Raw genomic sequence first — 56,327 nt, forward strand, 5'->3', positions numbered from 1 at the left:
CCGGGCAAGGCCAGGGCCTTGGAAGCATCGATCTTGATAACGCGGCCTTTGGCGATGGTGCTGGAGACGACACTGCCATGCAGCAGGCCATCCTCAGGGAACTCACCGGCATAGCGCGCCTGGCCTGTGACCTTGAGCAGACCGTCGACACGGTCCAGGGGTTTGCCGATGGCACTCATGGCTGTTCTCCTGCGACAGCGGCGTCGCTCAGGGCACGGATGATTGCGCGTCGTGCCAGTTTGATCTTGAAGCCGTTGTGCTCCAGCGGCTCGGCGTCTTGCAATAGGGCATCGGCAGCGTTGCTGAAGGTTTCGCGGCTGACGGTCTGACCGATCAATGCCGCTTCCACTGCGCGGTCGCGCCAGGGTTTGTGCGCCACGCCGCCGAGGGCCAGGCGCGCATCGATGATGGTGTCGCCGTCCAGTTCCAGCGCCGCAGCCACCGACACCAAAGCAAAGGCATAGGACGCGCGGTCGCGGATTTTCAAGTAGTGGCTATGCCGGGCCAGATGGTCGGCAGGCAGTTCGATTGCGGTGATCAGCTCGTCATCGGCCAATTGGTTGTCGCGCTGCGGCGCATCGCCGGGCAGACGGTGGAAGTCGGCGAACTCGATGACGCGTGCACCCCCACGCCCTTCTACATGCACCCGTGCCTGGAGCGCCGCCAGGGCCACGCACATGTCCGAGGGATGCGTGGCCACGCACTGCTCACTGGCGCCAAGGATCGCATGGATGCGATTCAACCCCGTACGCGCCGGGCAGCCGCTACCGGGCTCGCGCTTGTTGCACGGCACCGTAGCGTCATAGAAGTAGTAGCAGCGGGTGCGCTGCAACAGGTTGCCACCGGTACTGGCCATGTTGCGCAATTGCGGCGAGGCCCCCGCCAGGATCGCTTGGGACAACAATGGGTAACGCTGTTCGATCAGCGGGTGCCAGGCCAGGTCGGCATTGCTCACCAGCGCGCCAATTCGCACGCCGCCGTCGGCGGTTTCTTCAACCTCGTGCAAGGGCAAACCGGTGATATCGATCAAGTGTTCCGGGCGGCTGATGTTTTCTTTCATCAAGTCGAGCAGGTTGGTGCCCCCGGCAATGAAGCGCGAGGCCGCGTTGCTTAGGTGCACCGCCTCTTGAACACCGGCAGGCTTGCTGTAGTGGAAGGGGTTCATTGTTCACCTCCCGAGCGGTGGCACGCCGGCAGCGCCTCTTCAATGGCGTCGCGGATATTGCTGTAGGCACCGCAGCGGCACAGGTTGCCGCTCATCAGTTCCTGGATCTGCGCACGGTCGTGGGCGCGACCTTCATTGGCCAGGCCCACGGCGGAACAGATCTGGCCGGGGGTGCAATAGCCGCACTGGAAGGCGTCGTGTTTGATGAAGGCTTGCTGCATGGGGTGCAACTGGTCGCCTTCGGCCAGCCCTTCGATGGTGGTCAACTCGGCGCCGTCGCACATCACGGCCAGGGTCAGGCAGGCATTTACGCGCTTGCCGTCACGCAATACGGTGCAGGCACCGCACTGGCCGTGGTCGCAGCCCTTTTTGCTGCCGACCAGGTCCAGCTGTTCGCGCAGCAGGTCGAGCAAGGTGGTCCAGGGCAGCACATCCAGTTGGCGCGGCTGGCCGTTGAGTGTCATGCGTATCGGGTGGCGGGCAAACGGCTGGGCCGCCGCGCCATTGGGGTTTGCGCTCATAAACACCTCACGGGTTGAAGTACATCCGCGGCGTTCAGGAAAGTCGCCGTCTTAAGGGGTACGACTTCCCGGGATTTTGAGCGTTCAAGATGATTGATCAGCGGATATTGAGCTGGGCTTTCAAGGTGTTTTGCGGGGGGTTGATCGAGGTATTGGTGAATTCGAACCAGCCCTGGGCCTGGACATTCAGATCGAACACATAGATGTAGCCCATCAAGGTGCCCACGCCATTGCACGCCTCACTGATGTTGCCCACCTGGCACACCGCCGTGCGTTGCCCGTTCAACTCTGCGCCATTGAAGCGGCCCATCGGGCTGTTGCCCAGGCCGACTTCCATGACCGACACCTGGGTGGGCCCACGGTGTTCGCACATCTGGGTGGTGTTCACCCGTTCGGGGATGGTTTCGCTGCATTTTGCCGATTCCACCTTGAACACCCGCACCTCGCTCAACGCCGGTGCAGCCGCGCCCCACGCCGGTGCTGCGCCCAGCCACAGGCTGATACTGGCGATCAGAGCTAGACTCCACGCGTTGGCTTTTTTCATGCTGGCAATGACCCGGTATTGAACGTCGGCGCAGTATGCCTCAAGGCCATGCGCCACACAGCCTCGGCTGCTGGTATGATGCGCCGCTTTTTCCGATCCTCTCTGAAACCACAGGCGCTTGGCGCAATTTGTGCTTTGACTTAGAGGTCAACAAATAACGACGCACAATAGCGTCACAGGGAGCCGGCATGCTGGAAAAGCTGTTTCAACTCAAAGCCCACAACACCAATGTGCGCACCGAGATTCTTGCGGGGATCACCACCTTCCTGGCCATGGCCTACATCCTGTTCGTGAACCCGAGCATCCTCGGCGAAACCGGCATGGACAAAGGTGCGGTATTTGTCGCGACCTGCCTGGCGGCGGCCATCGGTTCCACCGTGATGGGCCTGATCGCCAACTACCCGATTGCGCTGGCGCCGGGCATGGGCCTCAACGCGTTCTTCACCTACACCGTGGTCTTGCACATGGGCCACACCTGGCAGGTGGCGCTGGGCGCGGTGTTCATTTCGGCGGTGCTGTTCTTCCTGCTGTCGATCTTCCGCATCCGCGAGTGGATCATCAACGCCATCCCACTGCCTCTGCGCTCGGCAATTGCTGCCGGTATCGGCCTGTTCCTGGCGCTGATTGCCCTGCATAACGCCGGGATCGTGGTCGCCAACCCGGCCACCCTGGTAGGCCTGGGCGACTTGAAACAACCGGCGCCAATCCTGGCGACGCTGGGTTTCGTCCTGATCGTCGCACTCGAAGCCCTGGCCGTACGCGGTGCGGTGCTGATCGGTATCCTGGCGGTGACCATCGCCTCCATCGTATTGGGCTTCACACCCTTCATCGGTGTGACCTCGGTGCCACCTTCGCTGGCTCCGACGTTCCTGCAGCTGGATATCAAGGGCGCGCTGGATATCGGCCTGGTCAGCGTGATATTCGCCTTCCTGTTCGTCGACCTGTTCGATAACTCCGGCACCCTGATCGGCGTCGCCAAGCGTGCCGGCCTGATGGGCAAGGACGGTCATATGCCGAAAATGGGCCGTGCGCTGATCGCCGACAGCACCGCCGCCATGGCCGGCTCGCTGCTGGGTACTTCCACCACCACCAGCTACATCGAATCGGCCGCAGGCGTGAGCGCCGGTGGCCGCACCGGCTTGACCGCCATCGTGGTCGCGATCCTGTTCCTGCTGGCGCTGTTCTTCTCGCCGCTGGCCGCCAGCGTGCCCGCGTATGCCACCGCGCCAGCCCTGCTGTTTGTAGCGGTGCTGATGAGCCAGGGCCTGGCCGAAATCGACTGGGATGACATTACGGTTGCAGCGCCGGTGGTGATCACTGCCCTGGCGATGCCCTTCACTTACTCCATCGCCAACGGCATCGCCTTCGGTTTCATCGCCTGGACCGCCATCAAGCTGCTTTCGGGCCGCTACCGTGAGCTGAACCCGGCACTGGTAATCCTGTCGATTCTGTTTGTGATCAAGCTGGGCTGGTTCAACGCATGACTTTTGACGCCGCAAGCTACACCGCTCAACTGCAAGACAAGGTCACGCGCTTGCGTGACCTGCTGGCACCCTTCGACGCGCCCGAGCCGCAGGTCTTCGATTCGCCCTTGCAGAACTTCCGCCTGCGCGCGGAGTTCCGCCTGTGGCGCGAAGGCGGTGATCGCCATTACGCAATGTTTTCCCAGGACGACAAACGCACGCCGATCCTGATCGAAGCGTTTCCGATTGCCAGCCAGCGCATCAACCAGTTGATGCCGCAACTCAAGGCCGCCTGGCAAGCCAGCGCCGCCCTGAGCCACAAGCTGTTTCAGGTGGAGTTCCTCACCACCCTGGCCGGCGACGCGATGATCACCCTGTGCTATCACCGCCCGCTGGACGAGCATTGGCACACCGCCGCGAACAAGCTGGCGGCTGAGCTGAATGTGAGCATCATCGGCCGCTCCAAGGGCAAGCGCGATGTGATCGGCCAGGACTATGTGGTGGAGAAACTCGAGGTCGGTGGCCGCACCTTCAGCTACCGCCAGCCCGAAGGCGCCTTCACCCAACCCAACGGTACGGTGAACCAGAAGATGCTCAACTGGGCATACGAAGCCTTGGGCGATCGCCCCGACGATTTGCTGGAACTCTACTGCGGCAACGGCAACTTCACCCTGCCGCTGGCCACTCGCGTGCGTAACGTGCTGGCCACCGAGATCAGCAAGACCTCGGTGAACGCGGCCTTGAGCAACCTCGATGAAAACGCGATCGGTAACGTCAAGTTGGTGCGCCTCTCCGCCGAGGAACTCACCGAGGCGCTCAATGAAGTGCGCCCATTCCGCCGCTTGCACGGCATCGACCTGAAAAGCTACGAGTTTGGCAGCGTATTCGTCGACCCGCCCCGCGCCGGCATGGACCCGGACACCTGCGAACTGACCCGGCGTTTCGACAATATCCTGTACATCTCCTGCAACCCGGAGACGTTGGCCGCCAACATCGCGCAACTGCATGACACGCACCGGATTACCCAATGTGCGATGTTCGACCAGTTCCCGTGGACGCACCATATGGAATCGGGTGTGTTGCTGACCCGCCGATAAATCCGCGGCATATACCGACCCACATGTAGGAGCGAGCTTGCTCGCGAATAACGTCATTGATAACGCGGGTTGCCTGGGGAAATGCGTTGCCTGTGAGGTTTTCGCGAGCAAGCTCGCTCCTACAAAAGATGGGTGTTTATGAGCCGAGTTATCACTCATGCCGAGGGCCGGAAATACCCGGCCAACGCCCGCAAGTCCTGCTCGCTCAGCAACCCCGCGTAATACTTCAACTGAATGCGCGCCAGCAGGTACGCGTGGCGGGCATTGGCCAGGTCGCGGCGGGCAGTGAACAGTTGCTGCTCGGCGTCGAGTACATCAAGGTTGACCCGCTCGCCGCCACTGACGCTTTTCTGGGTGGCGGTGACCAGTGCCGTGGCGGAACTCACTGCCATTTCATAGGCCCGCACCTTGGCCGCGCCGCTGGTGTTGAGGTTGAATTGCTTGCGCAACTCCACCAAGGTTGCGGCGGTTTGCGCGTCCAGCTCGTATTGAGCCTGGGACAATTGGTTGGCCGCCTGACGGGTAGAGGCCGAGACCGAGCCACCGGCAAACAGCGGCAGGCTGATCTGGATGCCGACGCTGTTGGTGTCGTACTTCTGGTTGTAACTGCTTTCTGAGTCGGAACTGGTTTTGCGACTGGTCGCGTACAGGCTGACCTTGGGCAAGTGCCCGGCGCGCTTGCGCTCCACTTCATAAGAGGCCACGTCGAGCGCGTGATGCTGGGACTTGAGTTCGGGGTTGTTGGCCATGGCCAGTTCACGCCAGGTTTCGAAACGGTTGGGCTCAAGCGGCGCGATCTCGAATGCGCGGGCCAGGGGTGCCAGTTCTTCGATATGCAGCGGCTGGCCGACAATGGCTTCCAACTCACGTAAAGCGCTGTCCTGGGCATCCACGGCTTCGATCTCTTCGGCCTGGGCCAGGCTCAGGCGCGCCTGGGTTTCAAGCACATCGGTACGGGTACCCTCACCGCCTTTGAGCAGGCGGTCGTTGAGTTGCAGGCGCTCGGCAAACGTACGCTTCTGGGCACGGCTCAACTCGATGCGCTCTTGTGCCAGCAATGCCTGGCTGTAGGCGCCCAGTACCCGCACGGCCAGCTCCTGGCTCTTGCCGCGAAAGCGCTCGTCGGCCATCAACGCCTGGGCGGTGCCTTGGCGAAAACGCGCATAGGCTTCGTAATCGAGCAGCGGTTGCTGCAAGGTCAGGGCCGAGGCGTAGCTGCGGTAATTGCGGTCGCTGGTGACATTACCCACCGCCGTACTCTGGGTGACTTCGGACTCATTGCGCGAGTTGTTGTAGCTCCATGACAGGTTCGGCAACAGTGCGGCCCGACCAATCACGCGGTTTTCTTCACCGGCCTCACGCTCCTGGATCGCCGCCTGAAAGGTCGGGTCGTTGCGTAGCGCCAAATCATACACATCCAACAGACCCAGAGCGTTTGCCGCGGGCGTGCAACTTAAACAGAGGGTAAACAACAACGCCTTCATTCTTCCACCAGGGCCATATGGGTACGGTCCAGCAAGGGTTTGAACAGGTAGTTGAGCATCGAGCGCTCGCCGGTCTTGACGAAGGTTTCCACCGGCATCCCCGGACGGATCTGCACGCCGTCCAGTTGCTGCATACCCGCTGCGCTGACCTGGGCCCGTAGCGTGTAATACGGCTCATCGGTGCGCTCATCGACCTGGCGGTCGGCCGAGACCAACGTGACCTCGCCCGCCACCCGTGGCGTGGTGGATTGGTTGAATGCCGAAAACATCAACTCGACCGGCAAGCCCGGGTGCACCTTGTCGATCATCTGTACCGGCACCCGCGCCTCCACCCACAACGGCTCGTCCTGGGGCACGATGTCCATCAGGGCCTCACCGGGCTTGATCACGCCGCCTTCGGTATACACCTGCAACCCCACCACCACACCGGATGCCGGGGCGCGCACCAGGCTGTTGGCCAGTTCGAACTCGGCGGAGGCCAGGCGATTGCGCAAGTCCTCGCTGCGGGTGCGGGTCTCGGCCAACTGAGTGCGCAGGTCTTTCTGAAAGTCTTCGCCCAACTGGCGGATGCGCAAACGCAACTCCAGCACCTGGCGCTGCAACTGGCCGATACGCCCGAAATCCTCGGCGATGGCGCCGTCGATCTGCGCATACAGCCGCTCGCTGTCGAGCAGGCGATTACGAGGGATGTAGCCGTCGCGTGCCAGTTCGCGCAGGCCCTGAAGCTGTTCACTCAACGCCGCCCGCTGTTGCACTTTGCTCGCCTGGGAGGCCCGCGTGCCTCGCAACTGCGCCTCAAAGCCGGCGATGGTTTCGCGCAGGCCCGCCTGTTCGGTGGCCAGGGCCTGGGCACGGCTCTGGAATAACTGGCGTTGCAGGCTCAGGGTGTTCGCGGCGTCGGGATCGGCCAACAGCTCGGGGCCAAATGCAATGGCCGGCAAGCCTTCACTCTCTGCATTCAAGCGCGCTTCGCTGGCCAGCGACGCCAGGTATTGGCTGCGCAGTGACTGCATCTGCCCGCGCAACGGTGTTTCTTTCAAGCGCAACAACACCTGGCCTGCGCGTACCCGATCACCGTCACGCACGTCGATACGCTCGACGATCCCGCCCGCCGGGTGTTGCACCGTCTTGCGATGCCCCGACACCATGACCTTGCCCGCCACCGCCACGCCCTTGTCCAACGGTGCCAGCGCCGCCCAGCCAAGAAAGCCGGCAAAGCCTCCCAGCACCAGCCACCAACCCAGGCGCGAGTATTTTTTGTCATCCAGCGCCAGCACGTTGTGCGGCGGCTCACTGACCCATGCTGCTTTGCTCTGGCTCATGCGGGTTTTCCTTCACCGAAGCGGTAGCTCATGCTCATGCTCGACACCGGCTTGCTGACCACAGGCTTTTGCCGCGCCTCCAACACCCGCGCCGTCGGGCCGAACGCCTGCATCTGGCCGTCCTTGAGGATCAGCAACTGGTCGGTCAGGCTCAGCACGTTGGGTTTGTGGGTGATCAGAATCAGGGTGCGGCGCTGTTGCTTGAGCTGGGTGATGGCTTGCAGCAGCGCCTGCTCGCCCACTTCGTCGAGGTTGGCATTGGGCTCATCCAGCACAATCAGCGCCGGCAGGCCGTACAGCGCACGCGCCAGGGCCACCCGTTGTTTTTGCCCGCCGGACAAGCCTGCGCCGCCCTCGCCCAGTTGCGTGTCGTAGCCTTGCGGCAGTTGCAGGATCAGCTCGTGCACACCGGCCATTTGCGCCGCAGCGAGGACTTTATCTGCCTCCACCGTTTCAAAACGCGCGATGTTTTGCGCAATGCTGCCCGCGAACAGCTGGATGTCCTGGGGCAAGTAACCGATATGCGGGCCCAGTTGCTGTTTGTCCCACACGGCCAGGTCGGCGCCATCCAGGCGCACCTTGCCGACCAGCGGTGCCCAGGCCCCCACCAGTACCCGCGCCAGGGTGGACTTGCCGCAGCCCGAGGGGCCGATCACACCGAGCACGTCACCCGCCGGCAGGCTGAAGCCCAGGTTGGCCAGCGCGGGCCGACGGCTGCCGGGGGCGCAGGCGCTGATCTGCTCCAGGTTTACCTGGCCCTTGGGCACGGGCAGGCTCATGCGTGCCGGTCGCGCCGGGTTATCCTGCAGCATCAACGACAAACGCTCATAGGCCAGGCGCGCCGAACCCCACTGCTTCCATACGCCGATCAACTGGTCGATGGGGCTGAGCACGCGCCCCATCAGGATCGACCCGGCAATCATCATCCCCGGCGTAATGTCGCCGTTGACCGCCAACCAGGCGCCCAAACCCAGCACCAGCGATTGCAGGGCCAGGCGTACGCCCTTGGACCAGGCTGTGACCACCGCGGTCTTTTCACTGGCCAGGTTCTGCTGCACCAGAAACGCCTGGTGTTGGCTGAACCAGCGCCCGCGCAGTGTGGCGAGCATCCCCATGGCCTCGATGGTGTCGGCATTGCGCAGGTTGGCCGTGGCCTGCTGACTGGCACTGATCGACAGTTGGCTGGCCAGGGCCATCGGCGCCTGGCTGACATGGTGGTTGGCCCACGCCAGCGCGATCAGCAGCAGCGCACCACCCAGCGCCAGCAGGCCCAGCCAGGGGTGGAACAGGAAGATCACCAGCAGGTACACCGGAAACCACGGCGCATCGAAAAAGGCGAACAGCGCCTGGCCGGTGGCGAACTGGCGCAAGGTGGTCAGGTCGTGCAGGGCCTGGCCCGCGGCCTGGCTGCCGCCCTTGAGTTGCGCTTCATAAGCGGCGTCGAATACCCGCTGGTTCAAACGCATGTCCATCTGCGTACCGAGGCGAATCACCACTTGGCTGCGCACCCACTCCAACGCCCCCATCAAGGCGAACAGGCCGAGGATCATCAGCGTCAGCATCAGCAGGGTCATCTGGTTGCCGGAAGCCAATACCCGGTCGTACACCTGCAACATGTACAGCGCCGGGGCCAGCATCAGCAGGTTGATCACCGCCGAGAACAGGCCGATGTTGAAAAAGGCGCTTCTATAGGCCGTGAGTGCAGCCAGCATCTCATTCGCGCGCTTGGCACCGGGCCGAGTCATGGAGGTTGTCCCATTGAAGAGTCAAGCAAGGGCTCGCCCGGTGCGTTGACAGCACCTGCGGCGCACCCACAGAATTTGCCCCCGCCGCCGCCCAGGCCTTCGAAAACTCGGGCGGCGACGGGGTTTCAACCAAGCCGGTGAAGGCGTGAGCTTTCATCGGCTTTTTTGCATCAGGCGGCCAGGGCGAAGTCTTGCGGCGCATCCTGAATCCCGACCAGGCCCACATCGGCAGCGGCGAACGCAGCCGAATCCTGATGCGCCACACCGGCGGCGGCCAGTTGGTCGAAGGTGGAGTTGACCGACAGGCTTGGGTCGATGCCCTTGAGCAAGGTGTCGATTGCCGAGGCCAGCGCCGAACTGTCACCGCTCATCAGGCCGTACACGATTTTGTGCACCTGGCCGTCACGGCCTTCGGACTGCAGACTCGACAGGCCCAGGTTGGTGAAGCTGACTTCGTGGTTGGCGATGCTGTAGCCACCGCTGGTTGCGCCACCGGCGAGGGTATCGCCCAGGGTCAGGCCATCGAGCGAACCCCACAGGGTGTGGGTCGGCGGATTGAACAAGGTGTAATGCAGGCTGCCTTCGGCAACCACCGCCGCGTCGCTGACGCTGCTCGATACGCCATATTGGGTGCCGTCGAACGGCCCAGGATTGAAACCACCGGTGTTCACACCCTCTTTGACCGAACCTTCACGGTGGTTGAGATCACCGAAGTAGGCCGACCAATCGCTCAGGTACTGAGCGACGGTGTTGGCGGCGTAGGTCGTGCTGTATGAAATAGAAATGCTCATGCAAAACTCCAAGTCATTGGGTGGTCACTCCGCAGCAAGCCAGTGCCTGCTGTGGTTTTGCCCGTTACTGGGCAAAAGCGGTCAGAACTGATATTCAACGGTGCCCTGCAACGTGCGCCCACGGCCCAGGGTGAAGGCCAGCACGTCGCCCAACGGCACCAGGTAGGCGCGATCGGTGACGTTTTCCATGGCCAGGCGCAGGGTCAGTTGGTCGGTGGCGCGGTAACTGCCATAAAGGTCATAGACGGTGTAGGGCTTCCAGTCGGCGGGGTAGACGCCGGTTTGCGCGGTGGTCACCCCGGCGGCGCCTTTGACGTAGTAGCCCGCGCTGTAGCGAGCGCGCACGCCCACATCCAGCTTGCGTTCAAGGAACCGTGCGCCCAGGGTGGCGGTGCCACGGTCCATGGGCATGTGTTCGGACGAGCCCAGGATCGCGCTGCAACCCACGCCAGCATTGGCCGCATCGTCCGGTACCATCGCATCCACCGGCGCCCGGTTGCCGGGCCGCTTCTGGGTCTTGGTCACACCGCCGAGCCAGGCGGTTTTGCTGCAGAACTTGTTGCTGCCGAGCATCCGCGTGTAGTTGAACTGGCCGTAGGCAAAGCCGGCGTCGTAATCGAGCTGGTACTCAAGGCCACGAAAACGCGTGGCTTCCAGGTTGTTGACGTAGGCCGCACTGCCGATATTGACGTTGCCATAACCGGGTGGCTGCACGCCCAGGGCCATATAGGAAAAGTCATCGACCCGGGTGTTGAAGTACGACACTTTCATACCCGCGCGATCATCGGCGAACAGCAGGTCTTGCTTGAGCACATTGAACCCGACTTCCCACGCAGTGGATCGCTCCGGCTTGAGGTAGGGGTTGGGGAGAATCGACTCCGACCCACCGCCATGGGGCCGGCCGCTGACCAGGGCTTCGGTCACCGCCGGCGGACGCCAACCCTTGCCGTAGGTGGCGAAGAGCTGCAACCAATCGACGCCGGGCTTGATCGACAGGCCGAAGGTCGGGGAGAAACGGCCCTCCTCGCGATCCACGTCGTAATTGACCGGCACCCCAATCTGGCGGGTGGTGCCGAGGATGAACGTGCGGGTGTTCAAGCCGGTTTCGCCGCGCAGCCGATAGCGGTCATAACGCAAACCGGCGTTAAGGTTCAGCCAACCGTCGTAGTCCAGATCCAGGCGCCCGAACAGGCTGCCCATCGCGCGGTCGCCTTTGGGCGTAATGCTTTCCGCCGCCGACGCGGTCAGCGCCGAGCCGGCTTCTACGGCCTGGTTGGAATCGGGCCGAACCTTATCGTAGAAAAACTCCAGCCCGTAGTTGGCCTTGAGTGCGGCCAGCTCGGTCAGGGCAAAGGTCGAGATGTTCTGCGCCTGCACGCCATAGGTATTGGTTTGATAGGTAACGTCGTAACCCTTGCTGATCCCCCGGGCCAGCGTGGATTGGTCATTGCGGGTATCCACATGATAAAGCTTGGCCTTGAAGTCGATCAGCGGGTTGTCCGGTGCGTAGCTGTAATCCAGCGCGAAGTTCTGCGCCTTGACGTTGCTGCTGCCGAGCTTTTCCCACAACTGGGGCTTTTCGGCGGTCATCATGTTGACGTCGTCGTAGTCGACCTCGGTAACCAGGTAGCTCAGTTGCAGGCGCTGATCAACTGGCAGGTTGAGCCCCAGCTTGAGCAGGCGCGAGCGCATCACCGAGCCTGAATAGGCGACCGTGCTGTGCTTGATGCGCTCTTCACTGGCCGGCATGTAAGCCGCACCGGTACGCAGCTCGCCGATGCTGCCCTTGGTGCCGGGGTTGTAATCGCCCAGGTGACGCTCACTGGCGGCCACCAACATGTCCCACACGTCGGTCCCCACGGCAAACGCCGAACTGCCGATAAAGTGCGTGCCGTTGCTGCGCCCGCCCAACCCGGTGGTGAGGCGAATGCGCCCGCCGATTTGCTTGCCGTCCTTGAGCAGGTCGGCGGCCTCCACGGTACGGAAATTGGCCACCCCGCCAATCACGCCTGCCCCGCCCTGGGTTGAGGTCGCGCCCTTTTCGATCACCACTTCGGACAACAACTCGGGGTCGACATACAGCGTGCCATTGCGTTGCTGGTGGCCGCTCTGCTGGTAATTCTGGCGCATGCCATCGACCGACATATTGACCCGGCCATAGTCCTGGATACCGCGGATATTCACGGACAGGCCAGGGTCTTGCTGGCTGACGGCGGAGTAGACGCCAGGCGCCTCTTCAAGCATCTCGGCAGCATGGCGTGGCGGGTTACGGTCCAGTTGCTCGCGATCGACCACGCTGACCGAACGTGGTGTTGAATACACCCAGTCCTGCTTGTGCAGGCCGGTGATGGTGGTGGTCCCCAAGGCCAGCGCTCCGGCCTGTTGCTCGACGCGGGTCAAGGTGACCTGGCGCTCGCCGGTGAAACGATATTCAACCGGTGCGGCACCCAGCAGGCGACCAAGACCTTCCTGCACGTCGAAGCTGCCCTTGAGCGCGGAGCTGCTCAACCCTTGCAGGCGCTGGCTGTCGAACAACACTTGCAGGCCCGCCTGATCGGCGAACGCCAGTACTGCACTGCCCAGGGATTGCGCAGGAATGTCGAACCTCAACACAGCAGATTGGGCTGCGCCAGCCGCAGGCTGCACGGCATGCACCGGCGCGGCGACGGCAAACAATCCCAAGTGAATGGCCAGGGCCAACCGGCTGCCGGTGATACGCCCCTTGGTGAGTGCTGACATGTGTGGTTATCCCTGCGCTAAGCGTTTTTTGTTTATGCGAATGCTTCTCACCTAGCAAGACGCGCGAGACACGGGAAGTCAGTAATATTTTTTTGTAGGAGCAAGGGCAGAAGGTTTCTGACGGGAGAGGATCAATAGATCAGGCTGAGGCCGGCCAGGTCCAAGCGTTGCACTTGAAGTTCCTGGGTCAGGGTGGCGAGTGCGCTGTCGAGCATGTCCAGGCGGAAGACACCGCTGACTTCGCGTTCGCCCAAGGCCGCGTCGGTCAACACCACCCGCCCGGGGCGGTAACGGTTGAGTTGCTCGATAACCTTGGCCAACGGCTGGCGGTCGAAGATCAACACACCGCGCCGCCAACTGGTGGCGCGATCCACATCAAACTGATCAAGGCTGACCACACCTTCAACGGGGCTGTAACGCGCAGCCTGGCCTTGCTGCACAACGCGCTCGGCCGGGCCGGTGGTCGGTGATACCTGCATAGACACCTCGACGCTGTGCTGCAGCACACCGACCCAGGCCTGGCTCGGGCCCTCACGCTCGACCACAAACCGCGTGCCCAGCGCCCGGGTCTGGCCCCCGGCGCTGTGCACTACGAACGGCCGGGTTTCTTCGCCTTTCATCGGCGCCACATCAAAAACCGCCGAGCCCTGGAGCAGGCTGATACTCCGCTGCACGCCATCGTAATCCAGGCGAATGGCGCTGGCGGAATCGAGCTCCACCCTACTGCCGTCCGCCAGGTGCACCGTGCGCATCTCTCCCTTTTGCGTGACGTAGTCGGCCTGCATGTGCAGCAACACGTCGGGCCCGTGTAGCCAACCGACGCCCGCCACTACCACGACCAGCGCCACAGCGGCTGCACGTTGCCACGGCCTTCTGCGTTTGGTGCGGCGCACGGGCGGGGTCGGCGCGGCTGGCCGTTGTCGGTGTACGGGCTCGTCCTTATGTACTTCACCCAATGCCGCCCAGGTCTGCTCGGCAAACCGCAGCGCCCCTTCGTGACGGCTGTCGCGGGCGATCCACTGGCGCAACTCGGCCTGCTCCTGTTCGCTCAGGGCACCGGCGTGCAGGCGCACCGCCCATTCGGCAGCCGCCTCGGTAATGCTGTGCTGTTGCGGACCCTGGCTATTCACGTGTGAATCTCGAATTTTCGTTATATAGACGCTCTGACGTCTGGCCTGGCATTTTTCGGTAATTCATTCGTCGGATGGCGCCACCTCGCCTTCCTGCAAGCGCTGCATCACATAGGCCAACGCCTTGGCCAAATGCTTTTGCACTGAGCTGTCGGAGATAGCCAGGTGCCGGGCGACCTGGGCGTGGGTCATGCCTTCGATACGGTTCAAGCGAAAAATCTGCTGGGTGCGCTCCGGCAGTTCCGCCAGTGCCTGCTTCAATGCCTGTCGCTGTTGCTGCGCCATTGCCTGAGCCTCCAACCCGGCCACGTCATCTTCGATCTCGGCCAGCGCCTCATGGGGCACGGTGTCGGTCTTGCGCCGTGCTTCCTGACGAATATGGTCGATCAGCAGATTGCTTGCCGTTCGATAGAGATAGCCCTGGGAGTTGTCGATGCGCTCACCGGCCGGTTTTTCCGCCAGCCGCAGGAAGCTCTCCTGCACCAGGTCTGCGGCCAATTGCGGGTCCCGTACCTTGCGGGCCAGATACCCGCGCAGGGTATCGGCGTGCTTGAGAAACAGGCCCTTGAGATCCACGTCCGACAAACCGACTCCCTGGAATGTATAGGAAACAGGCGGGCATCTTAAGCGTTGTCGAGAATGATTTTCAATTGATATCTAATCTGATCGGGCTGCAAGAGGTTGTTGATAACAGTTCGATAACCGCACAGATCCGCTGCGATCAATTGACCAAACTAACCAACCAGTACATTTTACCCACATAACCAATAAGAACTGTGGAGATCCCGCTATGCCGCCCATCGTGCTGGTGCTCAACGGCCCCAACCTCAACCTGCTCGGCACCCGCGAGCCGGCCACTTACGGCCATGAAACCCTGGCTGACATCGCCGCCCTGTGTGGTCGCAGCGCCACTGAACTCGGGCTGAAAATCGAGTTTCGCCAGACCAACCACGAAGGCGAACTGCTCGACTGGATCCACGGCGCCCGTAACCGTTGTGCGGGTATCGTGATCAACCCGGCAGCCTGGACCCACACCTCGGTCGCGATCCGCGATGCGCTGGTGGCCAGTGAAGTGCCGGTGATCGAAGTGCATTTATCCAACGTGCACGCGCGCGAAGCGTTTCGTCAGCATTCATTTGTATCGCCCATCGCCAAGGCCGTGCTGGCCGGGTTTGGCAGCCACGGCTACCACCTGGCGCTGGAGCACTTCAGCCAGACACTCAAGGGACGCGCCTGATGAAACCGCGCATTCTCGCCGGCCTGATCGGCGCCGGTATCCAGGCTTCCCGCACCCCTGCCCTGCATGAACACGAGGGTGACGCCCAGGGCCTGCGCTACCTGTATCGCCTGATCGACCTTGAGCCGCTGCACCTGGACCTCACCGCCCTGCCGGAATTACTGCGGGCCGCCGAGCTGATGCACTTCAACGGGTTGAACATTACCTACCCGTGCAAGCAGGCGATCCTGCCCCTGCTTGATGACTTGTCCGACGAGGCCCGGGGCATTGGTGCAGTCAACACCGTGGTGTTCAAGGACGGTAAACGGATCGGCCACAACACCGATTGCCTGGGCTTCGCCGAAGGGTTTCGCCGCAACTTGCAGGACGTTGCCCGCCGACACGTGGTGCAGATGGGCGCCGGTGGCGCGGGCGCAGCGGTAGCCCATGCACTGCTGGCAGAGGGGGTTGAGTACTTGAGCATTTTCGACGTGGACGCCTCCCGCGCCCGCGACCTTGTGGATAACCTCGCGCAGCGCTTCGGCCCTGGTCGTGCCCAAGTCGGCACTGATCTGGAAAATGCGATGGCCGAGGCCGATGGTTTAGTCAATACCACGCCGATGGGCATGACCAAATTGCCCGGCACACCGGTCCCCGCTGCGTTGTTGCGGGCAAGGTTGTGGGTCGCGGAAATCGTGTATTTCCCGCTGGAAACCGAACTGCTGCGCGACGCCCGCGCATTGGGTTGCCGCACCCTGGATGGCGGCAACATGGCGGTATTTCAGGCGGTGAAGGCGTTTGAGTTGTTCAGCGGTGAAGTGGCGGATGCAGACAGGATGCTAGCGCACTTCCAGAGCATGAATGGCTGACTGCCGAAACAGAGTTCAAATGTGGGAGCAAGCCCCCTCCCACATTTTGACTGCATTTCTACCTTGAGAGTTGGGTGTTCTCAGGCTTGCAGGTAGCGCAGCACCGACTCGCAGATCATCTCCCGGTGCCGGTGCTTGATCGCCTCGTCCGACAGTTCGATCTGGAATATCTCGCTGAAGGTATGCCGGTTGGAGACCCGGTAAAAACTGAACGAGTTGATCAACAAGTGCACGTCCAACGGCTCCAGCCCTTCGCGAAACAACCCCAGTTCGGCGCCACGGCGCAAGGTCTCGCCCAGCCCTTCGAGGATCTTGCTGTTCATCGCCTTGATGGTCTCGGTGCGTTTGACGTACTCGGCGTTGTGGATATTTTCGATGCTGACGATACGCACGAAATCCACGTTCTGGTCATGGTGATCGAAAGTGAATTCCACCAGCCGGCGAATCGCCTCACGCGGCTCCAGGGCCGTGAGGTTCATGCGGGTTTCGGTGTTGCGGATATCGCCGTAGAGCTTCTCCAATACCTCGACGTATAACTGCTCCTTACTGCCGAAGTAGTAATAGATCATGCGCTTGGAGGTGTGGATGCGCTCGGCGATGGCGTCCACGCGAGCGCCGGCCAGGCCCTGTTGAACAAACTCGACAATGGCTTCCTGGAGAATATTCTCGCGGGTCTTTTCCGGATTGTTCTTGCGACTCTTGCGCGGTGCGTCGGCTACCGCGGGGAGATCGGGACTCGAGGTCATGGTGCGCTCACGGCCATTGTTTGCAGGCGCTGATTATGGGCCGCGGCGCTCCCCGAAGGAAGCACCTGCCTGCGGTTATAGCCGGGCCTGGCGTACCGCCCCACTGCGCGACTTGGCCATCGCCGCCAGACGCACCGCTACGTTGGCCGCGCCGTAGCCGGCATAGCCGTTCTTGCGCTGGATAATCTCGAAGAAAAACCGCCCTTCGAACGCCTCGGTGTACACATGAAACAACTCACCGCCCTGGGCGTCGCGGTCGTACAGCACGTTGTAATACGCCAGCTCACTGAGGAACTCATCGTCGAAATCGAAGCGCGCCGCCAGGTCGTCGTAATAGTTGAGTGGAATATCCAACAACGGTACGCCGGCCTCTTTGGCCCGGCGCACCTCGGCGAAAATATCCGCGCAATCGAAGGCAATATGGTGCACGCCCGAACCGCGATAGCTGGAAAGCGCGTGGGAAATCGCCGTATTGCGGTTTTCGGAGATGTTCAGCGGCAGGCGAATCGAACTGCAACGGCTGCGCAACGCACGGCTCTTCACCAAGCCGTAGGGGTCGGGCAGCACCACCTCGTCATCGGCTTCGAAATCCAGCAGGCTTTTGTAGAACAGCACCCAACTGTCGAGGCTGTCCGCCGGCAGCGCCATGGCCATATGGTCGATGCGCAACAAGCCACCGCTGGCGGGTGTGGCCGCTTGCAGGTTGAAATCGGTGTCGTACAGCCCGCCTTCGCTGGGGTCCACCAGGTAGATCAGGCTGCCGTCCGGCGCACGCACCGCGGCCAATTCCAGCTCGTTGGGGCCGACCAGGCCGCGATAAGGCTGGCCCTTGTAGGCCACCGCCCGCTCCAGGGCCTTGGCGCTGTCCTTGACCCGAATCGCGGTGGCGCACAGCGATGGGCCATGGGCCTCGAAAAAGTTGTGGGCGAAGGAATAGGGTTCGCAGTTGAGGATCAGGTTGATGTCACCCTGGCGCAACAGGCTCACGTTCTTCGAGCGATGCTGACCGGCCTTGGCGAAACCCAGGCGCTCCAGCCAGTGGGTCAGTTTGGCGCCGAGGCTTTCATCCACGGCAAATTCAAGAAACTCGATACCGTCGTATTCGCTGGCCGCCGGGGTTTCAAACAGGATGTCCACGGGCGCAGCGGGGGCTTGTTCAGCCAGGCGTTGGCGGGTTTTTTCTTCCAGGTATAACAGTGACCGCAAGCCATCCGCCGCATTCGCCCGAGTCGGCGCGGCGCGGAAACCGTCGTTGAAAATTTCCAGGGACAACGGCCCGGTGTAGCCACTCTGGATGATCGGTGCGAGAAAGCCAGCCAGGTCGAACTCGCCCTGCCCCGGGAAGCAGCGGAAATGCCGGCTCCACTCCAGCACATCCATGGCCAGGATCGGCGCGTCGGCCATTTGCACGAAGAAGATCTTGTCGCCGGGGATCTGCGCAATGGCGCTGGGGTCGCCCTTGAGCGACAAGGTGTGGAAGCTGTCGAGCAACACGCCCAGGCTTGGGTGATCGACCTGGCGCACCAGGTTCCACACCTGCTGCCACGTGTTCACATGCTTGCCCCAGGCCAATGCTTCATAGCCGATGCGCAGGCCACGCTTGCCCGCGTGTTCGGCCAGCAGGCTCAAGTCATCGAGCAGAATACGTTCGTCGCCCACGCTGTCGGCCGAGGCATTGCTGCACACCAATACCAGGTCGGTGCCCAGCTCCTGCATCAAGTCAAACTTGCGCTCGGCGCGCTCCAGGTTGCGCGCCAGGCGGTCGCGGCGGCATCCTTCGAAATCGCGAAACGGTTGGAACAAGGTAATGGCAATGCCCAGGTCGGCGCACATCTGCCTGACTTCCCGGGGGCTGCCGTCGTAATACAACAAATCGTTCTCGAAGATTTCCACCCCATCAAACCCGGCGGCGGCAATAGCCTCAAGCTTTTCCGGCAGGGTGCCGCTCAAGGACACAGTGGCAATAGAACGTTGCATGGAAGACTCCCGGCAATTGTTGTTTGTGGCAAATTATTCGCCCCCAGCCTACAGGCAGCAATTAAAATGTACGAACCGGTTAGTTTTTGGTGCGATTATCGAACACTATGCCCGTTTAGCGAATTGACGACTTTTTAACCACTGCGCACCATCGACCTGGCAATTCGTTCACGTAACAAAGACCCAGAACACACCATAAGAATTTCAAAAAAACGGGTACGACCTCATGCCTCTGCAAAATCCAGCCCTGGCCACGCGCCCGGGCAACCCGCACGCCGGCATCGGCGACAAGATCCGCGGCGCCCTGGCCGTGGGTAAAACGCGCTGGGGCATGCTGGCCCTGGTGTTTTTTGCCACCACCCTGAACTACATCGACCGCGCCGCCCTGGGCGTGATGCAACCGATCCTGGCCAAAGAAATGAGCTGGACGGCGATGGACTACGCCAACATCAACTTCTGGTTCCAGGTCGGCTACGCCATCGGCTTTGTGCTGCAAGGCCGCCTGATCGACCGCGTAGGCGTCAAGCGCGTGTTCTTTTGCGCCGTGCTGCTGTGGAGCCTGGCCACCGGCGCCCACGGTCTGGCCACTTCGGCGGTGGGCTTTATGGTTTGCCGATTTATCCTCGGCCTGACCGAAGCCGCCAACTACCCCGCCTGCGTCAAGACCACACGTTTGTGGTTCCCGGCGGGTGAACGTGCGGTGGCCACCGGCATCTTCAACGCCGGCACCAACGTCGGCGCGATGATGACGCCGATGCTGCTGCCCTTGATCCTGCACGTGTGGGGCTGGCAGGCGGCGTTCCTGTGCATGGCATCGCTGGGCGGTATCTGGCTGCTGTTCTGGGGGCTGAAGTACTACAACCCGGAAGACCACCCAAGCGTTAAACAATCGGAGCTGGACTACGTGCAACAGGAAGTCGAGCCCGAACAGCCCCGCGTGCCGTTCAGCCGCATCCTGCGTATGCGTGGCACCTGGGCCTTCGCCATCGCCTACGCGCTGACTGCGCCGGTGTTCTGGTTCTACCTGTACTGGCTGCCGCCGTTCTTGAACCAGCAATACAACCTGGGCATCAACGTGACGCAGATGGGCATTCCGCTGATCATCATTTACCTGACCGCCGACTTCGGCAGCGTGGGGGGCGGGATTCTGTCGTCATTCCTGATCGGCCGCGGGATGAACTCGATCAAGGCGCGGCTCTTGTCGATGCTGCTGTTCGCCTGCTGCATCGTCGGTGTGATCATGGCGGCCGGCTCCAGCCAGCTGTGGGTCGCGGTGTTCGCCATCTCCCTGGCCATCGGCGCCCACCAGGCCTGGACCGCCAACATCTGGAGCCTGGTGATGGACTACACGCCCAAGCACATGATGAGCACGGTGTTCGGCTTCGGCGGCATGTGCGCGGCCATCGGCGGCATGTTCATGACCCAGATCGTCGGCCATATCCTCACGGTGACCAACAACAACTACACAGTGTTATTCACCCTGATCCCGGCGATGTACTTCATTGCGCTGACCTGGATGTACTTCATGGCACCGCGCAAGATTCCTACCGTCGACCTTTGACCTACCTGCGCCGCTGCTGCCAGGCAGCGGCCAACCCGCTCATGCAGATCACCCCGATACCGACCACCGTGGTTGTATCGGGGGTATGGCTGAACACCAGCCAGCCCAACAACCCTGCAAACACAATCTGGCAATAGCCAAACGGCGCCAGCAAGGCCGGCGCCGCAAAGCGGAACGCCTGGGTGAGCATCAGGTGCGCGGTCATCCCGCAGGTGCCCAGTGCCAGCATCAGCACGCCATGCCACAGGCTCGGCACCTGCCAGAAGAACGGCACCATGGCGCTCATGACCAGGGTATTGCACAGCCCGGCGAAGAAGTTGCTGGTGGTCGGCGTATCGAACTTACTGAGGATGCGCGTCAACAGTTGGTAAAAGCAGAAGAACGTCGCCGAACACAACGGCAACAGCACCGCCGGCGTGAACAGTTCGCCGCCGGGATGGATGATTACCAACACCCCGATAAAGCCGCAGATCACCGCCAGCCACTGGCCGCGTGTCACATGTTCGCCCAACAGCGGCACCGACAGCGCCGTCACCAGGATCGGCGCGAGGAAGTTCACCGCCGTGGCTTCGGCCAATGGGATGTAGTGCAATGCCGCAGTGAAAAACAGGCTGGTGCCCAACAGGCACAAGGCACGTACCACCTGCATACCCGGGCGCTTGCTGCGCAGCACGCGCAAGCCTGATTGCGGCAGGAAGATCCCGGCCATCAGCAGGGTGTGCACCAGGTAGCGCGCCCATACCACCATCACAATGGGGTAGAACCCGGCCAGGTATTTGGACAAGGCGTCGTGGCTGGAGAACAGGAACGTCGCCACCACAATCAGCAGGATGCCTTTGAAAGGATGGTTGACGCCTGAGAGGGGGGTACTGACAGTCATGGAATTCTCTTGCTGGCGGGCTGAACGCGATGGTACTCAACCCGGTAATCTAGCAGCCGGGCCAGCGCCTGCTCCAAGAGCATAACCAAACAGCGGGCGAACAGCGCACTAAATCACTGGAATCGAGTCCAACCCTGCACGCTCGCCCAGGCGTTGCACACTTTTTAATCAAGGCCTTGCCGCTATGAAAAAAATCCTGTTTGTTCTGTCTGCCCTCGCCCTGCTTACCGCCTGCGATAAAGCCAAGGAAGCCCCCAAGCCCGCGCCGCCGTCTGTACAGGCGACCCTGGTGCCGCAGACGCCCCCCACCGATCAATGGGTCGGCAAATGGATCGGCGTCGAAGGCTTGCACCTGACCATCGCCAAGGACGACAGCATCGGCCGCGGCCACTACCTTCTGACCATGCAATACGGCCTCGACGCCGACGATGCCGGCACCTTCAAAGGTGAAGCGAACGAAGATGGCATCGCCTTCACCCGCCCCGACGGCCCGCAGCTGTTGCGCGCCGGAGACGGTGCCGCCACCGGCCTGAAATGGCTGGCGGATAAAAAAGACTGCCTGATCGTGACCACCGGCGAAGGCTATTGCCGTTAATACCGACCATAATCAATCACGGTTAGCACACAGAGGAATGCTCCCATGCTATGGAAAAAAGGCCGACGCAGCGACAACGTGGTGGATGCCCGCGATGACAGTGGCGGCGGCGGTGGTGGTATGCGCTTTGGCGGCGGCAAGGGCCTGAGCCTGACGGCCATTGTGCTGATCGTCGGCATTGGCTGGCTGACCGGCCAGGACCCGATGCAGATCCTCGGCCAGTTGACGGGGCAGGTGGAGCAGGCGCCGTCGGTGAGTTCGCAATCGCGCCAGGCGCCACCGGCCAATGATGAGCACGCCGATTTTGTGCGCGCGGTGTTGGGTGATACCGAAGACACCTGGGGCCAGGTGTTCCAGGAAAACGGCCTGGCCTACAAGAACCCCAAACTGGTGCTGTTCCGTGGCCGGGTGAACTCCGCCTGCGGTGGCGCCACCTCGGCCAGCGGCCCGTTCTATTGCCCGGCTGACCAGCAGGTCTACCTGGACCTGGATTTCTTCCGCGAAATGTCGCAACGCTTCCAGGCCGCCGGCGATTTCGCCCAGGCCTACGTGATTGCCCACGAAGTCGGGCACCACGTGCAAACCCTGCTCGGCATCTCGTCCAAGATCCAGGCGGCGCGCCAACAGGGTCGGCAGATGGAAGGGGATGGCGGCCTGCTCGTACGCCAGGAACTGCAAGCCGACTGCTTTGCCGGGGTGTGGGCCAACCGGGCGCAAAAACGCCTGAACTGGCTGGAGCCCGGCGATATCGAAGAAGCCCTGAATGCAGCCAACGCCATTGGCGATGACCGCTTGCAGCAACAGGGGCAAGGACGCGTGGTGCCGGACTCGTTTACCCACGGTACCTCGGCGCAACGGGTACGCTGGTTCAAGACCGGCTTCGCCCAGGGCCAGATCACTCAATGCGATACCTTCGCGGCCAAGAGTCTCTAAATGATCAAACGATTGGGGTTTCTGCTGGGTATGTTCGTGTCCTGCTGCACCCTGGCGGCCGAACACGGCGTCAAGGTGGTCAGCCCCGATCGCTTTCATCTGGAGGCCGGCGACCTCAGCCTCGGCGTGAGCCAGGACTGGCGCCAGCCGCTGCCCAAAGTCACACGCGCGCTGATCATCGTGCACGGCCGCCTGCGCAATGCGCAGACCTACTTGCAAAGCGGTATAGACGCCGCCACCCATGCCGGGGTTGGCGGCACTACGCTGGTGATCGCGCCGCAGTTTCTGAATCAATCGGACGTGAAGCGTAACCATCTGGGCAATCAGGTATTGCGTTGGAAGGGCAACGACTGGATGGCTGGCGAAGCTTCCACCGCGCCTGAGCAGGTCAGTTCTTATGGCGCTCTGGACCAGATCATCAAGCACCTGGGCAACCGCAAGCTGTTCCCGGCACTAAAGGAAATCGTGATCGCCGGGCATTCCGGTGGCGGCCAGGTCGTCCAACGCTTCGCCCTCACCGGCCATGACCACCCGTTGCTGCAAACAGAAGGCATCAGCCTGCGGTACGTGGTTGCCAACCCATCGTCCTACGCCTACTTCAGCCCGCAGCGGCCGGTGCCGTTCGATACGACCAGTTGCCCAAGCTTCAACGACTGGAAATACGGCATGCAAAAGCTGCCCGATTACGTGGGTGACCGAGGCGCCCAGCAACTGGAAAAAGCCTACGTCTCACGCGACATCACCTACCTGTTGGGCCAGCAGGACACCGACCCCAACCACCCGGCATTGGATAAAGGCTGCGAAGCCGAAGCCCAGGGTGCGTATAGGCTGATTCGTGGGCACAACTACTTTGATTACCTCAAGCTGCGCCATCCGCAGTTGAGTCACAAGCTGGTGGAAGTGCCGGGGGTGGGGCATGACGGGGATAAGATGTTTACCTCGCCAGAGGGAGAAAAGGTGCTGTTCACGCAGTAGTCACTGACGAAACCCAATGAAAATGTGGGAGCTGGCTTGCCTGGGTTAGATCATTCGGCGCAGCGCCGCACAATCCTCGGCATGCCAATCCGCCAACTCCGGCCACGGGTTATCCGGCAAGTTCACCAACACCGTCCTGGCCCCCGCCGCCCGGCCACAATCCAGGTCAAAGCGATAATCCCCGACCATCACCATCTCGCTCGGCGCTACCCCCCAGGCCGCCGCCAGTTTCAACAGGCCACCCGGATCAGGCTTGTGCGGCGCGTCATCACGCCCCAGCACATCCTCAATGGCAAAGCAGTCCGCCAGGCCAATCGCTTGCAGGGTGATATGGGCCAGCTCCCGCGCATTGCGGGTCAGGATCCCCAGGCGATAACCACGCCCGGCCAATTCCCTTACCAGCTCAACGGCACCTTCGGCCGCGACCGAACCCAGCGCCAGCTCGCGCTCATGCTCCAGCAGCCAGGCATGTTTGGCTGCCGCAACATCCGCCGGCAATGCGGCAAGGTGCGTGAGGATGTCGTCCTCAGGCGCAATCTCCAACGCCACGCGAATGGCGGCAAAGTCATGCACCGCCACCGTCAGCGTGCCGTCCATGTCGAACACCCAATGTTTAACGTCTGACAGGCTCATGCCCAGTCCTTGCGATGGCGGATCAAGCCTTCCTGGGTCACCGATGCCACCAGTTGCCCGGCGCGGTTGTACACGCTGCCGCGGGAGAAACCCCGGGAGTTACCGGCCCATGGGCTGTCCATGGCGTACAGCAACCAGTCATCGGCACGCAGGTCGGCGTGGAACCACAGCGCGTGGTCGAGGCTGGCCACCTGCATGTCTTTCTGCCACACGGTCTTGCCGTGGGGCAGCAACGAGGTGGTCAACAGGCCGAAGTCCGAGGCGTAGGCCAGCAAGTACTTATGCAGCGCCGGCGAATCCGCCAAGGCGCCGTCGGCACGAAACCACACGTACTTGACCGGGTCGGACGGCTGCGGGTTGAACGGGTCTTTTTCGGTGACCGGGCGCACTTCGATGGGCTTGGGGCACAGCAGCTTGTCGCGCATATGCTCGGGGATCAGGTGCGCACGCTGTTGGGTCAGCTCCAGCTCCGACGGCAGATTCTCCGGGCCCACCACCACCGGCATGGTGGTCTGGTGCTCGAAGCCAGCTTCGTCGTACTGGAACGAGGTGGTACAGGTAAAGATCGGATGGCCCTTTTGAATCGCGGTGACACGGCGCGTGCTGAAGCTGCCGCCATCGCGCACGCGGTCCACCGAATACACCACCGGCAACGCGGCATCGCCAGGGCGCAGGAAATAACCGTGCAGGGAATGCACATGCCGCGCTTCTTCTACGGTCTGGCTGGCCGCCGACAACGACTGCCCCAGCACCTGGCCGCCGAACAACTGGCGAAAGCCCAGGTCCTGGCTACGGCCGCGAAAGAGGTTCTCCTCGATCGGCTCCAGGGTCAGCAAGTCCACCAGATCTTCCAATACTTGGCTCATAGAGCAACTCCTACAATCAATAGGGCATTCCGGGCTGCTTATCCGTGCAGCGTGTCCAACCATTGGGCGCGGGTGATGCGGTACAAAACATGCGGGCGCAGCGGGTCACCGGCTGCGACTTTGGGGTGTTCGAAATCTGCCTGCGGATCGTAATGCATACCGATGGCCTGCATGACTTTTTGTGACGGCAGATTGGCTTCGGTGGTAAAGGCGACGACTTCGTCCAGCTGCAAGCGATCAAAGCCGCAGCGCAGTGCGGTCCAGGCCGCCTCACTGGCATAGCCCAGGCCCCAATGCTCACGGGCCAGGCGCCAACCAATCTCCACCGCCGGGGTGAAGCCCGCTTCGAAGCTGACATTCGCAAGCCCCGTCACGCCGATAAATTCGCCGGTGTCCTTGCGCTGCAGCGCCCAGAAACCAAAGCCATATTCAGCAAAATGCCCGCGAATCCGACCGATCAGCGCGGCGCTTTCCAAGTGGCTCAATTTAGCCGGAAAGTAGCGCATCACCTGCGGGTCAGCGCACATGCGCGCAAATTCCGGCAGGTCGCTGTCGCGCCATTGGCGCAGCACCAAGCGTGCACTTTCCAATTCCAGTATCGGCTCCATGGGTCCCCCTGCCTTGCCATGTGCGTGAGTGTACAGCGCTGTTAAGATCCTTCGCAGGTTCCCGTCAGAAAATCCCATGCCCTTGCCATTGATCTACCACGAAGACTACAGCCCTGAGTTCCCGGCGGACCACCGCTTCCCCATGGACAAGTTTCGCCTGTTGCGTGACCACCTGGTGGACAGTGGCTTGACCCAGGACAGCCAATTGCTGCGCCCGCAACTGTGCCCGGCAGACATCCTGGCCCTGGCCCATGAACCTGGGTATATCGAACGCTACATGGGCGGTGAACTGTCCCGCGAAGACCAGCGCCGTCTCGGCCTGCCCTGGAGCGAAGCCCTGGCTCGACGTACCGTGCGCGCGGTGGGTGGCTCGATACTGGCGGCTGAACAGGCCCTCGAACATGGCCTTGCCTGCCATTTGGCCGGTGGTACCCACCATGCCCATTACGATTATCCGGCGGGCTTCTGCATTTTCAACGACCTGGCAGTGATCAGCCGCTACCTGCTGGCCAGCGGCCGGGTCAATCGCGTGTTGATCTTCGATTGCGACGTACACCAGGGCGATGGCACTGCCCGCATCCTCCGCGACACACCGGACGCCATCACCGTGTCGCTGCACTGCGAAAAGAACTTCCCGGCACGCAAGGCCCAAAGCGACTGGGACATCCCGCTGCCCATGGGCATGGGCGATGCCGACTACCTCAAGGTAGTGGATGACGCGCTCAACTACTTGCTGCCGCTCTACCAGCCCGACCTGGTGTTGTACGACGCTGGCGTGGATGTACACAAGGACGACGCCCTCGGTTACCTCAAGCTGACAGACGCAGGCGTCGCCGCCCGCGATGAAAGCGTGATGCGCCACTGCCTGGGCCGCGACATACCGGTGATGGGCGTGATCGGCGGCGGTTACAGCAAAGACCGCCCCGCCCTCGCCCGTCGTCACGGCATCCTGCATCACAGCGCGCAGCGGGTGTGGACGTCATCAGGCTGTCATTGAATTCTGGGTGTTACTCACAATGCCTGTGGAACGGCCTGTGGATAACTTGAGCGTAAGCGGCTGCAAGCGAGTGGCCGCATGGCCTGTAGGAAAGTGTACGTTTTTTGATCAGGCAGCGGCGTCGTGGTCGGGTAGAATGCTCGGCCTATTCACATCACCGTAGCCCTGCCCATGCCTCAGACTTCTGCCCACCACGTCTCCATTATCGGCGGTGGCCCTGCCGGGCTGATGGCTGCCGAAGTCTTGAGCCAAGCGGGCGTGCAGGTGGACCTGTACGACGGCATGCCTTCAGTGGGGCGCAAGTTCCTGCTGGCCGGTGTGGGCGGCATGAACATCACCCACTCCGAAGCCTACCCCGCGTTTCTGTCGCGCTACGCCGAACGCGCCCCGCACATGGCGCCGCTGCTGCGCAGCTTTGGCGCCGAGGCGTTGTGCGAATGGATCCATGGCCTGGGTATCCAGACCTTTGTCGGCACCTCCGGCCGCGTATTTCCTACCGACATGAAAGCCGCGCCGCTGTTACGCGCCTGGCTCAAGCGCCTGCGGGATCAAGGTGTGGTTATCCACACCCGACATCGTTGGACCGGTTGGAATGCCGAGGGCGATTTACTTATCCACAGCCCGGACGGCGACAAAGTTGTCCACAGCGACGCGGTGTTGCTGGCCCTGGGCGGCGGCAGTTGGTCGCGCCTGGGCTCTGACGGTGCGTGGCTGAACCTGTTTGAAGGCAAAGGCCTGCCCTATGCGCGCTTGCAACCGAGCAACTGCGGGTTTGAAGTGTCGGCGTGGAGCGAGTTGATGGTCAGCAAATTCGCTGGCGCACCGTTGAAAAACGTCGCCATTGGCTTGGGAGACGACAAACCTCGGCTGGGCGAATGCGTGATCACCGCCACCGGCATTGAAGGCAGTTTGATTTACGCCTTGTCGGCGCCGATTCGCGAAGCGATCAACCGCAGCGGTGCGGCCACGGTGCATATCGATTTGCTGCCGAGCAAGCCGTTGGACAAGGTGCAGGCCGCATTGGCCAAGCCCCGGGGTTCGCGGTCGATGAGCAAGCATTTGCACAGCCAGTTGGGGTTGGATGGCGTGAAAGCGGCCCTGCTGCGCGAGCTGACGCCCGCTGAACACTTCACTGATCCGGCGCAGTTGGCAGTGGATATCAAGGCGTTGCCGCTGACATTGGTGAAAACGCGGCCGATGGATGAGGCGATCAGCACGGCGGGGGGTGTACCGTTTGAAGCGCTGGATGAGCGGTTGATGCTCAAGCCATTGCCTGGGGTATTTTGTGCGGGGGAAATGCTGGACTGGGAGGCGCCCACTGGTGGGTATTTGCTGACGGGGTGTTTTGCCAGTGGCAGAGCGGCTGGGCTGGGGATGTTGGAGTGGCTTAAACGCTGAGAGCCGCGCTGGATTCAAGGCCGCCATCGCAGGCAAGCCAGCTCCCACCTTTGACTGTATTCACAATTTAAAGGTGGGAGCTGGCTTGCGTGCGATGAGGCCATCAGCCACAGCGCAAAATCACTTCTTCTTACGCGGCCCGGTATTAAACACCGGCACCTTGCGCACCGGCTTGATCGACGGCTCAGCCGGCGCCACGTCACCACTGTCCACCCACTTGCCCAGGTTGCGCTTACCGCCACCACCGGACGTTTTAGGTTTCTTCGGTTTTTTCGGCTTCTTCACCACCTGCCCGCTGGCATCGGTATCCGGTACACGATGCTCCGGCTCGAAATCCGCTTCCATTTTGCGGGTAAGGGTCTGGCGGGTCAGCATCTCGATCGCCGAGAGCATGTTCACCTCATCAGCGCACACCAGGGAAATCGCCTCCCCAGTGTTGCCCGCACGCCCGGTACGGCCGATACGGTGGATGTAGTCCTCGGCCACGATCGGCAGGTCAAAGTTGACCACCAGCGGCAGGTCTTCGATATCCAGGCCACGGGCCGCCACATCAGTGGCCACCAGGATTTGCACCTCGCTGGTCTTGAAGCGGTCCAGTGCGCGTTGGCGGGTAGCCTGGGGCTTGTCGCCATGGATGCCGTCGGCGTTGATGCCCAGGCCCTGCAACTTGTCCACCAGGGCGTCCACGCCGTTGCGGGTCTTGGCGAATACCAATACCTGCTTCCAACGGCCCTTGCGCATCAGGTGCACAAACAGTTCCGGCTTGCGCTTCTTGTCCACCGGCACCACCCACTGCTTGACGGTGTTGGCAGCGACGTTGCGCGGGCTGACTTCGATGCTCAGCGGGTCGTTGAGCATCTGCCCAGCCAACAGGCGGATGTCATCGGAGAAGGTCGCAGAGAACAACAGGGTCTGGCGCTTTTTCGGCAACATGCGATAAATGTTGGCAAGCTCTTCGGAGAAGCCCAGGTCGAGCATACGGTCGGCTTCATCCAGCACCAGGGTTTGCAGCTGGTTGAGCTTCAGCGCGTTCTGGCGGAACAGGTCGATCAGCCGGCCAGGGGTGGCGACCAGAATGTCGACGCCTTTGCGCAGCTTCATCATCTGCGGGTTGATGCTTACCCCGCCGTACACCGCGTAGGTGGTCAGCGGCAGGTGCTGGGCATATTCAGCGACGCTGGCGTGAACCTGCTCGGCCAGTTCGCGAGTCGGGCACAGGATCAGCGCACGCGCCGAGTTGGCGGCGACTTTCGGCCCTTCCATGGTCAGCAGTTGCAGCAGCGGCAAGGCGAAACCTGCGGTCTTGCCAGTGCCGGTCTGGGCCGCGGCCATCAGGTCGCGACCGGCCAGCACCGCCGGAATGGCTTGCGCCTGCACCGGCGTCGGGGTCTGGTAGCCAAGCGTCTCAAGGGCGCGCAGCAAGGGTTCGATCAGGCCAAGGGTGGCGAAAGTCATGTAGTTACCGTAGGAAAAATTCAGCGCAAGGGCGTAATGCGCGGCAGTTTACCTTATTTCCGGCTTGGGCTTGCGCCACTGGGGCAGGCTGATCAGCAACACGGCGCTGATGATCACCAACATCGCCAAGGCTTCTTCCAGGCCGATGGTCTCACCGACGAATACAATCCCCAGCAACACCGCCACAGCCGGGTTCACGTAGGCATAGCTGGTCGCCGCTGCCGGACGCACATGCTTGAGCAGGTACATATAGGCGTTGAAGGCGATGATCGAGCCGAATACCGTCAGGTAGGCCAGAGCCAGCCAGCCTTCCAGTGGCGGCATGGCCTGCAGGTGCTCGCCCGACAGCGCGCTGACAATCAGCAGCGCCACGCCGGCCACGAGCATTTCTGCGGCACTGGCCATGGCGCCCTGGGGCAGTGGCAGGTGGCGGCTCCACACCGAGCCGAAAGCCCAGGAGGCCGCCGCAACCAACAGCAAAACTGCACCCGATGGGCTTGATTGCAAGGTACTGCCCATATTGAGCATGGCGATGCCAATGATCCCCAGAATCACCCCGGCCCATTCCAGCCGCGTATTACGCGCGCCCCAGAAAAACCCACACAGCAGGGTAAACAACGGCACGGTCGCCACGGCCAATGCCGCCACACCGGACGACACACCCATGTGTTCGGCCACGCTGACACCACCATTGCCCACGGTGAGCAACAAAATGCCGATCATCCCGGCGGCCTTCCACTGCGGCCAGGTTGGCGCCGGCACCCCACGCCACCTGAGGAAGCCATACATCAACACACCCGCCGTGCAAAACCGAATCCCCGCCAGCAACAGCGGCGGCCAGTACTCCACACCGATGCGGATCACCAGGTAAGTGGAACCCCAGATCACATACAACGCGAAAAAGGCGGCGATCAACGGTAAGGGAAAGCGACGTGGGCCAGGCATTGGGCGGCTCTAATGGCAGGAAAAGGGAGACTTATTCTAGAAACGAAGGTGGATAAACTTAAGTTACAAAACCTGTTTAAACTGCCCATACACTTTTCAAACCACGGTTATGAGGTCTATAACCCGTGCTTTCGAAAGCCACGCGCAACCGGAGCCTTACCATGGACAAATACGACCGCATGCTCCTCAGCGCCCTGCTTGAAGATGGCCGTGCTTCCTACGCGCAACTGGCGCGCACCGTAAACCTCTCCGCCCCCGCCGTGGCCGAACGCGTGGCCAAGCTTGAGGCCAGCGGAGTGATCACCGGGTACCAGGCCAAAGTCGACTTATCCAAAGTGGGTTTGCCGATTCAATGCGTGATCGAACTGCGGCTGACCAATCACGGCAGCCAGAAGGTATACGACGCCCTGGCGCAAATTCCCGAACTGACCGAATGCCACCGGGTCACGGGCGACCCGTGCGTGATCATGCAAGCGGCGGTAGGCACCATGCCGCAGCTGGAAGACCTGATTAATCGGGTGGCGAAGTTCGGGTTCAGCAAGACCTCGATTATTTTGTCCAGCGCCATAGAGCGACGGGTGCCGTTGGGGCAGTTGGAAGCCAATGGGAAAAATGGTGGCTGAACTACCGCACACTGTAGGAGCGAGCTTGCTCGCGAAGGACCTGAGAGCGCCGCGTGCATTCAGGACGCCAGCGTCACCGTTGACGTTCTTCGCGAGCAAGCTCGCTCCTACAAAGGGCTTGATCTGCGCTGGACGATCAAATCAACGATCTGCTTGATGGTCGTGATGTGATTCCAATCCTCCTGAGTCGCTTGCAGCTTGAACTGCCACTTGATCTGCATGACAAAGCAGGTCAGGTCGTCATCAATGATGTCGTAGTCATGGATGAAATCGGTTTGCTCCGTCACTTCGCTTCGGTCGATAAAACCGATGATATCGACGAATAGCTGGATGACTTTTTCGCTGATTTCGACTCGCATCAAACTCATTTTCCTTATGGTCACGAGAGCCGGAGATTAAAGGTCTGTTGAGAAATCCTCTTGAGCAAAAGGAAAACCGGAACGCTCCGACAGCAACGCAGGACTTAACCTACTGACTGTTCCGACGACACATAAAAACGCCATCAACCGCGCGGTGTTTCAGTGGCCAGCAAGATCGATCCCTTTCATTTGCGGGACGTTTCCGAGAGAATCCCACGGCCTTGTTTCCGTCGGATTCGGTAGCTAGTCTCGCCCTGTCATCGAATGTTCGGTGACCGGACGTGCAAGTCCGATGGCAAGCAAGATCATAAATAAACCTTCAGCCGATATGCCTGTTATGGCGGCTGTGCGTGGGAGGCCTTCGGGCCTGCTGGGTTTGGATCCTTGCCCCGGTCTTGCACACCTACGCACAGTTGCCACCCTAATTCGCGTGCAAGCGAACGGTGTCGACTTCTTCCAGCAAGGAGTTTCACCATGGCCAAAAAAGTCACCCCCGATCCACCCAAATCCAAAACCGACTTCCTCAGCGAAGACGCCCTGCTCCACCGTCGCGCCATCGACTACTACCTCAAGGCATCCGCCCCGGATGCGCCGATCTTTATCCTGAATGACAACCTGAGCTTCGAAGACGCCCTGGCCCATGCGGCGGATTTGTTGCATTGCGCGGTGGAGACGGCCCATGGGTCGGGTGAGGTAATGACGGCGCCGCAGCGGGCGGTGATGCATTTGGTGGAGATGGCGAAGGGAGTGGTGGACCAGGCGTTGGTGTGCGCACAGTCTCGATAAACGACGCATAACCCCTGTGGGAGCGGGCTTGCCCGCGATAGCCATGGGTATCTACACAACTTTGGTACGCTGCTGCTCCTCTGCAAGGGAGCTTGCTGCCTGTCAGCTTATAGCTTCTAACTGACGCACCGCGATCCAAATGTGGGAGGGGGCTTGCTCCCGATGGCGGCCTCAGGGCCGACCAGGACGCTGGATCAGACTGAGTACATATCCGTTTTTTGGGTAACGGCCACTGTTGGTTCCGCTTTTACAGCGGGTCACTTTTGAAAAGAGCCGGAATGCCGGCCCAGCCAAAAGTAACCAAAAGGCTCTTGCCCCACCACTCGGCACCTCGCTTAGGCTCGGTGTGCCCGTAATCCGCCATGGATTTAGGGGGCCGCCGCCACGCGCCATCCATGGCGCGGGGCGGCTAAACCGGCATCCCTGCCGGTTTACCCCCCAAATCCCTGTCGAATTCCGGCCAGCGTGGTTTAACGGGGCGCCTAAGATCAAGATCAAAAGCAGATCAAGATCAAGAGCGGCTCGCTTCGCATCGTGGTTACTGATGGTTGCTACGTCAGAGTTGTGTAGATACCCATGCCGCGATAGCGGAGGGTCAGGCAATAAATGGCTGGCTGATACACCGCTATCGCAGGCAAGCCAGCTCCCACATTGGAACTCCAGTGTTCTGGAGGGGGTGGCCGGATCAGAACCCGCGATGCTTTTTCAGGTGCTCATTGATTTTGGCGGCAGGCACTTTCTGCAAGGTGCACAACAGGTCATGGGACAGTTCGCGCAGGCCGTGGGTCTGGCGCAGTTGCTGGGCCAGGTGGGCCGTGAGGTTGGCGGCCATTTCCGCATCCGCCAGCGCCCGGTGAGCCTGGCCGGTGTGGGGCAGTTTGGCGTAGGCGTTGAGGGTGCCGAGCTTGTGGTTGGGCGCAGCCGGCATCAGGCGGCGGGCCAGCAGCAGGGAGCAGGCGAATTTCTGCAGGCGGGTGCGGCGGATCAGGCCGAGCTCATAGTCCCAGAACTTCTGGTCGAAGGCGGCGTTGTGCGCCATCAAGGGCGTGGTGCCGACGAACTCATTGACTTCGTTCATCACCCGTTCAGCCGGTGGCGCACTGCGCAGCATGGCGTTGCTGATGCCAGTGAGCTGTTCGATAAAGGCCGGTATGCGCACACCGGCGTTCATCAGGCTCTGGTAGCGGTCCACGATTTGACCGCGCTCGAGGATGACCACGCCAATCTCCGTGGCCCGGCATTGGCTGCTGGGGGTGATGCCGGTGGTTTCAAAGTCGATGACCGCTATACGTTCCAAACCTGCTCCAACTCCATTCAACAATCTATTTCTATTTGAGCAACAACGCGCCTTCGATCGGCACGTAGTGGCTGGCGGCGCGTATCAATGAGTTGGCCGTCAGCCCCGGCACGCCGTAGGCCACGGCCCGCACGCCATGCTTTTGGATGATGCGTTCGAGCAGCATGTCGAAATCGCCGTCACCGGAGGCCAGTACGATTTCGTCGACATGGTCGGCGGCGTCCATGATGTCGAGGGTGATACCCACGTCCCAGTCGCCCTTGGCCGAGCCATCGCTGCGCTGGATATACGGCTTGAGTTTTACCGTAAAGCCCAGGTTGCGCAGGATCTGCTGAAATTGCTGCTGCTTGCTGTCGCCACGGTCGATGGCATACGCGTACGCCTCGACAATCTGCCCGCGAGCGCTGATGTCAGCCCACAGGGCGGCGTAGTTGAAGTGGCAGCCATAGGCTTGGCGCACGGTGTAGTAGAGGTTTTGTACATCGGCGAACACTGCAATTTTCTTCACCGCACTTCCTCATGGACAGCCAGGCGCCAGCGCCCGGAAAGGGCGCCAGTATGCCAGCCAAGGGAGCGTTTCCGGGAAAAAATCAGACCGGAGCGCCGTGGCGCCCCGGGCCAAGAGGTGTCAGACGAAAGAATCGTCGTCGCCAAAGGAAGAGGAATCGTCGGAATAATCGCTGTCAGCGAAGCCGTCGGCATTGTTGCCGCCCCAACTGTCATTGCCGGCAAACTTCTGGTCATCGTTGCCCCAGTCACCCTGGTCACTGGCCGGTGCCGGTTGTTCGATGATTTCTTCCACCACCTGTGGCTGCTGATTATGGTGGAACAGGCTGCTGATGCCTTCGGCGAGCAACACACCACCGGCCACACCGGCAGCGGTCTTCATGGCGCCGCCGAGGAAACCGCTGCCCACGGGTGCGCCAGCCGGTGCTTGCGGCGGCTGATAGTTTTGCTGCGGTGCTGGCTGGTTGAAAGACGGCCGTGCCGGCTCACGCCAGCCCCCACCGGAGTTGTTCGGCGCAGGCTGTGGCTCGCGGGAGCTACCGCCAAAGATGCTCGACAGAAACCCACCACCACTGGCCGGCGCCGCTTGCGCAGACTTGGCCCGCTGCAGTTCATCCTGCAATTGCTGGATCTGTTGCGCCTGTTGCTTGTTTTGTGCATCCAGAGCCTGGAGCGCATGTTCCTGCACCAGCAATGACTGGGTCATGTAGTAGCCGGCGGCGGGTTGGCGAGTCATGTGCTCCTTGATCCGCGCTTCGGCCTGGGCGTCGCGGGGGGCTGAGTCCGTTTCGGCTTGCTGCAACCGTGAAAACAGTCCATCGATCAGGGTTTGCTCTTCGCTGTTCATGGCGACCTCGTTAGATTGCCGATAAAAAATTCCGGTCCCGCCTGTGATCAGGCCGGGTGCCTTCCAGTTATGGGGATGTTACGAGTTGTTTCAATGGTCTTTACTCAAGGTTTACGTTTGCGCCCCTTTGGACCCTGATCGGTTAAAGTGTGGCCCTCTGCTTCCAGGCCTGTGATGACCCTGATGAATCCGTTAGACGTTTTGCGCGACTCCTTGCGTTTTACCCAGCGCAACCTGGGCGCCATCGTGCAGTTGTGCCTGCCGTTGGTGATCCTCGAAGCCCTGCTGCAACAAATACTGGACCACACGCTGGGCCCGGATGCGTTTCCCGGCTACAGCGTGGTCGTGGGTTTATTGGTGTACCCGCTGTACACCGGCGCCTTGATCCTGTTTCTCGACGCCCGCACCCGTGGCGAGTCGCCACGCACCAAGGATGTATGGGCCATGGCGCTGAGCCTGTGGCCGCGCTTCGCCTTGCTGACGGCCATGAGCACGTTGTTGATATTGCTCGGCCTGTCGCTGTATTTCCTGCCGGGCTTGTGGCTGATGGTGGTGTTGGCGTTTGCCGAATACCTGCTGGTGCTGCGCGGCATGCCGGCCCTGGAGGCGATGAAGGAAAGCTTTCGCCTGACCCGCGGGCATTTCTGGCGAATCCTGGTGTGCCTGCTGTGCGTGATGACGCCGTTGTGGCTGCTCAAGGGTGCCAGCGTGGCGGCGTATCCCGAGCCCGCGCCGCTGCTGGGGCTGTTGATGGACAGTGCGCACAGCTTCCTGCAGTTGTTTACCAGCGTGGTGCTGTTCCGTTTATTCATGTTGATCGGTGGCGACGCCGACGCGCGGTGATATGCTCCGTGCCTCTTCTGACACGCATATAAGCCGAGCCGATGACCCGTTTATTGCGCATCACCCTGTTGAGCCTGTTGATCATCGCCGGCCTGCTGGCCGCGCTGACCTACAGCCTGACCTGGCGCCCTGCCGACAAAGAAACCCTGCCCGTCAGCTGCGTGGCACCCCGTGCGCCGACGCTGCTGCCGGGGCAGGCGCTCAAGGTCATGACGTGGAATGTGCAATACCTGGCCGGCAAGAACTACGTGTTCTGGTACGACACCCCGGACGGCAGCGGCCCGGACGATCGCCCGACCGTCGAAGACATGGCCTTCAGCCTCGACGAAGTGGCCCGGGTGATCCGCGACGAACAACCCGACATCCTGCTGTTGCAGGAGCTCGACGAAGGCGCCAAACCGTCCCACTATCAGGACCAGCTTGCGCTGTTGCAGGAGCGTCTGGTCGACCTCTACCCGTGCAGCGCCCAGGCCTTCGACTGGAAGGCCGACTTTGTGCCCAGCCTGCATATCTTCGGCAGCGTCGGGCGCAAGCTGGCGACACTCAGCCGCTACCAGATCGAGCACGCCGAACGCCTGCAACTGCCGACCGCCGATGCCAACGTCATCAGCCGCCAGTTCCAACCCAAGCCAGCTCTGCTGCTGACATATCTGCCATTGAGCGACGGAGGCCAACTGGCGGTGCTCAACACCCGCCTGGACGGCGGTGCACCTGGGCGCAGCGCGGTGCAGGAGCAAGTGGCAAGCACGGTAAAACTGCTGGATAAACTCGAAGGTCGCGGCACACCCTGGTTGATTGGCGGGGATTTCAACCTGCTGCCACTGGGCCAGTTCCTGCGCCTGGACGCGAGCAAGCGCGGCCAGTACTCGCCGGACAGTGAGTTGCATCTGCTGTGGGACAAATACCCGATGATCCCCAGCAACAGCCAATCCAGTGGCATCGACCGTGAGAAATGGCTGACGCACTTCCCCAACGACCCAAGCCTTGATGGCCCGGACCGCACCCTGGATTACCTGTTCTACAGCTCGCGGATCAAACGCGTGGAAGCGAAGGTGCGGCAGGAAGATACATTGCGGATTTCCAATCACCTGCCAGTGATCGCCCGCTTCCTGCTGCCTGCCGCACAATAACCCCTAGGGTTTCAACGCCTGGGCCCGCAGCGGCTTAAGCCACTCAAGGCTTTCAACCGTGGTGCCGGATGGGCGGTATTCACAGCCGATCCATCCTCGGTAGCCACGCTGCTCCAGCGCCGCGAACAAGGCGGCAAAGTCCATGGTCCCGGTGCCCGGCTCATGACGCCCCGGGTTGTCGGCGATTTGTACATGGACGGTCCTGTCGTAAAACTGCGCCAGCACCCCGGCTGCGTCGCCGGTCAAAAGCTGGGCATGGTAAAGATCCAGAATCAGCCCGACACTCGTAAAGGTTTCCAGCACCTGTTGCGCCTTGCTGAAGTCAGACATGTAATAGCCGGGCATCGCCTGCGGGCAGATCACTTCAATAAGCGCGCGCAAACCCTGATCTTCGAGGTACTTGACCGCGTATTCCAGGTTACTTGCGTAGGCAGGCGCGCGCTCATCCTGGGGCGTGGTCACGCCAGACATGATGTGCACATCCGAGCAGTTCAGCGCCTTCGCATAGCGGGCCGCCTCGCGCAGCCCATCGCGAAATTCCTGCTCCTTGCCCTGCAAGGCAGCGATGCCTTTGGTAACACCTGCCGGAGCTGCGAACTGAATCAACGGCAGGTTGTATTGAGCCAGGTGATCGGCGAGCAGGCTGGCGTCAAATTCATAGGGCGATGGGAACTCCACCGCCCTGAAGCCGGCAGCGGCGGCGGCTTCGATGCGTTGCAGAAAAGGCAATTCGTTGAACTGGAAACCGAGGTGAGCATTGAATTTGAGCATGGGTAACTATCCATCCTGGGAATAAACAAATCATCAGCCTGGAGCCTCATTCGCGGCTCCAGCGCCACGCTATTGAAAGTGGTCAGTGCAAATACTCATGCTCTTCGTATGGTATTTTCCCACTCCAGTGCGGTGGGGGCATCTGCCCCGACGGGAACGGACTGAAGCTAACCATTCGGAATAAAACCTGTGATCAAGAAAGACCTCGCCCTGCAGTTGGCCCCACGCGTCATCGACATGGTTCGCGCCCGTTCGATGAAAGCCGGTGAGCCCTTGCGCGAGCAGACATTTGCGCAAGCGCTCGGGGTGTCGCGCTCGCCGATCCGGCGGGTTTTTGCCTTGCTCGCCGAGTGGGACCTTGCCATTCAAGAGCCCAATCGTGGCTATTTCCTCAAACAAGGTGCCGGGCAGATTCAGGAAGCCGCAGTCCCTTGCGCCAGCGATCCATTCGAGGACTTTTACCTGCGTGTGGTCGACGACATTCTGAGCGGAGAAATACCGGCGCACTTTTTCGAAGCGCAGTTGTTGCGACGCTATGAGGTGCCCCGGGGGCAGTTGCTCAAGGTGCTGAACCGGTTGGCCGGCGAAGCCATGGTGGAGCGTAAGCCAGGCCAAGGGTGGGGCCTCAAGGACTTCGTGCATAACACGCAGGCGCATATTCATAGCTACCGTTTCCGGATGGCCATCGAACCGGCGGCGCTGCTTGAGCCCGGTTATCAGGTCAATCACGCCGCGTTTGCCCAGGCCAGGCAACAGCAACAGGCCTTGATCGACGGCGAGATCCAGACCTTGTCCCGCGCGCAACTGTTCCAGCTGGGGGCCCAGTTTCACGAAATGATCGTGCAGTGCTCCGGCAATGTTTTTTTCATCGACGCCATACGCCACCAGAATCAGCTCAGGCGCTTTATGGGCTACAAGGCCAACATTGATCGCACGCGTCTTAAGGCGCAATGCCAGGAACACATCCATTTGCTCGACCTCATCGAGTCTGATCGGCGTGAAGAAGCCGCACAGTTTCTCTGGCGCCACCTGGATCAAGTCGGCCGACTCAAGACTGATCAACGCGCAGTGCCAGAAGAAAGCCAAATCTAGAGCACGTCACTGACTCCCCGTCAGTGCCGCAGCTTCGCCATCACCGCGCCCAATAACGGGCCAAGCAGCCTAGCACAATTGTTTCTAATCAAAACAGAATACAAAAAAATCACCAAACAGTTAATTTTTTCACTACATATTGTATTTCGTTACAACAATAGGCAATCATGCGCGCCGCTCGGACTCGGATCCGTATCGAATCGCACAGGGATGGTGGCCATGAACGAAAGGACGTTGGGTAGTGCAGCGGGAGTCTCAAACCTCTTGTTCGGGGTGTACAACACAGTGGTTGCCCTGCTTGGCGTGATGCTGGCCTATAAAGGCGGCGTGCTGATGGCCGCGGGCGGGTCACCCTATTACGCGATGATGGGCACCGCGCTGTTGTTATCGGCCATCCTCTTGGGCCTGAAAAAGTCCCTGGGCCTCTACCTTTATGGCGCAGCCTCCGTGGCCACCTATGCCTGGGCGGTGTGGGAGTCTGGTTACGATGGCTGGGCCTATATTCCACGCCTGGCCTGGCTGGCGGTTCTCAGCGTGCCGTTCCTGGCGTTCTGGCCCGTAGTACGGCGTGATTTTGCCAAGGTCAGAAAAAGTCATTACTTCACCATTATGGGTGTGCTGCCGCTGGTGATGGGGGCTACCATCCTGGTGCCGCTGTTCTTCCCGAAAAGCGTTCACCTTGCCGACTCGACGCTGGCCACCACACGCCCCGCCGCCGCCTTCAGCCGCAGTACCGTCGCCTCTCCAGACGGCAATATTGCCGCCTCACACACCGAGACCAACTGGACCGCCTATGCAGGCTCCAATCTGGGCAACCACTATTCAGCCGCGTCGCAAATCACGCCTTCGAATGTGTCGGGCCTGGTCAAAGCCTGGGAATACCACCACGGCGACGTGAAGCAACCCGGTGAGAAAACCAAGTACTTGAACGAAGCCACGCCGATCAAGGTGGGTAACTCGCTCTACACCTGCACCCCCAAGCAAATCATCATTTCCCTGGATGCCACCACTGGAAAGGAGAACTGGCGATTCGACTCCAAAGTCGACCCGGACTACTTCGCCAATGGCGGCGCCTATTGCCGTGGTGTCTCTTATTTCGAAGTCCCCAATGCCAGTGGCTTGTGCGCCTCGCGCATCATTTGGGGCACCAATGATATTCGCCTCGGCGCGGTAGACGCCCTGACCGGCCAGGCGTGCCCCGACTTCGGCAACGCAGGCTTTGCGGATTTGAAAGACGGGCTGGGCACTTTCAGAAAAGGCTCGACGGGTATCACGTCTGCCCCTCTGGTCATTCGCGGGGTGGTGATCACCGGTGGCCGAGTACTCGACTCGGATGTGCGCCCTGCCCCCTCGGGCGTGGTGCGCGCCTACGATGCAGTAACTGGCAAACAGAAGTGGGCCTGGGATTTGGGCCGGCCAGACACCAACGCCCCCGCGGGTAACAACGAGACCTACACCCTCAGCACCCCCAACTCGTGGGCACCGCTGTCGGCCGACGATGAACTGGGCCTGGTGTATGTCACCACCGGCAACGCAGCGGGCGACTTCTATGGCGGCACCCGCACAGCACAAGAAGACACGTTCAGCTCGTCCCTGGTCGCACTGGACGCCACCACCGGTAAAGTCCGCTGGCACTTCCAGACAGTCCACCATGATCTATGGGACTACGACCTGAGCCCGCAACCCAGCCTGATTGATTTTCCGACGGCTGCCGGGCCACGTCCGGCCGTGATCCAGGCGACCAAATCCGGCCAGTTGTTCGTGCTTGACCGCGCCACCGGCGAACCACTGGTGGATGTCGTGCAAGCTCCTGTCCCACAGGGCACCGCCCCGGGAGACTACACCGCAGCCACCCAGCCACTGTCCCCGGATATGCCGAGCACCATGGGGCGTCCATCGAAAACACCGGAAGTGCTGACCGAAGCCAATGCCTGGGGCCTGACGCCTTTCGATCAGATGCAATGTCGCCTCGAATTTCGCCAGGCACGCTACGAAGGGATCTTCACCCCGCCGGTCGTGGGCCAGCAAAGCCTGATCTTCCCCGGCCATCATGGCGGCTTGAACTGGGGCGGTGTGATGGTCGACCTCAAGCGAGGGCTGCTGATCATCAACAACCAGCGCCTTCCTTATATGCAGGGGCTGGTACCGCGCGAACAGCTCGACGCCATCAATGCCAAGTCGTTCCAGGAGTCGCCGGGCAATGCCCAAGGCTTCCGCGTCCAGGCCGGCCTGCCTTACGGCGCGATTAAAGATCCGTGGATGTCATCCCTGGACCAGCCTTGCATTGCGCCACCCTGGGGCTTTATCTCCGGTATCGACCTGCGCACTCGCGATGTCGTGTGGAGCCGCCCGTTCGGCACAGGCTATGACAGTGGACCTTGGGGGATCGCCTCCAAGATGCGCTTCGAAATCGGTACGCCGAGTGATGCAACCGGCGTGACAACCGCTGGCGGCGTGACGTTCATCGGTGCCGCTATTGACCGGTTCATGCGGGCTTACAACAGCGAAAGCGGTGAGCTGCTCTGGGAAGAACGCCTCCCGGCAGGCAATCAGGCTTCGCCCTTGACCTACATGAGCCAGGGTCGACAGTACGTGGTGGCGGTGGTTGGCGGTCATGACCGAATCCCAACCAAGTTAGGTGACAGCATCATCGCCTGGGCCCTGCCTGAGCAGTAAATCGAGTGCTGTAAGAGAGGCTCGCCATGAGCGTATCGGTGGGTAAAACATATACATGTTCTACCCCCCTCAGTCATGGCGTAGTTTCTGGCACGTATCGCATCACTTCAGAGTGATGACAGGCTAATGACTTATCGCAGGAAGTTTATAAGTAGCGGCGATCACTGCTGCCCTTTATTCACGTAGCAATACCCACTTCTACGCCAGATTCAAAGCGCCTGACTCTCTCAGCGCGCTCGCAGGCGATTGCGCCCGGTTTACTCACTCGATGAGAAGCCTGCGCATCGATATATACGCTTTACGCTTTATAAAATTGGATAGGAATTAACAATGCTCGAACTTTCTGATGGTTTGTATCTATTGGTGGGCGTCAGTTTTATTACGTCATTCATGACGGCTGCCATTGGCGTGGGCGGCGGAATTGGACTGCTTGCGGTTATGCCTCAATTCATCCCCATTTCTGCGGTTGTACCGGTTCACGGCTTGATTCAAATGGTCAGCAACGCCAGTCGATTCGCGTTTGATTTCAAAAGTGCAAAAGTGGAAATCCTGCCTAAATACGTTATCGGCTGCCTGGTCGGCGCGTTCATCGGTTACTTCTTCATCGGCAAATTTCCCGAGCAGTATTTATCACTGATTCTCGGCTTCTTCATCCTGGCCATCACCTGGACCAAGATCGTCGCACGCCTGGGTTTTATATTTAAAAACTTTGCCCTGGTGGGCTTTTTTCAAACCTTTCTTTCACTGTTCGTGGCCGTAACCGGTTTGATATCGCAGCCCATCCTGATGAAGATGAATATTAATAAAAACGAAGTAATTGTCACCCACGCCATGCAAATGAGCGTACTGCACGGGCTCAAGGTCGCCGCCTTTGTTATTGCAGGTTTCGCGTTCATGGATTACGCCAACCTGATCATCATCATGATTACCGCCTCTACATTGGGTTCGTACCTGGGCGGCTTTCTCAGAGACCGTATATCGCAGCGTGTCGGCGCAATGCTGTTAAAGGCAGGGGTGACGTTTTTTGGTTTGAAGATGATCTTCGATCATTTTTTCAACGGCCTGTAAAAAGTTCTTCCAATAAAACAAGGAGCGTGAAATGAGCATACGTAAGTTTGATTTTTTTGAAACCAAAGAAATCTCAACGTTTCTGAAAGAGCATGGATATTGCGTTATCAAGCCCCAAGACCACTCTCTGGAAGCCTTTAGAGAGACCGCCGGCAAGTTCGGGCTGATTCAGTTTCATACCAAGTCCGATGAACATGGCGTGGTGGGCGGTGGCGAACCGATCAACAAGGACTGGCAACGTTTCAAGGATGATTATCATGGCGAACTGTCGAGCGATTTTTTCCCGCATACCGATGGGTCGTTCTTGAATGGCATCGCCTACGTAGAGGGCACTGCGAAAAAAATCACGCCACCCAAATTCGTCATTCTCCAGTGCGTTTCAAAACCTGAATTTGGCGGCGACAACTTCCTGGTGGATGGGCAGAAAATCTACAATGACCTGCTTGCCAATAACGCCGAGACATTAAAAATATTGATGACCAGCGGCAGTGTCACTTACTGCCGCGACGACTTGTTGTCCATCGATTGCGCCGTCTTTGAAAAAATCGATGACGAAACGTTAAGAATTCGCTACCGGTATGACAGCACTGCGTTTATCCCCGAATGGGCCAACGCGGCGTTTAAATACATCCAGACCCACTACTCCACCAACGAGCGTTACATTACCCCCATCAGCCTTGAGCCAGGGGACATTCTGGTGATGGATAACCTGCGGGTCCTGCATGCCCGGCATAAATTCATCGATGGCAACCAGCAGAGAAAAGTAAGAAGGCTGTGGATCGCTGATGACGCGAGCACCACATTCAAGAACATCCTGGATCAGTCGCCGGTGCGCAGGGCCATGCTGCCCTTTCAGAACTACAATATTGCCCAGTCTGAAACCGCCGGGCATTCGTTTATCGAGTACACCTGCGGCATCCACGCCCAAGCGAGCAAATCGCTGCCAGACGCGCATAAGCAATTTGACAGTGCACTTGAAGCGCTTTAAGCCCTTCAAGACAACCTCCTTGCTGTGATTCAACGCTTTCAGGTAACCCCCCAGTCATCAAAACGACTGGGGAGTTACTTACACTCAAGGCTTTCTGGGTTTGATCCGGGCCGTCGCTTCGGCCACCAACGGGTCATCCGGCCAGTAATGCTTCGTACCACCTAGCACCTTCGACATTGACAGCGTTGTAGCCCCTGACTTACCGGGCTTATGAGGTTTGCGTGAGAAACACCGTTGACTGTCAATCACGCTATGACGGATTGACATTTGGAAAGGGGATTTTATAGAGGGTTGACACACCACGGCGCATAGCGAAGGGAGCTCAGACGGGAAAACATTGACATTCAAAAGCCAACCACGCCCCTCTGGCCCCAATACACCATGACGGCACAAGGCCCCTGACCGCGAAGACCGCTCACATTCCTGGGGGAATATAACCGGGGACATACCTGACATTGGTGCACTTGCCATGAAGAATTCGTCCATCTTCGATCAGGAACTGCGCAATCTTCTTTTGTTGATTGATCTTCGCCTGCAATTTGCAATCGGAACTGTGCCCGACTTGTTGATAGTGTTCGGTGTACACCATGCCATTACCGGTATGGGTCATTGATGTCCCGGCCGCTTCGGTGGTGGTCCAGCTCGCGGACTTGTACCAGGTCAGCACCGCCAAGGGTTCGCCGTTCGAACCGAGTTCCTTTTTCATCGAATCGGGTTTGCCGAACAAGTCCAGCGCTTCCTGCATATCACGCCCTTCCCAGCGGCTTTGCGCAATAGTGGAACAGCCAGTCAAGAGCAAGACGGCCAACAGAGTGGTTAACAATAAGCGTATGTAAGTCATTGGCTGTCCAGGCTTATTTATTCAGTTCGAGCAGGCTGTCGATGTTGTCCATCATCTGGCTCTTTTCCTGAATCGGTGCGAGTTTGAAGAACATCTGCTGCAGCATCTCGATCATCTGCAGGTATTCCATCTTGCCCACGGCGGCCATGTCGTTTTTAGCTCGACTGCCCGGCGCACAGGCAAACTTCAGCGCTTGCTGTACCCAGAACTCTTTCGGGGTTTGCCATTGATTGGCAACTTTCAGATGGCGCAGGGTGTAAGCCAGACGCTCGACGGATTGGCCATTGATAAAGCGCACTTTGCCCGTAGAGCACTGGGCTTCGAGGTTGTACACGTCGATCATTGGCTTGCCGGGCTCTTCATAAACCAGGGTCACCGCGACCATGGTCGCGCCTTTAGTTTTTTCAGAAGGCACTACCGACGTGGCATCGGCGACGTACATGATGTTTTTTTGGGCCACGCCGTTGCCGTAGATAATCCACCAGTCACCAATCGGATTGGGCTCTTCGGCATTTGCCGAATTGGAGGCAAACAGCAGCGCAGCCGACAAGAAGATCAACTTCTTGAACTCGAAGAGAAATGACATGGGCAGTTCCGTTCCTTGGGTACACGTTGCCAGGCAGCAACTTGTTATTGTTCGGGCCGCCACTTTAGGAGGCGGCTCGGACAGGCACAATTAGGGCGGATGGGCTAATGGCGCGCTGCCATTACTGCTCAGGTGCCTCGAGGTTTTGCCCGTGCTGTGGCTTCGGCCACCAACGGATCATCCGGCCAGTAATGCTTCGGATACCGCCCCTTCAAATCCTTCTTCACCTCGGCGTAGGTACTGCGCCAGAAGTTCGCCAGATCCTGCGTGACCTGCACCGGCCGCCGCGCCGGGGACAGCAGGTGCAACTTCACGGCCAGGCGCCCGCCGGCGATACACGGGGTGTCTGCCAGCCCGAACAATTCCTGCAAGCGCACCGCCAGAATCGGCGGCTGCTCGCTGTAGTCCAGGCGTACCGATGACCCCGACGGCACTTTCACATGCTGCGGCGCCAGCTCTTCCAGGCGTTGGGGCAATGGCCAGGGCAACAGGTTGTGCAGGTAGCTGGAAATATCCAGGTTGGCGAAATGGCTGAGGCGCGAGACCTTGCCCAGGTAAGGCATCAACCAGTGTTCGAGGCTGGCCAGTAGCGCCTTGTCGCTGATGTCGGGCCACTCGCTGGTGTTGCCCGCATCGAGTTGGCGCAGCAGCATCACACGGGCTTGCCACTGACGCAGTTCCGGAGTCCAGGGCAGCAGTTCCAGGCCTTTGCGGCGTACCAGGTTGACCAGCGCCTGGCTGCGGGCGGATTCGTCGAGGCCGGTCAACGGTTCGCGGCTGAGTACCAGTTCACCGACTTTGCGTTGGCGCTCGGCACGCAAGACGCCTTCGCGTTCGTCCCAGTCGAGTTGGTCGACATTGCACACTTGCTCGGCCAGCACCGTGTCGAACAACGCCGGGTCAAAATCTGCCGCCAGGTAGATGCGTTCTTCACGCTGGCCCTGGCGGCTGCCCAGGTCGGCGATCACCAGCCAGGGTTGTTTCATCAGGCTGTCGGCTTCGGCGAACAGCGCCGCGCGGCCATTGGCCAGGCGATATTCAGCGCCACCGGGGCGACGTTGCTGGGCGACGCGATCCGGGTAGGCCAGTGCCAGCAAGGCGCCTAGCCAGCGCGGGTGGTCGGGATTGTCCACCGGCTGGGTCGCCTTGCCGCGCAGGTAGCCACGGTATTGCCGTGCCAACTGCTTGGCGCGCTGCACGCCACCCTGAGTGCCGCGTGCGCGTTCTTCACCGGCCATCAACGCCAGGCGGCTGTGCAAGTCGGCACCGCCGCCGCGCAGGATATCGCGCTCGCCCAACAGGGCTGCCACGTCACAGGCCATGGCAGCCAGCCCCAGGTCCTGGCCACGCAATAACAGATGGGCAATACGCGGGTGGGCCGGCAGCTCGGCCATCTTCTGGCCATGGGCGGTGAGGGTTGCTTCGTTCAATGCACCCAGGCGTTGCAACAGCTCCTGAGCCTGGGCATAGGCGGCAGTCGGTGGGATGTCCAGCCAAACCAACTGGCTGGGTGTCACGCCCCAGCGCGCCAGTTGCAAGGCCAGCCCGGCCAGGTCGGCGGCGAGAATTTCCGCACTGCCATAGGCGGCCAAACCGTCATGCTGGTCTTCGGACCACAACCGATAACACACCCCCGGTTCCAACCGCCCTGCCCGACCGGCGCGCTGGGTGGCGCTGGCACGGGAGATGCGCTGGGTGTCGAGGCGCGTCATGCCGCTGCCCGGGTCAAAACGTGGCACCCGCGCCAGCCCGGCGTCGATCACCACGCGCACGCCGTTGATGGTCAGGCTGGTCTCGGCGATGTTGGTGGCCAGCACTACTTTGCGCTTGCCGGCCGGCGCCGGGTCGATGGCGGCGCGCTGGGCGTTGAGGTCCAGCTCACCGTGCAGGGGGCATAACAGCACATCCGGGCGATCACCCAGGGCCTCGGCCAGTTGCTGGTTGACCCGGCGAATCTCCGCTTGCCCCGGCAAAAATACGAGCACGCTGCCGGTCTCGTCATGCAGGGCTTCGAGGACGGTTTGCACCACGCGCGGCTCGATAAACTCACCGGCCTGGTACGGCCGGCCCCAGCGCATCTGCACCGGGAACATGCGCCCTTCACTGCGCAGAATCGGCGCGTCATCCAGCAAGCCCGCCAGGCGCTCGCCTTCGAGGGTGGCGGACATCAGCAGGATTTTCAGCGGCTGGTCGTCGCGAAACAGCTCGCGCCCGTTAAGGCTCAGGGCCAGCGCGAGGTCGGCGTCGAGGCTGCGCTCGTGGAATTCGTCGAAGATCAACAGGCCCACGCCATCCAATGCCGGGTCGTCCTGCAGGCGGCGAGTGAGGATGCCTTCGGTCACCACCTCGATACGCGTGTTGGGGCCGACTTTGCTGTCCAGACGAATGCGGTAGCCCACGGTCTCTCCGACCTTTTCGCCCAGTTCGCTGGCCAGTCTTTCGGCGGCGGCCCGTGCGGCCAGGCGCCGGGGTTCGAGCATCAGGATGGTTTGCCCGGCGAGCCACGGCTCATGCAACAAGGCCAACGGCACGCGGGTGGTTTTACCGGCACCGGGCGGCGCTTCCAGCACGGCTTCATGGCGATGCGCCAAGGCGTCACGCAGGGCGGGTAAAACATCATCGATCGGCAACGAATTCATAAGGGTTCTCTGGCAATCCGCGCAGTTAAGAGGCGTAACCGATCCGGCGACTGCCTAATGTAGGGGTCGTCCATACCAACACATGACCATCGAGTTGACGTCCTGCTTTTCGTCGGAGCTCTCTTCAGGTTTTTGATAGAGACACACAAAAACCACGATGGCCCCGACGCCAAGGGTCCCAAGACTTAAAACAATATCCAAATCGACATTTGAATGAAACGAGTCAAAGAACACTCGCGGCGCAGCCCAGTGGATGAAAAATATAAAGAGCGGAAAAATAAAAGCCCCTTTCCACAGCACAATGTCGACGGGAAATTCAAGCAACCTGCAGGCAGCAAGAAACCCCAACAGGTAAGCGTAATAAGTAACCATCAAGCTGATCATGAATTTCGTCAGGGCCAAGGCCATGATCACCAGCCAATGCTCCTTTGCTGCATATGAAACGGGTGCAATAAGACGGGTGATACCGATGATCAGACAGGTTATGACCATTAGTACTGCGATAGAAATAGGTGCCAGTCCTTCACCGTAAGCTTTGTTCAAGAGCTCGCCAACTTCGGGTTTCAGACAAGTGCCCCAGTAAATCAACGCCATGGAAAACAACAAATACACCAGGAACAAACTGGAGTATTCGACGAAAAAAGCTTTCAGATCTTCACAAAAAGTCCGGTTATAAAGTGTGTTTGCCTGCTGCTCTTCAGTCATCATCCTTCCTTGATTTTTGTAAACTGCACAGTGTTTCGTCTGCAAACAGAAAAGCTTGAACACCATTGGCGTCCAGACAGGACGGCGAGTATAACGGCGAACTGCCGGATGCCGATGCTGGTCTCAAAATACCCACTCTTTGGACTGGGAATGCAGTCAAAGGTGGGAGCTGGCTTGCCTGCGATAGCGGTGTGACAGTCACCGCTGTATTCCCCGAACCGACGCTATCGCAGGCAAGCCAGCTCCCACATTGGTTCATAAGCGTTTGGCAGATCTGGCTTATAGTCACCCTTAAATCGTGTTCAGGAGACTTTTTCATGCGTATCGCTTCCCGCGTCATCGGCGGTGTCCTCGCCGTCACCCTGCTGAGCCAACTCACCGCCTGCGGCTCGATTTTCTACCCCGACCGCCGTGGCCAGATCGACGGCAAGATCGACCCAGCCATTGCCGTGCTCGACGCCGTCGGCCTGCTGTTCTACGTGATCCCGGGCCTGATCGCGTTTGGCGTCGACTTCGCCACGGGCGCGATCTACTACGAACCCGGCAAGACCGCCCAGGTCGCGCCCGAGAAATTGCACGAAGCCATCGGCGCCGACGGCAAGGTCGACAATGCCAAGCTGCAAAGCATCATTGAGAAGGAAACCGGCCGCAGCTTGCCGCTGGACGATCCGCGCCTGATCCAGTTCAAGGGCAGTGTGCAACAACTCGCGTCCCTGGGCCTGCAGCCCGCCGCGTAAGGACAGCCCATGACCAGCAGCCCCGAACACGCCAGGCTTTTGCGCCTGGCCACCCGCGCCTCGGTGGGCGTGGCCTGTGTGCTGATTATCACCAAGGCCATCGCCTGGTGGCTCAGCGGCTCGGTGAGTATGCTCGCCGGGCTGACCGACTCGCTGCTCGACGGCGTGACCTCGCTGTTGAATCTGCTGGCCGTGCATTACGCTTTGCGCCCGGCCGATGACGATCACCGTTATGGGCATGGCAAGGCGGAGTCGCTGGCGGGCATGGCGCAAGCCTTGTTTATCGCCGGCAGTGCGGTGCTGATTGCACTCCAGGCCTTTGAACGGCTCAAGCATCCGGAGCCGGTCGGCGCACCGTGGCTGAGCATTGGCGTGATTATCCTGTCGCTGGCGCTGACTGTGGCCCTGCTGATGCTGCAACACCGCGTGGTGCGCGAGACCGGCTCCAACGCGGTGCGCGCCGACTCGCTGCACTACCGCTCGGACTTGCTGCTCAATGGCAGCATCCTGATTGCGCTGGTGTTGGCCGGTTTTGGCTTTCATCAGGTCGACGCCTGGTTTGGCCTGGGTATCGCCGCCTACATTCTGTGGAGCGCGATCCAGATCGCCCGGGAAAGCTTTGCGGTGTTGATGGACGAAGAGTTACCGCCAGATGTCAGCCAGCACATGCTGGAACTGGCTCGTGGCGTACCCGGCGTGCTGGGTGCCCACGACTTGCGTACGCGGGTTTCCGGCAACCACTGGTTTGTGCAGCTGCACCTGGAGTTGCCGGGGGAATTGACGCTGTCGGTAGCTCACGGCATCAGCGACCAGGCCGCCGACGCCATTCACCGGGAATACCCGAAAGCCGAAGTATTGGTGCACGCCGACCCGCTGGAAGTGGTCACCGGCAACAAAACCTAGTACTGCACCTGATACCCACGACTGCCCAGGCAGTTGCCCTGGGCCTGGCGGTAGGTTTGCACCACCGCCGGGTCCGGGGCGTAGGTGACGGTGCGCGGGTCGAAGCCGCTTTGCTGCGCCGCCCAGCGATAACAGTCGTAGCCGTCCTGCTGCACCTGCGCCGGCGATTGGCCGTTGGCAGGGTAGGCCACTACGTCATAGCCGTTGCCTTGCGGCGCCGGCTGGGGCGATGGCACTTGCGCAGGAGGCTGCACCACCACGTATTGCTGGGTGCTTTGCTCATAGGCGTAGTACGCGCCAGCGGCGAGGAACAACAGCGAGCCCCCTACCCATACTTCACGCGCATAGTCCGGCAGGTAATGCACGCGGATGCCATAGGGTGGCGTCACCACCACGTAGCGTGGGCCTTGGGGGCGATACCAGTAGCCGCCGGAGAAAAAATAGTCCTGGCCACGGTAAGGCACGCGGTAATTGCGGTCGGGAAAACGGTCGATGACATAACCAGGGCGATATTGCGGGCCCGGGCCCCAGCCGTTGCCATGCCCGTCGGGGCGGCCTGGCCAGCGGTTATCACCGGGGCGATCGTTACCCGGACGCGAACCGGGGCCGCCAGCCTCCCAATGCCGATTGTCATCGGGGCGCCTGGGGATATCACGGTAATAACCCTGGCGCGGTTCCTGGGTCTGGCGCACCGTATCGGGCCGGCCCTGGATCGGCAGGTTATTGGAAGGTTGCGGTGCAGGTCGCCCTGGCTCATGACCTTGCGGGCGACCTTGCCATTGGCCACCCTCGTGCTGGCCGCCGCGATCATCCTGCGGGTTTTGTGGACGTGGCTGATTGTGCTCAGGCCGTTGACCCGGGCCCGGTGAGTTATCGCGCTCGTCGGCCATTACCTGCGTGCCGACGCTTGCCACCAGCAAACCAACACCTGCCATACGCCAGATGCGCTTCATGCTTTTCCTCACTGCGGATTAGGGCCTACACATGAGACTGGAAAAGCCTCACCCGGTTCTCACGCAGGTTATCAGTCGTGGGCACTATTTTCTCAAGGCAAAAGAAAAGGGGTGACCCGTCGGCCACCCCTTGAGAATTTCGTCCGTGCTCAACGCTTTTGACGTTGGCTCACCTCACGCCGTCTTGTGGACAGTGTGCAGCCTGGAGGCCGGCTCAACCCTGCTGGGGCGGCGGCCGCAGCGGGCCTGATTGGGCGCGCTGCTGTGGACTGTTGTCCAGGCGGTGATTCTGTTGGTAATCATAGGCGTGCCGGGCGGACAGATGATTGCGAAGATTGCGTCAATAAACAGTGCTTGCGCAATTTTTAACCCTTCATGGATAATTCACCGCAATAGTTACGACAAAGGCTAACCCAATGAGCAAGCTTGACCGATACGACCTGAGTATTTTGGCGGAATTGCAGCGCGACGCGAGGATCTCCAACCAGGAGCTGGCCGAACGCATCGGCCTGTCGCCTTCGCCCTGCTCGCGCCGGGTCAAGCAATTGGAAGACGACGGCTATATCGCCCGCCAGGTCGCCCTGCTGGATCGCAAGATGCTTGGCCTGAGCCTTACGGCCTACGTATTGATCGGCATGGACCGGCACACGCCGGAGCGTTTCGAGAATTTTGAAGCCGCCATCCGCACCCTGCCGCAAGTGCTGGAGTGCAGTTTGGTGACCGGGATGGATGCGGACTATCAGCTAAAGGTCGTGGTACCGGATATGGATCACTATCAGAAACTGCTGCTGGGCCATCTGACCCGCATCGAAGGCGTGACCAGCGTGCGTTCCAGCTTTGTGCTCAACCAGGTACTCAACAGCACCGAACTGCCCCTGACTCACCTGCGCACCTGAGAACACAGAGATTCAAATGTGGGAGGGGGCTTGCTCCCGATGACTGAGTGTCAGTCAGTTATTTATCAACTGACCCACCGCTATCGGGAGCAAGCCCCCTCCCACATTTGGATTGTGCTTCGACTCAGGTCAATGTTGCGTCTGTAACGCTGCCGTATACTGCTCGCTTGTCTTGCTGGAAGAGCCCCATGAACAACATCGACCCCGCCCTGTTTGAAGAATGGATGATGACCGGCCTGGTCACTATCCTCATCATTTTCATGGGCTTCATCGTCTGGGACCTGGCGAAGAAATCCAAGGCCGGGCGCTTTGGCTCATTCATTCTGTTTTTCGTGCTGGGCCTGGGCGTGGCCGCGTTCATCATCAAGAGCGTGGTGATCGGCTTGATCGAGTCCGGCGCTTTATAGGCGCGCCGGTACTGCTTTCCATTGGCCTTGATCCAGGCCGTCGATAGACCAGTCACCAATGCGCACACGCACCAGGCGCAGCGTCGGCAGGCCCACCGCGGCGGTCATGCGCCGTACCTGACGGTTGCGCCCTTCTCGAATCACCAATTCCAGCCAATGGGTGGGCACGCTTTTACGAAAACGTACCGGCGGGTTGCGCGGCCATAATGCCGGCTCATCCAACTGACGGGCCTCGGCAGGCAAGGTCATGCCGTCGTTCAGTTCGACACCATCGCGCAGGCGTTGCAGCTGTTCTTCGGTCGGCTCGCCTTCCACCTGCACCCAGTAGGTTTTCGCCAGCTTGTGCTTGGGGTCGGCGATGCGCGCCTGAAGCTGGCCATCGTTGGTCAACAGCAGCAAGCCTTCGCTGTCACGGTCCAGGCGCCCGGCCGGGTAAATACCGGGAATGTCGATAAAATCCTTGAGGGTCGCGCGACCGCCTTCGTCGCTGAACTGGGTCAGCACATCGAACGGCTTATTGAACAGGATCAGCTTCGGCTCGGCCGGTGGCGCCTTGGCGACACGCCGAACAGGCTGCGAAGGTTTCACGCCTGGGCGGCGCGAATCGGGACGGGTAGGACGGGACATGGCAAAGGAACATCTAACGGTCAGGACCGACAATGCTAGTGGCCTGACCGCCAAATGACCATCCCAACCGCTTAGCGGAACGGCGGCTCGTCGAAGCTGCGCAGTTTGCGCGAGTGCAACGAGTTGAGTTCGGTGCGCAACAGGTCGACCGCCTCTATGCCGATCTTCAAGTGCTGGCTGACCGCACGCTCGTAGAACGCGTTGGCCGAACCCGGCAGCTTGATCTCGCTGTGCAAGGGTTTGTCGGATACGCATAACAAGGTGCCGTAAGGCACGCGCAAACGGTAACCCTGGGCGGCGATGGTGCCGCTTTCCATGTCCACGGCCACGGCGCGGGACAGGTTGATCAGCGGCCGTTCCTGAGCCCAGCGCAATTCCCAGTTACGGTCGTCATAGGTCAGCACGGTACCGGTGCGCAGGCGTTTTTTCAGCTCTTCGCCTTTTTCGCCAGTGACGTGGGCCGCCGCTTGCTGGAGCGCCAACTGCACCTCGGCCAGGGCCGGGATCGGGATGTTCGGCGGTACCACGCGGTCAAGAATCCCGTCACGGCGCATATAGGCGTGGGCCAGTACGTAGTCGCCGATGGTCTGGGATTGGCGCAAGCCGCCGCAGTGGCCGATCATCAGCCAGCAGTGCGGGCGCAACACGGCCAGGTGGTCGGTGATGTTCTTGGCGTTGGACGGGCCCACGCCGATGTTCACCAGGGTCACGCCGTGGCCGTCACTGGCTTGCAGGTGATACGCCGGCATCTGGTAGCGATGCCAGACCACGCCGGCGGCAATCGCCGAGGCTTCGCCGTGGTCCATGCTCTTGTCGATGACCACGTTGCCCGGCAGCACCATGCGGATAAAACGCGGGTCGCTGCGCAGTTGTTCCAGGCCGTGCAGGATGAACTGGTCAACGTAGCGGTGGTAGTTGGTCAGCAGGATCCACGGCTGTACATGGCGCCAATCGCTGCCGGTGTAATGCACCAGGCGGCGCAGGGAAAAGTCCACGCGCGCCGCGTCGAACAATGCCAGGGGCAGCGGGTCGGTGTTTTCCCAGTCGTAGAGGCCATCGGCAATGCCGTCGGTGGCGGCGGACAAGTCGGTACTGGGGAATACGCGGGCCAGGGTCGCGGCGGTCACGCCGGAGCCAGCCAGTTCGTCGCCCTGCTCCACCACGTACGGGTACGGAATGTTCTGCTGGCTGACGCCCACTTCCACCGTGACGGTGAAGTCGTGCATCAGCGGCACCAATTGCTCCAGCAGATACTTACGAAACGCGGCGGGGTGGGTCACGGTGACGCTGTAGGTACCCGGCAGTTGCACCTTGGCATATGCACGGGTGGTCTGTGGGACTTCGCCATGGCAGTGGTAGGTCAGGCGCAGTTCCGGGTAGCGAAACAGTGCGCGTTGTGCGGCGTCGGGCTCGACGCGGTCCTTGAGGTATTGCTTGAGGGCTTGATTGAGCGCGCCGGTGGCTTGCTCATGCAGAGCCGCCAGCCGGTCCACGGCTTCTTCGGCGGTTTTAACGACAACAAAAGCTTCGGTCACGGTAAGCATCCTGTGTTCTGGACTTGCAGGCCTTTATCTTGCCTGTATCCCGGCCTGACCGAAACAACCGGATTGGAATGCACCTTAAAATATGGGAGATGCCGGGGTTGAGCGCGCGACTATGGCTTCTACATCCACCCCACGCGGCAAGGTGCCATATACCCGCCCCGACGATTCGCCCAACCGGCTGGCGATAAACCCGTCGCTGACCGCCGCATTTCCTGCCTCCAGCAATAACTTGGCCTGCAACGCCACGGCAATATCCTCGGTCAACTGCCGCGCACGGTACTGAATGTCCTGGGTGTCCATAAACGCCGACTTCAACTGCTCGATATGCCGCGCCAGTTGCTTGTCACCATGGCCATCTCCCAACTCAACAAACAGCACCTCCAGCACGCCCGGCTCTTTGGACAACGCGCGGAGTACGTCCAGGCATTGCACATTGCCGGAGCCTTCCCATGTCGAGTTTACCGGCGCCTCACGGTAAAGACGCGGCAAGATGCTGTCTTCCACATACCCGGCGCCGCCCATGCATTCGGCGGCTTCGTTGATCATCGCGGGCGCTCGCTTGCAGATCCAATACTTGCCCACCGCCGTGACCAGCCGAGCGAACTTGGCTTCCTGCGCATCATCAAGATGATCCAGGGCGCGCCCCATGCGCAGGCTCAAGGCCAGGGCCGCTTCGCTCTCCAATGCCAGGTCGGCCAGGACGTTCTGCATCAGCGGCTGCTGGTTGAGCACGCGGCCACCGACCAGGCGGTGCGCGCAGTGATGGCTGGCCTGGGTCAGCGCCTGGCGCATCAAGGCGCTGGAGCCGACCATGCAGTCGAAGCGGGTCATGGCGACCATTTCGATGATGGTCGGCACACCCCGGCCTTCTTCACCGACCATCCAGGCCAGGGCGCCGCGAAACTCCACTTCGCTGGACGCGTTGGAGCAGTTGCCGAGTTTGTTCTTCAAGCGCTGGATATAGAACTCGTTGCGCGTGTCATCCGGGCGGTGCCGGGGCAGCAGGAAACAGGTCAGGCCCTTGTCGGTCTGGGCCAGGGTCAGGAAGCCATCGCACATCGGTGCCGAGCAGAACCACTTGTGGCCCACCAGTTCATAGGCCTGGCCGGGCCCACCCGCGCCCACCGGATAAGCGCGTGTGGTGTTGGCCCGCACGTCGGTGCCGCCCTGCTTCTCGGTCATGGCCATGCCGATGGTGGCACCAGCCTTGTGGGCAATGCCGACGTTGCGTGGGTCATATTGGGTCGAAAGGATTTTCGGCAACCAGTGATCTGCCAGGTCCGGTTGCAGGCGCAAGGCCGGAACGCAGGCGAAGGTCATGGTCAGCGGGCAACCGGTGCCGGCCTCGGCCTGGCTGTGCAGGTAGGTCATTGCCGCACGGGCCACATGGGCGCCGGCCTGCGGGTGAGCCCAGGGCAGCGACGGCAGGCCATGCTCAACGGCAGTGCGCATCAGTTCGTGATAAGCCGGATGAAACTCCACCAGGTCAATGCGATGACCATAACGGTCATGGCTGCTGAACACCGGTTTGTTCTGGTTGGCCAGGAACCCGGCTGCCATCAACGGCCCTCCGGCCAGCGCGCCGTAAGCATCGATACGCGATTCGGCCCAGCCGGCGCCAAAGCGACGCGACCATTGCTGCAGGGGCAAGTCGATGCGATACAGGTTGGTGCCGTCCAGGGACGGTGGCTGATTGGTGACGTCGTGGGTTTCGGCAAACTGATGCAGGTTCATGACGGGCCTCCTGGAAAAAGGCCACGTGAAAGAGGGGCCTTGAATTCAGTTAAGCACCGACCTCACGCTTAAAACAGTGGCATACCCGCCGAATGCCCGGCGCTTTCGCCCTC

At 60.7% G+C, this 56,327-nt stretch carries 55 protein-coding genes and 1 pseudogene (2 of these 56 cut by a window edge); 22 read left to right on the forward strand and 34 right to left on the reverse strand.

Annotation, left to right across the window (positions count from 1 at the left end; genetic code table 11):
- The 4 genes from IH404_RS24545 to IH404_RS24560 form a co-directional block, all read right to left on the reverse strand.
- Positions 1-179, reverse strand: the beginning of a protein-coding gene (locus IH404_RS24545) for a xanthine dehydrogenase family protein molybdopterin-binding subunit (protein WP_194439290.1). The gene continues 2,005 nt to the left of window position 1, outside the view; only the first 179 of its 2,184 coding nucleotides appear in the window; its start codon is at positions 177-179; its stop codon lies beyond the left edge, outside the window.
- Complete coding sequence (locus IH404_RS24550; RefSeq protein ID WP_005791633.1) at positions 176-1,165, reverse strand: xanthine dehydrogenase family protein subunit M; 990 nt, start codon at positions 1,163-1,165, stop codon at positions 176-178. The genes IH404_RS24545 and IH404_RS24550 overlap by 4 nt, the downstream gene beginning before the upstream one ends.
- The gene (locus tag IH404_RS24555) at positions 1,162-1,686 is read right to left on the reverse strand and encodes a (2Fe-2S)-binding protein (RefSeq protein ID WP_005791634.1); all 525 of its coding nucleotides are present in this window, start codon (positions 1,684-1,686) and stop codon (positions 1,162-1,164) included. The genes IH404_RS24550 and IH404_RS24555 overlap by 4 nt, the downstream gene beginning before the upstream one ends.
- A 97-nt stretch (positions 1,687-1,783) precedes the next feature.
- Positions 1,784-2,230, reverse strand: coding sequence for a DUF4879 domain-containing protein (locus IH404_RS24560; protein WP_005791635.1), 447 nt, complete (start codon positions 2,228-2,230; stop codon positions 1,784-1,786).
- Between the two features lie 188 nt (positions 2,231-2,418).
- Between IH404_RS24560 and IH404_RS24565 the strand changes: the two genes are divergently transcribed.
- Both IH404_RS24565 and trmA read left to right on the forward strand, forming a co-directional pair.
- The gene (locus tag IH404_RS24565) at positions 2,419-3,714 is read left to right on the forward strand and encodes an NCS2 family permease (RefSeq protein WP_005791636.1); all 1,296 of its coding nucleotides are present in this window, start codon (positions 2,419-2,421) and stop codon (positions 3,712-3,714) included.
- Positions 3,711-4,790, forward strand: coding sequence for a tRNA (uridine(54)-C5)-methyltransferase TrmA (gene trmA / locus IH404_RS24570; RefSeq protein WP_005791637.1), 1,080 nt, complete (start codon positions 3,711-3,713; stop codon positions 4,788-4,790). Before IH404_RS24565 ends, trmA begins: the two co-directional genes overlap by 4 nt.
- Before the next feature lie 155 nt (positions 4,791-4,945).
- Here trmA and IH404_RS24575 read toward each other — a convergent pair whose 3' ends face one another.
- The 7 genes from IH404_RS24575 to IH404_RS24605 form a co-directional block, all read right to left on the reverse strand.
- Entirely contained in the window at positions 4,946-6,274 is a 1,329-nt protein-coding gene (locus IH404_RS24575) for a TolC family outer membrane protein (RefSeq protein WP_194439291.1), read from the reverse strand.
- The gene (locus tag IH404_RS24580; protein WP_005791639.1) at positions 6,271-7,596 is read right to left on the reverse strand and encodes an HlyD family type I secretion periplasmic adaptor subunit; all 1,326 of its coding nucleotides are present in this window, start codon (positions 7,594-7,596) and stop codon (positions 6,271-6,273) included. The genes IH404_RS24575 and IH404_RS24580 overlap by 4 nt, the downstream gene beginning before the upstream one ends.
- On the reverse strand, positions 7,593-9,341 hold the full coding sequence (locus IH404_RS24585) for a type I secretion system permease/ATPase (RefSeq protein ID WP_194439293.1): 1,749 nt from the start codon (positions 9,339-9,341) through the stop codon (positions 7,593-7,595). The genes IH404_RS24580 and IH404_RS24585 overlap by 4 nt, the downstream gene beginning before the upstream one ends.
- 170 nt (positions 9,342-9,511) lie before the next feature.
- A complete protein-coding gene (locus tag IH404_RS24590; protein ID WP_194439294.1) occupies positions 9,512-10,132 on the reverse strand; it encodes a heme acquisition protein HasA in 621 nt (206 codons plus the stop codon).
- A gap of 81 nt (positions 10,133-10,213) precedes the next feature.
- Positions 10,214-12,871 carry a TonB-dependent receptor gene (locus IH404_RS24595; RefSeq protein WP_194439296.1) on the reverse strand — a complete coding sequence of 886 codons (2,658 nt, stop codon included), beginning with the start codon at positions 12,869-12,871 and terminating at the stop codon, positions 10,214-10,216.
- 131 nt (positions 12,872-13,002) lie between these two features.
- Complete coding sequence (locus tag IH404_RS24600) at positions 13,003-14,001, reverse strand: FecR family protein (protein ID WP_194439298.1); 999 nt, start codon at positions 13,999-14,001, stop codon at positions 13,003-13,005.
- 63 nt (positions 14,002-14,064) lie between these two features.
- Positions 14,065-14,586, reverse strand: a complete 522-nt coding sequence (locus IH404_RS24605; protein WP_032879370.1) for an RNA polymerase sigma factor — start codon at positions 14,584-14,586, stop codon at positions 14,065-14,067.
- Positions 14,587-14,791: 205 nt separating this feature from the next.
- On the opposite strand from IH404_RS24605, the gene aroQ reads away from it, so the two are divergent.
- Both aroQ and IH404_RS24615 read left to right on the forward strand, forming a co-directional pair.
- On the forward strand, positions 14,792-15,238 hold the full coding sequence (gene aroQ / locus IH404_RS24610) for a type II 3-dehydroquinate dehydratase (RefSeq protein ID WP_005791645.1): 447 nt from the start codon (positions 14,792-14,794) through the stop codon (positions 15,236-15,238).
- Positions 15,235-16,086 carry a shikimate dehydrogenase gene (locus IH404_RS24615; protein WP_194440712.1) on the forward strand — a complete coding sequence of 284 codons (852 nt, stop codon included), beginning with the start codon at positions 15,235-15,237 and terminating at the stop codon, positions 16,084-16,086. The genes aroQ and IH404_RS24615 overlap by 4 nt, the downstream gene beginning before the upstream one ends.
- 80 nt (positions 16,087-16,166) lie before the next feature.
- On the opposite strand, the gene IH404_RS24620 is transcribed toward IH404_RS24615, so the two are convergent.
- A complete protein-coding gene (locus IH404_RS24620) occupies positions 16,167-16,832 on the reverse strand; it encodes a TetR/AcrR family transcriptional regulator (RefSeq protein WP_005791647.1) in 666 nt (221 codons plus the stop codon).
- Between the two features lie 75 nt (positions 16,833-16,907).
- Positions 16,908-18,809: a 3-dehydroshikimate dehydratase QuiC gene (quiC, locus tag IH404_RS24625; RefSeq protein WP_005791648.1), complete on the reverse strand. Its 1,902-nt coding sequence runs from the start codon at positions 18,807-18,809 to the stop codon at positions 16,908-16,910.
- Between the two features lie 226 nt (positions 18,810-19,035).
- Here quiC and IH404_RS24630 point away from each other — a divergent pair, with 226 nt between their 5' ends.
- The gene (locus IH404_RS24630) at positions 19,036-20,370 is read left to right on the forward strand and encodes an MFS transporter (RefSeq protein WP_005791649.1); all 1,335 of its coding nucleotides are present in this window, start codon (positions 19,036-19,038) and stop codon (positions 20,368-20,370) included.
- A gap of 1 nt (position 20,371) precedes the next feature.
- Here IH404_RS24630 and IH404_RS24635 read toward each other — a convergent pair whose 3' ends face one another.
- Entirely contained in the window at positions 20,372-21,250 is an 879-nt protein-coding gene (locus IH404_RS24635) for a DMT family transporter (RefSeq protein WP_005791650.1), read from the reverse strand.
- Between the two features lie 184 nt (positions 21,251-21,434).
- On the opposite strand from IH404_RS24635, the gene IH404_RS24640 reads away from it, so the two are divergent.
- From IH404_RS24640 to IH404_RS24650, 3 genes are read left to right on the forward strand one after another with little or no spacing between them, the layout of a single operon-like run.
- Positions 21,435-21,845, forward strand: coding sequence for a membrane lipoprotein lipid attachment site-containing protein (locus tag IH404_RS24640; RefSeq protein ID WP_005791651.1), 411 nt, complete (start codon positions 21,435-21,437; stop codon positions 21,843-21,845).
- 45 nt (positions 21,846-21,890) lie between these two features.
- A complete protein-coding gene (locus tag IH404_RS24645; protein ID WP_194439300.1) occupies positions 21,891-22,778 on the forward strand; it encodes a neutral zinc metallopeptidase in 888 nt (295 codons plus the stop codon).
- Entirely contained in the window at positions 22,779-23,753 is a 975-nt protein-coding gene (locus IH404_RS24650) for an alpha/beta hydrolase (RefSeq protein ID WP_194439302.1), read from the forward strand.
- Positions 23,754-23,798: 45 nt separating this feature from the next.
- Here the strand turns inward: IH404_RS24650 and IH404_RS24655 are convergent, their stop codons facing one another.
- From IH404_RS24655 to IH404_RS24665, 3 genes are read right to left on the reverse strand one after another with little or no spacing between them, the layout of a single operon-like run.
- Entirely contained in the window at positions 23,799-24,386 is a 588-nt protein-coding gene (locus IH404_RS24655) for an HAD family hydrolase (protein WP_078822395.1), read from the reverse strand.
- A complete protein-coding gene (gene tesB, locus IH404_RS24660) occupies positions 24,383-25,252 on the reverse strand; it encodes an acyl-CoA thioesterase II (protein ID WP_005791655.1) in 870 nt (289 codons plus the stop codon). The genes IH404_RS24655 and tesB overlap by 4 nt, the downstream gene beginning before the upstream one ends.
- Positions 25,253-25,290: 38 nt before the next feature.
- On the reverse strand, positions 25,291-25,860 hold the full coding sequence (locus IH404_RS24665; protein ID WP_005791656.1) for a GNAT family N-acetyltransferase: 570 nt from the start codon (positions 25,858-25,860) through the stop codon (positions 25,291-25,293).
- A gap of 76 nt (positions 25,861-25,936) precedes the next feature.
- Here IH404_RS24665 and IH404_RS24670 point away from each other — a divergent pair, with 76 nt between their 5' ends.
- Both IH404_RS24670 and IH404_RS24675 read left to right on the forward strand, forming a co-directional pair.
- Complete coding sequence (locus tag IH404_RS24670) at positions 25,937-26,857, forward strand: histone deacetylase (RefSeq protein WP_194439303.1); 921 nt, start codon at positions 25,937-25,939, stop codon at positions 26,855-26,857.
- Between the two features lie 171 nt (positions 26,858-27,028).
- Positions 27,029-28,255, forward strand: a complete 1,227-nt coding sequence (locus IH404_RS24675; protein WP_005791658.1) for a TIGR03862 family flavoprotein — start codon at positions 27,029-27,031, stop codon at positions 28,253-28,255.
- Positions 28,256-28,375: 120 nt separating this feature from the next.
- Here the strand turns inward: IH404_RS24675 and IH404_RS24680 are convergent, their stop codons facing one another.
- Together IH404_RS24680 and yedA are read right to left on the reverse strand one after the other, a co-directional pair.
- Positions 28,376-29,710, reverse strand: a complete 1,335-nt coding sequence (locus tag IH404_RS24680) for a DEAD/DEAH box helicase (RefSeq protein ID WP_078822399.1) — start codon at positions 29,708-29,710, stop codon at positions 28,376-28,378.
- Positions 29,711-29,758: 48 nt separating this feature from the next.
- A complete protein-coding gene (gene yedA / locus IH404_RS24685) occupies positions 29,759-30,655 on the reverse strand; it encodes a drug/metabolite exporter YedA (protein WP_005791660.1) in 897 nt (298 codons plus the stop codon).
- Positions 30,656-30,816: 161 nt separating this feature from the next.
- Here yedA and IH404_RS24690 point away from each other — a divergent pair, with 161 nt between their 5' ends.
- Entirely contained in the window at positions 30,817-31,278 is a 462-nt protein-coding gene (locus IH404_RS24690) for an Lrp/AsnC family transcriptional regulator (RefSeq protein WP_005791661.1), read from the forward strand.
- Between the two features lie 9 nt (positions 31,279-31,287).
- Here IH404_RS24690 and IH404_RS27930 read toward each other — a convergent pair.
- Positions 31,288-31,401: pseudogene (locus tag IH404_RS27930) on the reverse strand (outer membrane lipoprotein carrier protein LolA); the annotation flags it as partial.
- A complete protein-coding gene (locus IH404_RS24695; RefSeq protein WP_059397676.1) occupies positions 31,386-31,637 on the reverse strand; it encodes a hypothetical protein in 252 nt (83 codons plus the stop codon). The gene IH404_RS24695 and the pseudogene IH404_RS27930, both read right to left, overlap by 16 nt.
- 474 nt (positions 31,638-32,111) lie before the next feature.
- Here IH404_RS24695 and IH404_RS24700 point away from each other — a divergent pair, with 474 nt between their 5' ends.
- The gene (locus IH404_RS24700; protein ID WP_005791663.1) at positions 32,112-32,423 is read left to right on the forward strand and encodes a DUF3077 domain-containing protein; all 312 of its coding nucleotides are present in this window, start codon (positions 32,112-32,114) and stop codon (positions 32,421-32,423) included.
- 685 nt (positions 32,424-33,108) lie between these two features.
- Here IH404_RS24700 and IH404_RS24705 read toward each other — a convergent pair.
- The 3 genes from IH404_RS24705 to IH404_RS24715 all read right to left on the reverse strand — a co-directional run bounded on the left by IH404_RS24705 (position 33,109) and on the right by IH404_RS24715 (position 35,074).
- A complete protein-coding gene (locus tag IH404_RS24705; protein ID WP_005791664.1) occupies positions 33,109-33,720 on the reverse strand; it encodes a 3'-5' exonuclease in 612 nt (203 codons plus the stop codon).
- 31 nt (positions 33,721-33,751) lie between these two features.
- Positions 33,752-34,228 (reverse strand): NYN domain-containing protein, encoded by a 477-nt coding sequence (locus IH404_RS24710; protein ID WP_005791666.1) that lies wholly within the window; start codon positions 34,226-34,228, stop codon positions 33,752-33,754.
- Between the two features lie 120 nt (positions 34,229-34,348).
- Positions 34,349-35,074: a DUF2076 domain-containing protein gene (locus tag IH404_RS24715; protein ID WP_005791668.1), complete on the reverse strand. Its 726-nt coding sequence runs from the start codon at positions 35,072-35,074 to the stop codon at positions 34,349-34,351.
- A gap of 183 nt (positions 35,075-35,257) precedes the next feature.
- Here IH404_RS24715 and IH404_RS24720 point away from each other — a divergent pair, with 183 nt between their 5' ends.
- A complete protein-coding gene (locus IH404_RS24720) occupies positions 35,258-35,917 on the forward strand; it encodes a YciC family protein (RefSeq protein WP_005791669.1) in 660 nt (219 codons plus the stop codon).
- A gap of 41 nt (positions 35,918-35,958) precedes the next feature.
- Positions 35,959-37,047, forward strand: coding sequence for an endonuclease/exonuclease/phosphatase family protein (locus IH404_RS24725; RefSeq protein WP_194439306.1), 1,089 nt, complete (start codon positions 35,959-35,961; stop codon positions 37,045-37,047).
- A 3-nt stretch (positions 37,048-37,050) separates the two neighbouring features.
- Here IH404_RS24725 and IH404_RS24730 read toward each other — a convergent pair whose 3' ends face one another.
- Positions 37,051-37,818: a TIM barrel protein gene (locus IH404_RS24730; protein WP_194439307.1), complete on the reverse strand. Its 768-nt coding sequence runs from the start codon at positions 37,816-37,818 to the stop codon at positions 37,051-37,053.
- Positions 37,819-38,007: 189 nt separating this feature from the next.
- Between IH404_RS24730 and IH404_RS24735 the strand changes: the two genes are divergently transcribed.
- The 4 genes from IH404_RS24735 to IH404_RS24750 all read left to right on the forward strand — a co-directional run bounded on the left by IH404_RS24735 (position 38,008) and on the right by IH404_RS24750 (position 43,642).
- Positions 38,008-38,910, forward strand: a complete 903-nt coding sequence (locus IH404_RS24735; protein WP_005791674.1) for a GntR family transcriptional regulator — start codon at positions 38,008-38,010, stop codon at positions 38,908-38,910.
- 219 nt (positions 38,911-39,129) lie between these two features.
- On the forward strand, positions 39,130-41,586 hold the full coding sequence (locus IH404_RS24740; protein WP_005791676.1) for a membrane-bound PQQ-dependent dehydrogenase, glucose/quinate/shikimate family: 2,457 nt from the start codon (positions 39,130-39,132) through the stop codon (positions 41,584-41,586).
- Positions 41,587-41,916: 330 nt separating this feature from the next.
- Positions 41,917-42,654 carry a TSUP family transporter gene (locus IH404_RS24745; protein WP_005791677.1) on the forward strand — a complete coding sequence of 246 codons (738 nt, stop codon included), beginning with the start codon at positions 41,917-41,919 and terminating at the stop codon, positions 42,652-42,654.
- A gap of 31 nt (positions 42,655-42,685) precedes the next feature.
- Positions 42,686-43,642, forward strand: a complete 957-nt coding sequence (locus tag IH404_RS24750; protein WP_005791679.1) for a TauD/TfdA family dioxygenase — start codon at positions 42,686-42,688, stop codon at positions 43,640-43,642.
- Between the two features lie 415 nt (positions 43,643-44,057).
- Here IH404_RS24750 and IH404_RS24755 read toward each other — a convergent pair whose 3' ends face one another.
- From IH404_RS24755 to IH404_RS24770, 4 genes are all read right to left on the reverse strand, one after another.
- Positions 44,058-44,483, reverse strand: coding sequence for a hypothetical protein (locus tag IH404_RS24755; protein ID WP_005791680.1), 426 nt, complete (start codon positions 44,481-44,483; stop codon positions 44,058-44,060).
- Positions 44,484-44,496: 13 nt separating this feature from the next.
- Entirely contained in the window at positions 44,497-45,069 is a 573-nt protein-coding gene (locus IH404_RS24760; protein WP_194439309.1) for a hypothetical protein, read from the reverse strand.
- Between the two features lie 128 nt (positions 45,070-45,197).
- On the reverse strand, positions 45,198-47,708 hold the full coding sequence (gene hrpB / locus IH404_RS24765) for an ATP-dependent helicase HrpB (protein ID WP_194439311.1): 2,511 nt from the start codon (positions 47,706-47,708) through the stop codon (positions 45,198-45,200).
- A gap of 54 nt (positions 47,709-47,762) precedes the next feature.
- Positions 47,763-48,413: a hypothetical protein gene (locus IH404_RS24770; RefSeq protein WP_005791684.1), complete on the reverse strand. Its 651-nt coding sequence runs from the start codon at positions 48,411-48,413 to the stop codon at positions 47,763-47,765.
- 317 nt (positions 48,414-48,730) lie between these two features.
- On the opposite strand from IH404_RS24770, the gene IH404_RS24775 reads away from it, so the two are divergent.
- On the forward strand, positions 48,731-49,150 hold the full coding sequence (locus IH404_RS24775; RefSeq protein WP_005791686.1) for a hypothetical protein: 420 nt from the start codon (positions 48,731-48,733) through the stop codon (positions 49,148-49,150).
- 9 nt (positions 49,151-49,159) lie between these two features.
- A complete protein-coding gene (locus tag IH404_RS24780) occupies positions 49,160-50,053 on the forward strand; it encodes a cation diffusion facilitator family transporter (protein WP_005791687.1) in 894 nt (297 codons plus the stop codon).
- Here the strand turns inward: IH404_RS24780 and IH404_RS24785 are convergent.
- Positions 50,050-51,006, reverse strand: coding sequence for a DUF6515 family protein (locus IH404_RS24785; RefSeq protein WP_194439313.1), 957 nt, complete (start codon positions 51,004-51,006; stop codon positions 50,050-50,052). The genes IH404_RS24780 and IH404_RS24785 overlap by 4 nt on opposite strands.
- Positions 51,007-51,422: 416 nt before the next feature.
- On the opposite strand from IH404_RS24785, the gene IH404_RS24790 reads away from it, so the two are divergent.
- Together IH404_RS24790 and IH404_RS24795 are read left to right on the forward strand one after the other, a co-directional pair.
- Positions 51,423-51,902, forward strand: coding sequence for an Lrp/AsnC family transcriptional regulator (locus tag IH404_RS24790; protein WP_003194418.1), 480 nt, complete (start codon positions 51,423-51,425; stop codon positions 51,900-51,902).
- A 197-nt stretch (positions 51,903-52,099) separates the two neighbouring features.
- Positions 52,100-52,309: a DUF2788 domain-containing protein gene (locus IH404_RS24795; protein ID WP_025999909.1), complete on the forward strand. Its 210-nt coding sequence runs from the start codon at positions 52,100-52,102 to the stop codon at positions 52,307-52,309.
- Here IH404_RS24795 and IH404_RS24800 read toward each other — a convergent pair.
- From IH404_RS24800 to IH404_RS24815, 4 genes are all read right to left on the reverse strand, one after another.
- Positions 52,304-52,936, reverse strand: coding sequence for a pseudouridine synthase (locus tag IH404_RS24800; RefSeq protein ID WP_005791693.1), 633 nt, complete (start codon positions 52,934-52,936; stop codon positions 52,304-52,306). The two genes, IH404_RS24795 and IH404_RS24800, sit on opposite strands and share 6 nt — an antisense overlap.
- A 71-nt stretch (positions 52,937-53,007) precedes the next feature.
- The gene (gene amn, locus IH404_RS24805; RefSeq protein WP_164699529.1) at positions 53,008-54,480 is read right to left on the reverse strand and encodes an AMP nucleosidase; all 1,473 of its coding nucleotides are present in this window, start codon (positions 54,478-54,480) and stop codon (positions 53,008-53,010) included.
- Positions 54,481-54,555: 75 nt separating this feature from the next.
- A complete protein-coding gene (locus IH404_RS24810) occupies positions 54,556-56,214 on the reverse strand; it encodes an acyl-CoA dehydrogenase family protein (RefSeq protein ID WP_005791696.1) in 1,659 nt (552 codons plus the stop codon).
- Positions 56,215-56,282: 68 nt separating this feature from the next.
- On the reverse strand, positions 56,283-56,327 hold the 3' portion of the coding sequence (locus IH404_RS24815; RefSeq protein WP_005791698.1) for a hybrid sensor histidine kinase/response regulator. It continues 2,355 nt past the right edge of the window; 45 of the gene's 2,400 nt are visible here — the last part of the coding sequence; the start codon falls outside the window, past its right edge — the gene reads right to left on this strand; it ends in the stop codon at positions 56,283-56,285.

It is taken from the genome of Pseudomonas sp. OST1909, assembly GCF_015277575.1.
Taxonomy (GTDB): Bacteria; Pseudomonadota; Gammaproteobacteria; order Pseudomonadales; family Pseudomonadaceae; genus Aquipseudomonas; species Aquipseudomonas synxantha_A.

What these genes read in the sequence shown, in the direction of transcription:
- IH404_RS24775 (WP_005791686.1), top strand. Translation starts at nt 48,731, where the DNA reads ATGCGTATCGCTTCCCGCGTCATCGGCGGTGTCCTCGCCGTCACCCTG.
- IH404_RS24620 (WP_005791647.1), bottom strand. Translation starts at nt 16,832, where the DNA reads ATGACCTCGAGTCCCGATCTCCCCGCGGTAGCCGACGCACCGCGCAAG.
- IH404_RS24635 (WP_005791650.1), bottom strand. Translation starts at nt 21,250, where the DNA reads ATGACTGTCAGTACCCCCCTCTCAGGCGTCAACCATCCTTTCAAAGGC.
- IH404_RS24750 (WP_005791679.1), top strand. Translation starts at nt 42,686, where the DNA reads ATGAGCATACGTAAGTTTGATTTTTTTGAAACCAAAGAAATCTCAACG.
- quiC (WP_005791648.1), bottom strand. Translation starts at nt 18,809, where the DNA reads ATGCAACGTTCTATTGCCACTGTGTCCTTGAGCGGCACCCTGCCGGAA.
- hrpB (WP_194439311.1), bottom strand. Translation starts at nt 47,708, where the DNA reads ATGAATTCGTTGCCGATCGATGATGTTTTACCCGCCCTGCGTGACGCC.
- IH404_RS24585 (WP_194439293.1), bottom strand. Translation starts at nt 9,341, where the DNA reads ATGACTCGGCCCGGTGCCAAGCGCGCGAATGAGATGCTGGCTGCACTC.
- IH404_RS24780 (WP_005791687.1), top strand. Translation starts at nt 49,160, where the DNA reads ATGACCAGCAGCCCCGAACACGCCAGGCTTTTGCGCCTGGCCACCCGC.
- IH404_RS24755 (WP_005791680.1), bottom strand. Translation starts at nt 44,483, where the DNA reads ATGACTTACATACGCTTATTGTTAACCACTCTGTTGGCCGTCTTGCTC.
- IH404_RS24725 (WP_194439306.1), top strand. Translation starts at nt 35,959, where the DNA reads ATGACCCGTTTATTGCGCATCACCCTGTTGAGCCTGTTGATCATCGCC.
- yedA (WP_005791660.1), bottom strand. Translation starts at nt 30,655, where the DNA reads ATGCCTGGCCCACGTCGCTTTCCCTTACCGTTGATCGCCGCCTTTTTC.
- IH404_RS24595 (WP_194439296.1), bottom strand. Translation starts at nt 12,871, where the DNA reads ATGTCAGCACTCACCAAGGGGCGTATCACCGGCAGCCGGTTGGCCCTG.
- IH404_RS24560 (WP_005791635.1), bottom strand. Translation starts at nt 2,230, where the DNA reads ATGAAAAAAGCCAACGCGTGGAGTCTAGCTCTGATCGCCAGTATCAGC.
- IH404_RS24655 (WP_078822395.1), bottom strand. Translation starts at nt 24,386, where the DNA reads ATGAGCCTGTCAGACGTTAAACATTGGGTGTTCGACATGGACGGCACG.
- IH404_RS24590 (WP_194439294.1), bottom strand. Translation starts at nt 10,132, where the DNA reads ATGAGCATTTCTATTTCATACAGCACGACCTACGCCGCCAACACCGTC.
- IH404_RS24700 (WP_005791663.1), top strand. Translation starts at nt 32,112, where the DNA reads ATGGCCAAAAAAGTCACCCCCGATCCACCCAAATCCAAAACCGACTTC.
- IH404_RS24670 (WP_194439303.1), top strand. Translation starts at nt 25,937, where the DNA reads ATGCCCTTGCCATTGATCTACCACGAAGACTACAGCCCTGAGTTCCCG.
- IH404_RS24675 (WP_005791658.1), top strand. Translation starts at nt 27,029, where the DNA reads ATGCCTCAGACTTCTGCCCACCACGTCTCCATTATCGGCGGTGGCCCT.
- IH404_RS24800 (WP_005791693.1), bottom strand. Translation starts at nt 52,936, where the DNA reads ATGTCCCGTCCTACCCGTCCCGATTCGCGCCGCCCAGGCGTGAAACCT.
- IH404_RS24665 (WP_005791656.1), bottom strand. Translation starts at nt 25,860, where the DNA reads ATGGAGCCGATACTGGAATTGGAAAGTGCACGCTTGGTGCTGCGCCAA.
- IH404_RS24640 (WP_005791651.1), top strand. Translation starts at nt 21,435, where the DNA reads ATGAAAAAAATCCTGTTTGTTCTGTCTGCCCTCGCCCTGCTTACCGCC.
- IH404_RS24810 (WP_005791696.1), bottom strand. Translation starts at nt 56,214, where the DNA reads ATGAACCTGCATCAGTTTGCCGAAACCCACGACGTCACCAATCAGCCA.
- IH404_RS24580 (WP_005791639.1), bottom strand. Translation starts at nt 7,596, where the DNA reads ATGAGCCAGAGCAAAGCAGCATGGGTCAGTGAGCCGCCGCACAACGTG.
- amn (WP_164699529.1), bottom strand. Translation starts at nt 54,480, where the DNA reads ATGCTTACCGTGACCGAAGCTTTTGTTGTCGTTAAAACCGCCGAAGAA.
- IH404_RS24785 (WP_194439313.1), bottom strand. Translation starts at nt 51,006, where the DNA reads ATGAAGCGCATCTGGCGTATGGCAGGTGTTGGTTTGCTGGTGGCAAGC.
- IH404_RS24550 (WP_005791633.1), bottom strand. Translation starts at nt 1,165, where the DNA reads ATGAACCCCTTCCACTACAGCAAGCCTGCCGGTGTTCAAGAGGCGGTG.
- IH404_RS24730 (WP_194439307.1), bottom strand. Translation starts at nt 37,818, where the DNA reads ATGCTCAAATTCAATGCTCACCTCGGTTTCCAGTTCAACGAATTGCCT.
- trmA (WP_005791637.1), top strand. Translation starts at nt 3,711, where the DNA reads ATGACTTTTGACGCCGCAAGCTACACCGCTCAACTGCAAGACAAGGTC.
- IH404_RS24650 (WP_194439302.1), top strand. Translation starts at nt 22,779, where the DNA reads ATGATCAAACGATTGGGGTTTCTGCTGGGTATGTTCGTGTCCTGCTGC.
- IH404_RS24715 (WP_005791668.1), bottom strand. Translation starts at nt 35,074, where the DNA reads ATGAACAGCGAAGAGCAAACCCTGATCGATGGACTGTTTTCACGGTTG.
- IH404_RS24630 (WP_005791649.1), top strand. Translation starts at nt 19,036, where the DNA reads ATGCCTCTGCAAAATCCAGCCCTGGCCACGCGCCCGGGCAACCCGCAC.
- IH404_RS24745 (WP_005791677.1), top strand. Translation starts at nt 41,917, where the DNA reads ATGCTCGAACTTTCTGATGGTTTGTATCTATTGGTGGGCGTCAGTTTT.
- IH404_RS24575 (WP_194439291.1), bottom strand. Translation starts at nt 6,274, where the DNA reads ATGAAGGCGTTGTTGTTTACCCTCTGTTTAAGTTGCACGCCCGCGGCA.
- IH404_RS24680 (WP_078822399.1), bottom strand. Translation starts at nt 29,710, where the DNA reads ATGACTTTCGCCACCCTTGGCCTGATCGAACCCTTGCTGCGCGCCCTT.
- IH404_RS24720 (WP_005791669.1), top strand. Translation starts at nt 35,258, where the DNA reads ATGAATCCGTTAGACGTTTTGCGCGACTCCTTGCGTTTTACCCAGCGC.
- aroQ (WP_005791645.1), top strand. Translation starts at nt 14,792, where the DNA reads ATGCCGCCCATCGTGCTGGTGCTCAACGGCCCCAACCTCAACCTGCTC.
- IH404_RS24790 (WP_003194418.1), top strand. Translation starts at nt 51,423, where the DNA reads ATGAGCAAGCTTGACCGATACGACCTGAGTATTTTGGCGGAATTGCAG.
- IH404_RS24740 (WP_005791676.1), top strand. Translation starts at nt 39,130, where the DNA reads ATGAACGAAAGGACGTTGGGTAGTGCAGCGGGAGTCTCAAACCTCTTG.
- IH404_RS24645 (WP_194439300.1), top strand. Translation starts at nt 21,891, where the DNA reads ATGCTATGGAAAAAAGGCCGACGCAGCGACAACGTGGTGGATGCCCGC.
- tesB (WP_005791655.1), bottom strand. Translation starts at nt 25,252, where the DNA reads ATGAGCCAAGTATTGGAAGATCTGGTGGACTTGCTGACCCTGGAGCCG.
- IH404_RS24565 (WP_005791636.1), top strand. Translation starts at nt 2,419, where the DNA reads ATGCTGGAAAAGCTGTTTCAACTCAAAGCCCACAACACCAATGTGCGC.
- IH404_RS24690 (WP_005791661.1), top strand. Translation starts at nt 30,817, where the DNA reads ATGGACAAATACGACCGCATGCTCCTCAGCGCCCTGCTTGAAGATGGC.
- IH404_RS24555 (WP_005791634.1), bottom strand. Translation starts at nt 1,686, where the DNA reads ATGAGCGCAAACCCCAATGGCGCGGCGGCCCAGCCGTTTGCCCGCCAC.
- IH404_RS24760 (WP_194439309.1), bottom strand. Translation starts at nt 45,069, where the DNA reads ATGTCATTTCTCTTCGAGTTCAAGAAGTTGATCTTCTTGTCGGCTGCG.
- IH404_RS24770 (WP_005791684.1), bottom strand. Translation starts at nt 48,413, where the DNA reads ATGACTGAAGAGCAGCAGGCAAACACACTTTATAACCGGACTTTTTGT.
- IH404_RS24695 (WP_059397676.1), bottom strand. Translation starts at nt 31,637, where the DNA reads ATGCGAGTCGAAATCAGCGAAAAAGTCATCCAGCTATTCGTCGATATC.